We start from the raw sequence: 56,939 nt of genomic DNA on the forward strand, positions 1-56,939 counted from the left end.
CGAACAGGCCAATGGCCTTGTCGGTATGGCGCAACAGAAGCATGCCGGCGTCCGAGGTGATGGCACCGCCGTCGAAACCGGCGACAACTTTGTGGCCGTCGAAGCCTTCAAATTCGAGCTGTTCGCAGATACAGTCTGTTTGCATCGGCTCTGTTCCGTGAATCCGTTAAGCCTTTGTTGCAAAAGCAGTTTTACAGATTCGCAGAGCCGATGCAGCCCTTACTTTGAGATATTCAGGCTAACTGGTCAAAATCCGCTCAAATCCTTCGCTTATTGCTCGAACAGCTTTAAGGGGTGCCTTGCGCCTCGCATGCGAGACACAAGGGCTGGAGCCGGTATGCAATCCAGGGAAGTGCCTTATTTCAGCCAGTGGGAATCGCCCGGCATGACTTTGCCGCTCCTGGCGGAGGGACCATCGGCTCTGCATCGCGATCCGCTATGGCGCAACTCCGGCGCGGATACGGTCGAGGACTATGCGCGCTGGGCTGTCAATGTCTGCGGCATGGCCTGCCTGAAGATGATCCTTGCCGCGCGCGGTGAAATCCATGCCACGCTGGAACTTGCCCGCGCCTGCACGACCTATGGCGGCTATGTCGTCAATGACGGGGACGGCTCGATCGAAGGGCTGATCTACGCGCCCTTCGTCAGGTTCGTCCACGAACGGTTCGGCCTGCCCGCCCAGACAATGACCGACGTCGATATCGCCGTGGTGTCCGGACTGCTTTCGCGGTGGCGCTATTTCATCGCTTCGGTGCATCCCGGCATCCGCTGGCCCGAGCGCATACCGCCATCGAAGGGCGGGCATTTGGTGCTGGTGACGGCAGCTTCGCCGGAGACGATCCGCTTCCACAACCCGTCCGGCCATGACCGGCAAAGCCAAGCGGACGTCACGCTGCCGCTCGCCAGTTTCGACCGCTTTTTCGCCCGGCGCGGCATCGCCGTCGGTTTCCAGTCCTGACCATTCCGGAGATATCGATGGCCGAGAAAAGACTGTGTATCGGTGTGTTGTTTGGCGGGCGCTCCGCCGAGCATGAGGTCTCGTTGCTTTCGGCGACCAATGTCATGCGCGCGCTTGACCCCGCGAAATACGATGCCGTTCCGATCTTCGTCACCCGCCAGGGGCAATGGCTGCTGAGCAGCTTCCAGGACGGCGCGCTGGCGACACCTTCAAGCGGCGCCGAGATCTGTCTCGTACCGGGCGGGCATGGACGAATGCTCGCCGTCCCGGCCGATGGGCCGCCTCACGAACTCCCTGCAATCGACATCCTGTTTCCCGTCCTGCACGGCCTGCATGGCGAGGACGGCGCCGCGCAGGGACTGGCGGAAGTGGCACGTGTGCCGCTTGCCGGCTGCGGCATCCTGGGTTCGGCCACGGCCCTCGACAAGGACATCGCCAAGCGGCTGCTGAAAGCGGCCGGCCTGCCGGCTGCACGGTCCGTCACAATACTGCCGGAAGCCGCGCCCGCCTTTGCGGAGATCGAGCAGGCGCTCGGGCTTCCGGTCTTCCTCAAGCCGGCCCGCCAAGGCTCCTCCGTTGGCGTCAGCAAGGTTTCCGGCGAACAGGACTACCAGGCAGCACTCGCCGAAGGTTTCAAGCACGACGGCAAGCTCCTGGCGGAGGAGTTCATCCGCGGCCGCGAGATCGAATGCAGCGTTCTGGAGGACGTGGCAGGAGGCCTCTTCGTCTCCCGTCCCGGCGAGATCGTGCCGGCCGAAAGCCACGGCTTCTACAGCTACGACGCCAAATATGTCGACAAGGATGGAGCAGCACTGAAGGTGCCTGCCGAACTGCCTGAAAAGATCGAAGGCGATATCCGCGAGACGGCCGCGAAAGCGTTCCGGGCGCTGGGCTGCGATGCTATGGCCCGCGTCGACTTTTTCGTCAGGCCGGACATGACATTCCTGATCAACGAGCTCAACACCATTCCGGGCTTCACCGACATCAGCATGTACGCCAAGGCAATGGCGGCGAGCGGTATCAGCTATCCGGAGGTCATCGACCGGCTGGTGGCGCACGGGCTGGCGCGTGCCGCCCGATCGGTCTGAGGTAGGGGAAGAACAGGCCGAATAAGCAAAAAGAGCGGCCCGAGAGCCGCTCTTGTCTTTTGCAAGCACGCCCGAGCCTACTTGGCGTTCGGGTTCGGCATCCAGGCGGGCATGGCGACATCGGCGTGGGCGAACTGCGGCAGCTTGGCCGACAGGTCCTCCATGTTCTTGATGTCCTTGTCGATGAGCTCCTTCTGGGTGATCAGCGTCGGCGGCACGATGACGTTATGGCCGGGATCCTCGCCGGCGAGCAGTTGCGCCAGGGCGCGCACCGAGACCTGGCCGACGACGGCCGGGTTGGTGGCGGCGGTCGCGGCCCAGGCGCTGTCCGGCTCGCGCATTGCCGCGATATCCGAGGTAGAGATGTCGGCCGAGTAGATCTTGATGCCCTTGTTAAGCCCCGCCTCGTCGACGGCGATCTTCACGCCCTTGGCGAACTCGTCATAGGGCGCGAACATCACCTTGATGTCGGGATGCGCCTGCAGCACCGAGCGCGCCTGGTTGGCGACGGAATTGGCGATCGGGTTGTCGAGCGTGCCGAACATGGCCGCTTCGTTGATGCCCGAATATTTCTTCTTCACGTCGACCCAGGTCTCGTTGCGGCGGTCGAGCGGCGCGATGCCGGCGACATAGACATAGCCGGCCTTCCAGCTCTCGCCATTGTCCTTGACCGCCTGCTCGAGAGCGAGGCGGGCAAGATCGCGGTCGGACTGCTCGATCTGCGGGATCTTCGGGTTCTCGACATTGACGTCGAAGGCGACGACCTTGATGCCGGCATCGACCGCGCGCTGGGCTGCGTCCTTCATCGATTCGGTCAGGCCGTGCTGGATGATGATGCCCTGCACGCCGAGCGCGATGGCCTGGTCGACCATGTCGGCCTGGAGGGCCGCGTCCTGGCGGCTGTCCAGCACGCGCAGGTCGACGCCGAGCGCCTTGGCCTGTGCCTCGACGCCGGAAAGATAGGCCTGGAAGAAGTCACCCGTCGAAAGGTACCGCACCAGCGCGATCTTGACGCCAGGCTTGTCGAACGGCGCCGGGCGGTCGGCCGCAAGGGCCGTGCCCTGCATCAGCAGCGCCGCGCCTGCAAGGCCAAGTGCGGCCTTGCCCAAAAGTCTTCTTGTGATGCTCACGTCGTTTCCTCCACTTGTTGAAATCCAACCCGGTCGAAATCCTATGTCCTGCCCCTGCCGGAAAGGGCGAAGGTGAAGACAAGGGCAACGACGAGAACGGCGCCCTTGACGAAATCCTGCGTGTAGTAAGGGGCGTTCATCATCGTCAGGCCTTGCAGCAGGACGCCGACGAACACCGCGCCGACGGCCGTGCCGAAGGCGTTGGGCTTGGCGGCGCCGAGCACCGCGTAGCCGATGAGCGCCGCAGCCACTGCGTCGAGCAGCAGATTATTACCCGAGGCGATGTCGCCGCGTCCAAGCCGGGCAGCAAGCAAAATCCCGCCGATCGAGGCAAAAACACCAGAAATGACGTAGGCCCAGATTTTGTATGCCTTGACAGGCGCGCCGGCGAGCTCGGCGGCGCGTTCGTTGCTGCCGACGGCATACATCATGCGGCCGAAGCGGGTGTATTCGAGGAAGAACCAGATCAGCACGGCGAGCGCGATGAGCACCACCACCGACACCGGGATCAGGTTCGGGATGAAGAAGTCGATGCGGTGGCGGCCGAGCGCCAGGAACGCCTCGCTGAACCTGCCGTTGGCGACCGAGCCGTCGGGCATGGTCATGCCGGTGGCAATCGAGCGGCCCTCGGTCGGGATGCGCTGCAGGCCGAGCAGCAGGAACATCATGCCGAGCGTGGCGAGCAGATCGGGCACGCGCATATAGACGATCAGCCAGCCATTGATCAGGCCGACGACCACGCCGATCGCCAGGCAGGCGATGACGGCGACGATGGCGTTCTGCTCCAGCACCACCATGGCGTAGGAGGCCGCCATCATGGCGCTGGTGGCGACCGAGCCGATCGACAGGTCAAAGCCGCCGACGACCAGCGTCGCGGTGACGCCGAGCGCCAGCACGCCGGTGATCGCCACCGACTGGAAGATGAAGACGGCACTTTGCGGCGAGACGAAACCGTCGGCGGCGATCGCGAAATAGCCGATCAGCCCGAACAAAAGCACGATGAAGCCATAGCGGATGGCATGGTCACGCAATGTCATCGAACGCTCCCGCGCTGTCGCCCTCTCCGCCAAACTGGAACTCATGCCTTTACTCCAAGTCTCGTCATTTCGTGCGATCTCACGCCGCACTGTGCAGCGGCCCGCCGGCCACTTGCGCCAGCAGCCGGTCGAGATCGATATCGACGTTCCTGTGCTCGCCGACGATCGTGTGTTCCGACATCACCAAGATACGGTCGGCGGTCTCCAGCGCCTCGTCGAGCTCGGTGACGAAGAGAAGCGTGGCGCGGCCGTCGGCGCTTGCCCTGAGCTTCGCGGCGATGTCGCGCCTTGCCGAGATGTCGACGCCCTGGAACGGCTCGTCGAGGATGAACAGCCGCGAGGCCTGCGACATCCAACGCGCCACCATCACCTTCTGCTGGTTGCCGCCGGAGAGCGCCGAGAGCTCGTCCTTCTCGGAGCGGCAGACGATGCCGAGCTCGTCGATCTGGCGGCGCGCGGCAGCGCGTTCTGCGCGCTTCTTCATGACACTGAGGCCCGACATGCGCTTGAGGAACGGCAGGCTGATGTTGCGCTCGATGTTGAAGCCGCCGACGATGCCGCTCATCGCGCGGTCCTTGGCGACGAGGAAGACGCCAGCGGCGATCGCCTCACGCGCTGATCCGGGCGTATAGGGCTTGCCGTCCATATGCATGGTACCGGCGAGCGGCCTGCGCACGCCGAACAGGGTTTCGGCAAGCGCCGTCTTGCCGACGCCGACGAGGCCGGTGATCGCCACCACCTCGCCGGCGCCGAGCGTGATCGAGATCGGCCTCGCGCCCTGCGCCAGCTGCAGGCCGTCGGCGGTGAAGACCGCACGCGCCGAGTTTCTGGCGACGACCCGGTCGAGGTGGATCTTGCGGCCGAGCATGGCGTTGACCGCGCCCTCATAGTCGAGCGGATTCCGGTCGAAGGTGCCGGAGATGATGCCGTCGCGCATCGAGACGATGCGATCGGCGAGCCGTCTGATGTCCGACATGCGGTGCGAGATGTAGAGGATGGCGACGCCCTGCCCGCGCAGCCGGTCGATCAGCGCAAACAGCCGGTCGGCTTCGGCGCTCGACAGCGACGAGGTCGGCTCGTCGAGGATCAGCACTTTCGGCTGGTGCGCCATGGCCCGCGCGATCGCCACCATCTGCCGGTCGGCCAATGACAAGTCGCTGACGCGCGCCCTAAGATCGATGGCAAGCCCCATGCGATCGGCGACCGCCCTGGCCTCGGCGCGGATAGCGGCAGGCTTGAACAGCAACGATGCGCCCTTGCCGCTCAACCGGTCGAGGGTAAGGTTGGTGGCGACGTCGAGATCGGCGACCACGCCGTCATTGATGTTCTGATGCACTGTGACGACACCGGCGCGGATCGCCTCCGCCGGCGACTTGGGATCGAACGCCTGGCCGGCGAGCCGCATGGTGCCTGCGCCGCGCTCGTAGACGCCGCTGACGATCTTGACCAGGGTGGATTTGCCGGCGCCGTTGGCGCCCATCAGCACGGTGACCTCGCCGGCATGCAATTCCACCGAGATGCCGCCAAGCACCTCGTTCTGGCCGAAGGATTTCCTCAGGCCCTCCACACGGAACACGGCATCTGCGCCCATTCGTTCCTCCCTGATCGTGACGCTATGGGCTCGCTCGGCAATTGTCAACACGATTGACAATTGCCAGAGCGCTCCCTAGCTTGGCCCCGCCGCCGTGGCTCCGCTATCGTTGGAAACCGCGAGCAGGAGGGTGAGGATGACCGGGAACAAGCCATTCGAAGCATTGTCGGTGGAGACGCTGCCGAAGCGCCTTGGCGAGAACGAGGCGCTGACCGAGCGCATCGGCAAGGATATTAGCCGTTGGAAGGTACGCGAGGTCGGCGACGGCAATTTGAACCTCGTCTTCATCGTCGAGGGCGACAAGGGCGCGGCGGTGGTGAAACAGGCGCTGCCCTATGTGCGGCTGGTCGGCGACAGCTGGCCGCTGCCGCTCAAGCGCTCCTTCTTCGAATATCATGCGCTGACCAGGCAACAGGCGCGCGCGCCCGGCTCGGTGCCGGCGATCTACCATTTCGACGAGACCCAAGCGCTGATCGTGATGGAGTATCTGTCGCCGCCGTACATCATCCTGCGGCGGGCGCTGATCGACGGCCGCGAGCTGCCGAACCTCGCGCGCGACATCGGCCTGTTCATGGCGCGCACGCTGTTCCGAGGCTCGGACCTGTCGATGGTGGCGCGCGAGCGCAAGGCCGATCTGGCGCTGTTCGCCGATAATGTCGAGCTCTGCGACATCACCGAGAACCTGGTGTTCTCCGACCCCTATTTCGACGCCAGGATGAACCGGCACACCAGCCCGCAACTCGACGGCCTGGTGGCCGAGCTGCGCGCCGACCGCGACCTCAAGGTCGAGGCGCAGCGGCTGAAGCATCTTTTCGCCGCCAATGCCGAGACGCTGTTGCATGGCGACCTGCATTCGGGCTCCATCATGGTCACCGACACCGAGACCCGGATGATCGATCCGGAGTTCGCCTTCTACGGCCCGATCGCCTTCGATGTCGGCATGCTGCTTGCCAATTTCTGGATGGCCTTCTTCTCGCAGCGCGGCCATGAGGAGAACGGCAGCCGGGATTCAATGCGCGCCTATCTGCTCAAGGTCACCGCCGAGACCTGGGCCGTCTTCCGCGCCGAGTTCTCGCATCTGTGGCGGACCGAGCGCACCGGCATGCTCTATCAGCGGAGCCTGTTCGAGGATCAAGGTGACAGGCTGGGCGCCGAACAGGCGCTCGACCATATGCTCTCCGGCATCTGGACCGACCTGCTCGGCTTTGCCGGCATCGAGGTTCATCGGCGCATCCTCGGCCTCGCCCACAATGCCGATTTCGAGACCATTGCCGATCAGGACCTGCGCGCCAAATGTGAGACAAAGGCGCTGCGCTTCGGCCGCCACATCGCCGTCAACCGGCGCCAGATCCACAGCATCGATGAGGTCAACACCCTGGCCGCGCTGATCGAGCAGGAGAGCAGAATTTGAACGTCGGCGAGCGCCACTACCGCAGCATCTGGCCGAGCGACGACAAGCGTTCGATCGAGATCATCGACCAGCGTTGGCTGCCGCATGAATTCCGCATCGAAAAGGTCGGAACCGTCGCCGGCATCGCCACCGCGATCCGCGACATGTGGGTGCGCGGCGCGCCGCTGATCGGCGTCACCGCCGCCTATGGCGTCGCCATCCAGATGACAGACGATGCGTCGGACGAAGCGCTCGACGCGGTGTGGGAGACGCTGCACGGGACGCGGCCGACGGCAATCAACCTGCGCTGGGCGCTGGACGAGATGCGACGTTTTCTCAAGCCGCTCGCGCCGGAGCATCGCGCCGAGGCCGCCTACCGGCGCGCCGCCGAGATTGCCGACGAGGATGTCGGGCTGAACCGCGCCATCGGCGAGAACGGCCTTGCCATCATCAAGGAGATCGCGGCGCGCAAGAAGCCGGGCGAGAGCGTCAACATCCTCACCCACTGCAATGCCGGCTGGCTGGCGACGGTCGACTACGGCACGGCCACCGCGCCGATCTATCTGGCGACGGAGGCCGGCATCCCGGTGCATGTCTTTGTCGACGAGACCCGGCCGCGCAACCAGGGCGCCCAGCTGACGGCCTGGGAGATGGCCGGCCACGGCGTGCCGCACACGCTGATCGTCGACAATGCCGGCGGCCACCTGATGCAGCGTGGCGACATCGACATGGTGATCGTCGGCACCGACCGCACCACCGCCAATGGCGACGTCTGCAACAAGATCGGCACCTATCTCAAGGCGCTCGCCGCCGCCGACAACGACGTGCCCTTCTATGTTGCGCTCCCCTCACCCACCATCGACTGGACGGTCGCCGACGGGCTCGCCGAGATCCCGATCGAGGAGCGCGCGAGTGACGAGGTTTCCCTGGTCTGGGGCAAGACGGCCGACGGCAAGATCGCCCAGGTGCGCGTTTCACCCGACGCGACGCCGGCGGCGAACCCGGCCTTCGACGTGACGCCCGCGCGACTGGTAACGGGCCTGATCACCGAGCGCGGCGTGGCCAAGGCCTCGCGCGAGGGGTTGAAGGCGATGTTTCCGGAGCGGGGGTAATCTCCCCCTCGAGGGCGAGATGGCCCGAAGCGGTCAGAGGGGGTCGCCTCGCATAGATCGCCGACTTCGTCTGTCCGCCGCGAAGGACGTTGCGCTCCACGCGCAGCGCCCCCCTCTGTCGCCTGCGGCGACATCTCTCCCACTTGGGTCCCTCGTGGGGGATTACTCGCACCGGCAATTGACAGCGCCGCTCCGCCCTTCCATACAGGCCGCGTCAATGTTCTCAGGGCGGGGTGAAAGTCCCCACCGGCGGTAAGGGTCTAGGCCCAAGCCCGCGAGCGCTTCCTGGCAACAGGAGGGTCAGCAGATCCGGTGCGATTCCGGAGCCGACGGTCACAGTCCGGATGGAAGAGAACGTACGCAGGACGGTCCGCTCGCGCGGGCCGGTTTTTGCGTCGTGCGTCCTGATTCTGGTTCGAAACGGAAGGAAGGACCCATGAATCAGCATTTCCCCAAAGACCAACAGACCCGCCGCGTCGCCGTCATCCGGGCGCGCTGGCATGCCGACATCGTCGACCAGTGCGTCGCGGCCTTCGAGGCGGAGCTTGGCGCTGTCGGCGGCTTTGCCGTCGATATCTTCGACGTGCCCGGCGCCTACGAGATCCCGCTGCACGCCAAGACGCTCGCCCAGACCGGCCGCTACGCCGCGATCCTCGGCACCGCCTTTGTCGTCAATGGCGGCATCTACCGGCACGATTTCGTGGCCAGCGCAGTCATCGACGGAATGATGAATGCACAGCTTGCAACCGGCGTGCCGGTGCTCTCGACCGTGCTCACGCCGCACAATTACCATGAGAGCGCCGAGCACCACCGCTTCTTCCACGAGCATTTCAAGGCGAAGGGCAAGGAAGCCGCGAAGGCCTGTGTCGAGATCCTCGCTGCGCGCGAGCGGATCGCCGCCTGAAACAAGGGCGTTGCCGGCGCCACAACCGGCAACGCCCTCCTCGCCGGCATTGCGACCATGCCGTAACAAGATTTGCTTCGGCGACGGTTGCGGTTCGGCGGAATTCCGGCCAGAAGCATCGGGGCCGGCCGACAAGCGGGCGGCCTTAGCACGGCTCGAAACCAGATACGGGAGACTATTGGGTGGCTCGCATCACACTGAGACAATTGCTCGACCATGCCGCCGAACACGGCTATGGCGTGCCTGCCTTCAACATGAACAATATGGAACAGGGGCTCGCCATCATGGAGGCGGCCGAGGAGACCAGGTCGCCGGTCATCCTGCAGGCCAGCCGCGGCGCCCGCGCCTATGCCAATGACGTGGTGCTGGCCAAGCTGATCGACGCGCTGGTCGAGATCCACCCCGACATCCCGGTCTGCATGCATCTCGACCACGGCAACAACGAAGCGACCTGCGTCACCGCGATCCAGTACGGCTTCACCTCGGTGATGATGGACGGCTCGCTGAAGGAGGACGGCAAGTCGCCGGCCGATTATACCTACAATTCCGGCATCACCCGGCGCGTCGTCGACATGGCGCATTGGGGCGGCGTCTCGGTGGAAGGCGAGATCGGCGTGCTCGGCTCGCTGGAGAGCGGCGGCGGCGAGCAGGAAGACGGCCACGGCGTCGAAGGCGCGATCAGCCACGACCAGCTGCTCACCGATCCTGTCCAGGCCGAGCAGTTCGTGCGCGACACCCATGTCGATGCGCTGGCCGTTGCCATGGGCACCAGCCACGGCGCCTACAAATTCTCGCGCAAGCCGGACGGCGCGGTGCTGGCGATGAACGTGATCGAGGAGATCCACCGCCGCCTGCCCAACATGCATCTCGTCATGCACGGCTCGTCCTCGGTGCCGGAGGAGCTGCAGGAGATCATCAACAAATATGGCGGCCAGATGAAGCCGACCTGGGGCGTGCCGGTGGAGGAGATCCAGCGAGGCATCAAGCACGGCGTGCGCAAGATCAACATCGACACCGACAACCGCATGGCGCTGACCGGCGCGATCCGCAAGGTGCTGACCGAGAATCCGTCAGAGTTCGATCCGCGCAAATATCTGACGCCGGCCATGGCGGCGATGAAGAAGCTCTGCAAGGAGCGCTTCGAGCAGTTCGGCACCGCCGGCAACGCGCCGAAGATCAAGCCGATCCCCTTGTCGGACATGGCCAAGCGATACAAGTTGGGCAGCCTCGATCCGAAATTCGGCTGAAAAAGCCATCTCCCGCGGCCGACTGAAACCCGGCCGCGGGGAAGCCCGCCGCTTGCTTGCCGATCGCCCAAGCAGCTTCAATTCGGCGGAACTTCATTTCGGCAAATCGGTTCCTGCTCTGACACCTCTGATGCTCGCCCGCCGGGAAGGAGCAGACCATGAGCAAGGATCGCGACAGAGAAGGACCGGTCTTTTCCGGCCAGGACGCGCGACAGGGCGAAATCATCCTGCGCACGCGCACCCGGCGCATCATCTTCATCGCCGGGCTGGTCGGCATCGTCGTGCTGGCGCTGGTGCTGAGCTTCGCCATCCGGTGATGGAGGGGCGTGGCCACGGAACCATCCGCGGCCGAGCATAGTTGAACGTCCCAGACGCAACGGAGGGGCGGTCACGCTGCCCTGACGGACGATGTTCGAGCCGCTTTGCTGCGACATGCCGCTTCATCCGACCTGGCCGGACCTCCTGGCGCGACTCCTGGCAACACTTGTGGCGGGTTTCCTCATCGGCCTGAACAGGGAAGCGCGCGGCCACTCCGCCGGGCTGCGCACGACCATTCTGGTCGGGCTGGCGGCTTGCATAGCAATGGTCCAGGCCAACATGCTGCTCGACTTGACCGGCAAGGGGCCGGATTCCTTCGTGCGCATGGACGTGATGCGGTTCCCGCTCGGCGTGCTGACCGGCGTCGGCTTCATCGGCGGCGGCACCATACTGCGGCGCGGCGACCTCGTCACCGGGGTGACCACCGCCGCCACCATGTGGATCATGACCATGATCGGGCTGGCCTTCGGCGGCGGCCAGTTCAGTCTCGGCGCGATCGCGACGGTGCTGACCCTGGTGACGTTGCAGGCGCTGAAATGGGTCGATCTCAAGATCCGGCGCGACCACCACGCCATCATTTCGGTCTCATGGCCGAAAGCCTCTCCGCCCGATCTCCAGGAGATGGTGAGCCCGCTCGGCTACGATGCCCGCTTGATCGGCATGGAGCACGACATCGGCCGCGACCGCTTCGTGTTTTCCTTCAAGCTCGGATGGAGACAGCCCGAAGCTGTCGAGCCTTCCACGGACGTTCTGGCGCTGGTCGGCCGGCACTGCGAGGTCGAACGGCTGGAGATGATCGGCGAGAAGATGTCCTGAGCGTGCCGAATTTCGGTGCCGTGGCCGAGGCCCTGGCGGCACGCTTACACCCCGCGCAAGAACTCGATCACCATGGCCGCCGTCCAGGTGAAGCGGCCGCCGCCGAGCGGTTCACCGGTGAGGGGGTCGTAATATTCAGCGAAGCCGCTTTCGGTGATCAGGTCGAGGCTGGAATGAGTGATGCGCCGGGCGACCTCCGCATGGCCGGCGGCGAGAAGCCCGTCGGCGATCATATAGTTGACCACCAGCCAGACCGGGCCGCGCCAGTAGCGCTTGGCGTCGAAGCGAGGGTCGTCGGGATCGTGCGAGGGCACGATGTGGCGGGCCTTGCCGGCGAGGCGCTCGACGCTTGCGGCGATCGCGGCGGCGCGCGCCTCCGGGATGGCAGAGAAGACCGGCAGGATGCCGCCGACGGAAGCGCCGTCGACGAGCTTGCCGGTGATGCGGTCGAGGCAGAGATACTGGCCGTGCGCCTCGCTCCACAGCCGCTCCATCGCAGCCAGGCCTTTTTTGGCGCGGGCGCGGTTGGCGCGGGCGATTTCCGTTTCGCCCAGCTCTTCGGCCAGATCGGCAAGGTCGGCCGAAGCGCGGATCAGGATGGCATTGAAGCCGGGATCGACGACCTGGAAGGGCGAGGCGTCGTGCAGCCTGGCATTGTCCCAGCCGAGCCCACGGAAATGCTGCACCAGCCATAGGTAGCGGTCGTATTGCGCCTGCGTCGGACGATGCGCCGGATCGGCATGCAGGATGTCGCGGCGCGTATAAGGCTCGACACCTTCGGTCGGCACGCGCTCGAAGGCATCGTCCCAATCGATCGAATTGTCGCGGCCGGACTCCCAGGGATGGATGATAGCGACCAGCCCCTCGCCTCTCGGGTCGCGGTTCTCGTAGAACCAGCGGTGCCAGGCATCGATCTTCGGCAGCAGCGCGCGGGCACGTTCGGCTGCCAGAACCTTGTCCGTGGCGCGGTCGAACAGGCGGCGCACGGCAAAACCGGCGACCGCCGGCTGGGTGATGCCTGAAGTCGCTGTCGGTCGGCCGGTGCGCCAGACTTCGGGCCCGGGAAAATAGCCGTCGCTCCAAACGTGGAAGACGATGTGCGGCACCATGCCGTCGGGCCATTGATGCGCGAACAAGGTCTCGATCTCCGTCCAGGCGCGCGCCTCGTCGTAGTGGGCAAGGCCGAGCGCGGTCAGGCAGGAGTCCCAGTTCCATTGGAAGGGGTAGAGGCCTTTGGTCGGGATGGTGTAGGCGCCGTGGTCGTTCTCCTTCAGCACCTCGACGGCGCGGGCGACGATATCTTTGGCGGATGCGGTCATGGCGGCTTCAGATCTTTCAGATGGCATGCGTCGTTTCGGGATCGAACCAGCGGATGCGGTCGGGCTTGGGGGCGAGCCGCAAGCGGTCGCCCGCGGTAACGGCGACATTGGAGTCCAGCACGGCGCGGAACAGGCCGCCCTCGACATCGCAGGTGACCAGCGTGTGCGGCCCGAGCGGCTCGATGACGCGCACGGTGGCGGGTAAGCCGGCCTCGCCGGCTTCGACATCTTCGGGCCGGATGGCGAATTCGATCGCCTGCCTGTCCGACTTCGGTCCCGGCAGCGTCAACCCGGCGACGCTCCAGCTTCCGTTCGCGGCCTTCACCGCGGGCAGGAAATTCATCGGCGGGTTGCCGATGAAGGAGCCGACGAAGCGCGCGGCCGGATTGCGGTAGACCTCGACCGGCGAGGCCGCCTGGATGATGCGGCCCTGATGCATGACGGCGATGCGGTCGGCGAGGCTCATCGCCTCGACCTGGTCGTGCGTGACGTAGATTGTGGTGGTCTTCGAGGCTGCGAGCACGCCCTTGAGCTCGGCCCGCATCTCCAGCCGCAGCAAAGCGTCCAGGTTGGACAGCGGCTCGTCCATCAGGATGACGTCCGGCTCCATGGCAAGCGCGCGGGCAACCGCGACGCGCTGGCGTTGGCCACCGGACAACTGGCCGGAATAGCGCTTCAAAAGCTGCTCGATATGCATCAGCTCGGCAGTGCGGTTGACGCGGCGCTCGACGTCGACCTGCGGCAGCTTCTTCATGCGCAGGCCGAAGGCGATGTTCTCGAACACGGTCAGATGCGGAAAGACGGCATAGTTCTGGAACACCATAGCGATGCCGCGGTCGCGCGGCGGCAGATGGTCGACGCGGCGGCCGCCGATCCAGACCTCGCCCTGGCTCGGGCTCTCCAGCCCGGCGACGATCCTGAGCAGCGTGGTCTTGCCGCAGCCCGAGGCGCCGAGCAGCACCATGAATTCCTGGTCGGCGATGGTGAGGTCGACCTGATGCAGCGCGGTGAAGCCGCCGAAGCGCTTGGCCACTCCCTTGATGACGATTTCAGCCATGAGCGTTCTCCGTCTCGCGCGTCATCGGTTGGCGATCCCCCACATGGCGAACAGATATTTCCTGACGGCGAAGATGAAGATCAGCGCCGGCACGACCAGGGCCGCGCCGCCGGCGAATTTGAGATAGAGCGGCGACTCGCCAAGGCTCTGCAGCAGGAAGGCGGTCAGCGTGCGGTTCTCGATGGTGAGCACGGCGGCGGCGAACACCTCGTTCCAGGAGATGGTGAAGGCAAAGACGGCCGAGGCGGCAATGCCGGGCAGGGCCAGCGGCAGGATCACCTTGCGAAAGGCCTGCAGCCTGGTGCAGCCGAGCGTCCAGGCCGCTTCCTCGAGCTCGACCGGGATGCCGGAGAACAGCGAGAAGGTGATCAGCACCGCGAAGGGCAGCGCCAGCGTGGTGTGCACCAGCGCCAGGCCGAGCGCGGTGTCGTCGAGCCCGGTGCGGATGAACATCACCGCCAGCGGCAAAGCCAATAGCGGAAGCGGGAAGGCGCGGGTCATCAGCACCAGGAAGCGGAAGGTTTCCTTGCCCGGAAAGTCGAAGCGCGACAGCGCATAGCCGGCCGGCGCGCCGAAGCCGATGGAAAGGACCATCGTCAGCGTGGCGACGAGGACCGAGTTCCACAACGCCCTGGCGACGCCGGCGAAATTGATGAAGAAGGCGAGGCTGCCGACATCGAAGGACGGGAAGAAGCGCTTGGGAAAGGCGGTCACCTCTTGCGGTGACGACAGCGCGTTGACGATCAGGAGATAGATTGGCAGCAGCACCCAGATGCAAAGCAGGATAGCTGTGGCGACGAGCAGCCAGTCGCCGGCCTTGCGCGCATCGGCGGTCGCGGCGGCGACAGGCGCTTCGGCGACGGCGCTCATATGCGCGCCTCCCTGGGTACGCGCAGAACCCTGAGGAAGAACAGCGTGAAGCCGATCGAGATGGCGAGGATGAGCAGCGCCGAGGCGGCGGCGACATTGCGGTCCTGCAGGGTGAATTGCCAGTTGTAGGTCTCGCCCATCAGCACCGGCAGATTGGTGCCGCCAAGGGCGGCGACCACGGCAAAGACCTCGAAGGCGAGGATGACGCGCAGGATGATCGCCGTCTGCAGCGAGGGGCGAAGTAGCGGAAGCGTGATGCGGACGAAGCGCTTCCATGGGCTCGCGCCGAAGACCTCCGCCGCCTCGTGATACTCCCTGGGGATCAGCCCCATGCCGGCGACGAGGATGACCATCATGATTGCGGTGGCGCGCCAGATCTCGGCCAGCACCACGGCGATGAAGATGGTCAGCTTGCTCTGATAGCCGAGGAACATGATCGGCCGGTCGACGATGCCGAGGCCGGAAAGCAGCGTGTTGAGGAAGCCGGACTGGTCGAAGATCGCAAGCCAGATCAGGCCGGCGGCAAGATCGGAAATGCCGAGCGGAATGGCGAAGATGTAGAGCGCTGCACTGCGCCCGGTCTCCAGCCGCGACACGACGCTCGCCATCAGCAGCGCCATGGCGAGCTGGATCGGCACGACGATTGCCGCAAGCAGCAGCGTGTTGCGCACCGTGGCCGGGAACTTCCAGCTGCCCGCCATGGTGCGGAAATTGTCGAGCGTGAAGGCGCCGTCGCGCGTCACCGCTTCGAAAGCGACCAGCGCGAAGGGATAGAGGAAGAAGACGCACAGGAACAAGGTCGCCGGCATCAGCAGCAGATAGGGCAGAGCCTTGCCGTTCATGTGGTGTCCTTTGCGCGCTGCGGCTCGAGTGCCGCGGTCGAGTGTGCTGCGGTCTGGGCGCCCGGAGCGCAACAAGCTCCGGGCGCCCCCTCGGGAGGATCCTGATTGCGACCTATTCCACCGGGCAGGCGCCCTCGGACGGCTTGTCGGGCGCCCAGCACGGCGCCTTGGCCTGGTCGATGATCGCCTTGAGCGCAGCCGCCTGCTCTTCCAGCACGCCGTGCACGTCCTCGCCGCCGAGCACGATGCGCTCGAAGCTGTCGCTGTATATCTGGTTGAACTTGCCGCCGAGATCGCCGAGCCCCATCGGCAGCAGCGCCGGCAGCGCATCGGGTGCGCCCGTCATGGCGGCGATCGCCACGCTGAAGGCCTTGACCGAGGCCGGCATGTCGTCGGGCAGCTTGACGTCGATGACGGGGAAGAAATTGGTCGCCTTCAGCGTGGCGATCTGCGTTTCCGGCTTCAGCATATAGGCGACCAGCGCCTTGGCCTTGTCCACATCTGGCGACGTCATCGGGATGGCGACGCCGGCCACGACCGGCATGAAGCCCCGGCCCGCCGGGCCCGCCGGCGCGGGGAAGGCGACGAAGTCGTCGGGCTTCTGGTTGAAGGCATCGGCGAGCCGCGCGACATGGTCGAAGGCGATCCAGACCTCGCCGGTCAGGAGCGGCTCCTGCATGAAGGCGTAGTTGGTCGAGTTGGGGTTGGTGTACTGCCACAGCTCCTTGAACTTGTTCCAGGCCGTCTCGGCTTCGGGCGAGCGGAATTTCGTCACCATCGAACCGGTGTAGGACGGATAGAGGAAGCCCTCGAAGAAACGGTGCTTCAGCCCCTTGGGACCGGCCGGGAAGCCGAGCTTCGGCGAGCCGGTATTTTCGGCGATATTCTTCGCCCATTCGATCAGCTGGTCGTAGGTGATCTTATTGAGGTCGACGCCGGCGGGCAGATATTGCAGCGCCTGCTTGTTAGCCGCCATCAGGAAGGTGGCCTGCATCCAGGGCAGGTATTTCTGCTCACCGGTGCCGAGCATGCCGAGTTTCTTGTAGACCTCGTTGACCTTCGCCTGGCCGATATCGACAGCGGACAGGTCGACAAGGTTGGCGCCGACGGTGGAGAAGTCGCCATGCAGGCCGCCAAGCACGCCGATCGTGCCGGAGCCGGCCTGCAATTCGGCCTGCAGGCGGGTGAGCCAGGGACCGTCCTCGGCGACCTGGTAGTCGACCGGGCCGTCGAAGCCCTTCAGCACCTGGTCGCGCATCTTTTGCGTTTCCTCGACCGGGCGCGCCTGTGTCGACCAGAACAGCACCTGCTGGGCGTAGGCGCCTCCAGCGGCAAGCGACAGCGCCAGCGCGGCGCCGGCCAGTTTCTTCAACGCATTCGTCATGCTCTTCCTCCCTGGGTGGGCGCCGTCATCGCGGCGTCAGCTTGTTTTCCTTGGTGCGGGTCCATGGCTTGCCCGCGGCACCAGCATCGGCCGGATCAGCCGCGTCAGCGGCTCGGCGGGCTTGTCGGCGATGACGGTGAGCAGCATGTCGGCGATCTCGCGCGCGCACTGGCGGATCGAGGCGTCGAATGTGGTGAGGCCAGGCGGCGCATAGGCCGAGGCAACGATGTTGTCGAAGCCGATGACGGAGAGGTCGCGCGGGACGGTGAGCCCGGCGCGGGCTGCCTCTTCCATCACCGTCAGCGCCAGCTCGTCGAACAGAGCGACGATGGCCGTCGGCCGGTCCGGCCCCTGCAGCATCCGGTTGACGGCCTGGATGCGGGCGCCGCGGTCGAAACGCGGCGCGGTCGCCACATCGAGCCGCACAGACGGGTCGCCGCGGCGACTGATGGCAGCAGCAAGACCGTCTTGCCTGAGGTGTCTGAAGGTCATCGGCTCGGAAATCGTCACCAGGCCGAAATGGCGGTGGCCGAGATCGTAGAGCATGTCGAAGGCTTCGCCGAAGGCGTGCGCGCCGTCGGTGTCGAGCCAGTGGTAGGCAAAGTCGCTGTCGAGCAGCCGGCCATGGGCGACGAAGGGAAAGCCGCGCCGGCGCAGGTAGGCGAGGCGCTCGTCGACCTCGGCGATGCGGGTGACGACGACGCCGTCGGCACGCCCGGATTCGACGACATGGCGCAGCACGTCGAGCTCGGCTTGATCCTGCGCGGCGGTGGCGAGGATGAGATCGGCGCCATGCGACACCAGCCCCTCGCCGAGCCCGGTGACGAACTCGCCGAGGAAGGAATCGACAAGATTGGGGCCGCGGATCGGCAGCACCAGGCCGACGAAGCCGCTGCGCCCGGAAACCAGTGCGCGCGCCGCGGTGTTGGGAACATAGCCGGCCTGGCGCGCCGCCCGGGCGACACGCTCGCGCGTCTTCAGCGCGATCTGCTGATGGCCCGCAAGCGCCCGCGACACTGTCGTGATCGACAGGCCGAGGCTCGCGGCAAGCTCCTTCAGCGTGGTGACACGAGCCGGCAATCATTCCTCCCGAATGCAACGTTGAAACGTTTGTAATTGCCTTTTGCAAAATTGCAAACGTTTTAAATCTTTCTCGCCGCGGCTCACTGTCCCGATGACGGCGCTATCGCCGGTTAGTGACTTTTGGCGTTCTGGGATGATGCCTAGTTCGCCTCGGCAGGGACCTCCGTCCCGCCGAGATAGAGCCGGTGCAATTCGTCCGGCGACTGGCGAAGCTTCGCGCAGTCGCCGTCATAGACGACGCGACCGCGGCTCATGACATAGGCGCGATTGCCGATCGACAGCGCGAGCGCCGCGAACTGCTCGACCAGAAGCACCGCGAGACCGTCGTCGGCGAGCTTGCGAACCGCCGTCATCAGCCGCGTGACAATGACCGGAGCGAGGCCTGCCGACATCTCGTCGATCAAAAGCACTTTCGGCCGGGTGAGCAAGGCACGCGCGATGACCAGCATCTGCTGCTCGCCGCCGGAAAGCAGGCTCGCCTTCACCGCGCGGCGCTGCAGCAGCTCGGGAAACAGCGCATAGGCCTCCGCCATATCGGCGCCCGGATGCAGGCTGACGCGCAAATTCTCGTCCGTCGTCAGCTGGCGGAAGACGGTGCGGCCCTGCTCGACATGGGCGAGCCCTTCGCGCGAGCGCGTCCCCGGCCGCGCGTTCTGCAGCTCACGGCCGTCGATGGCGATGGTGCCGCCGGCGACCGGGATGATGCCGGACAGGCCTTCGAGCAGCGTGGTCTTGCCGGCGCCGTTGGCGCCGAGCACGACGCTGATCGCGCCGCTCTCGGCGATGAGATCGACCGAGGTGACGACGGGAAGCTCGGCCCGGTTGATCGACAGGTTGGAAACGACGAGCCTGCTCATGCCGCCACGCTTTCTTCCTCGATGCCGAGATAGGCTTTTTTCACCGCGCGCTCGCCCAGCACCTTGGCCGGCGGGCCGGATGCGATCACCTGGCCGAAATCGAGCACGGTGACCTCCGAGCAGACCGCCCGCACCAGGTCCATGTCGTGCTCGACCAGGAGCACTGCCGAGCCGAAGAGCGTCGGGATCTCGGCGATGCGCCGGCCGAGCCGCAGCGTTTCCTCATGCGACTGGCCGGCGGCGGGCTCGTCGAGCAGCACGACGGCCGGACGGGCGGCGACCACACCGGCGACATCGAGCAGCCGCCTGGTCCCGGCGTCGACGGAGGCCACCAGCGTGTCGGGATGCGGGCAGTCCAGCCAGTCGAGCATCGCCTTGGTCTCGCTTGCCGACAGGCCCTTGGCCGCGAGCGCCAGATAGCCGCCGACGGTGAGTTCCGGCGCGATGCGGTTGGTCTGCCAGGTGCGGCGCACGCCCGCGCGGGCCCGCAGATGCGCCGGCATGCCTTCGAGCGGCCTGCCATCCAGCCGGACGCTGCCCTGATAGGAGGTCAGGAAGCCGGCGACCGCATCGATGAAGGTCGATTTGCCGGCGCCGTTCGGGCCGATCAGCCCGGCCACGGTGCCGGCCGCAACCGTCAGGCTGACATTGTTCAGCGCGACCACGCTGCCATAGCGAACGGTGAGCCCGTCGATGGCGAGCGCCGGGCCGGCGGCGCGCTCGACTGGCGCCGGCAATGCCGACGCGGATGCGACGGCGGCCTTCGACGCGCGGCCAGGCAGCAGCTTGCGGAACTGGCGCCGAAACGTCTCGCTCATCGTCTCGCCGGTCGACAGCGCCTGGGTGGCGCCGACGGCAAAAAGCACATTGCCGATGTCCTGCGGCCAGTCCAGCCGGCGCAGGATTTCCGGGAACATGACGACCAGCAGGCCGCCGATGATCGCGCCCTCGGCGAAATGCGCGCCGGTCATCACCGACACCGCATAGAGCGACAGCGACTGCATCATGCTGAAGTTCTCGGAGACCAGCGTGCCGAGATAGCCGGCGAGCAAGCCCCCCGAAATGCCGGCGACGAAGGCGCTGATGGCAAAGGCCGAGAGCTTGGCGGTGGCGATGCTGACGCCGTGCGCGGCGGCTGCACGCTCGGAATGGCGCACCGCCAGCCAGGAGGCGCCGAGCCGCGAGCGGCCGACGAATTCGAGCGCAACCGCGATCGCCAGGTAGAACAGCAGGACGAAGACGAAATAGCCCTCGTCGCTGTCGAACAGCTCCGGCCGCGGCACCTGCAGGAAGTCGGTCTGACCGGGATAGGTCATGGTCGCCAGAATGGTGTCGAAAGCGGTGGCGAAGGAGAGCGTGACAATGGCGAGGTTGATGCCGCGCAGCCTCAGTGCCGGCAAGCCGATGGCGATGCCGAGCGGCACCGCCGCCAGGCCGCCGATCGGGATCCACACGGCCAGGCCGCCCGGCGCCTCGGCGAGGTTGAGATAGCCGACCGTCCAGGCGCCGACGCCGGCGAACGACATCTGGCAAAGCGCGATCATGCCTGTGCGGCCGGCGACGAGGCCGAGGCTCTGCAGCGCGACGCTGGTGATCAGCACCGAGGTGGCGAGGAAGACCCAGTAGGACGGCAGCAGGCCGGCATAGGCGACACCACCGGCCACCAGCGCCACGACGACGAGGCTCAACGAGGCTCGGAGACTAGCGCGCTTCATCCCAACGGGCCTCCCGCTGCGACCAGAGGAGAACGGAAAGCACCACGAGGAAGGGAATGGCGCTGCGGTACTGGCTGACGCTGTCTATGGAGCTTGCCAGCCCCTCGACGACGCCGAGCGCGATGCCGCCGGCAAGCGTCCACCAGAAGCTGCGGAAGACGCCGACGAGCGCGGCAGCGAGCGCCGGCACGACAAGCAGACTCAGCGTCATGAAATTCGGCGAGCGCTGCGGCGCGATGATCATCAGCGCGAAGGTGGTGAAGGCGCCGGTCATGCCCCACACCAGAAGCGACAGGAGCTGCACGCGCACGCCGAGCAGTTCGGCCGCCATCGGCCGGTCCGCCAGCGCGCGCAAATTGAGGCCGACCTTGGTCCGGTTGAGGAAGAGGTCGGAGAGGATGGTGAAGAGCACCGCCAGTCCAATGGTCAGCACCGAGGCGATGGTCACCTCGACGCCGGCGAGACGGAAGGCGGAGCCCGGGAACAGCTCCGGCATGTTGTGCGGATGCTGGCCGCCGGTGAGGCGCAGCCCGATGGCGATCAGGCCGACGAGCAGCGCGACCGTCACCGCCGCCTTGGTCGAGGCGCTCGCCTCGCCGAACGATCGCGTCATGATGTAGCCGACAGCGACGCCGGTCAGCGTGCCCGCCGCGATGCCCGCCAGCACCGAGGGCCAGATCGGGAAGCCGGCTTCATAGAGCGCGATGAGCACGAAGGTCCCGGCGGCACCGATCGCGGCTCCGGTGAAGTTCACCACCGCGACGAGCCTGTAGGTGAAGACGGCGCAGACGCCGAGCAAGGCATAGGTGCCCCCGGCCGTCAGTCCTGCCACGGCGGATGTGAGCAATGCGTTCATCTGATATCCCGATCCAAAGGACGGCACGGCAGCCGCCGCGCCGTCCGATTTAAGCGACCATCACTTGGCCTGCGGCAGCATCAGCCAGTCCGGCGTCTCGACCTTCCAGGCGCCGTTCTCGAGCTTCATCACCTTGGTGGCCTGCATCGGCGAATGCGTCTTGGCCTTACCGAAGACGTAAGCGCTGCCGGCGAGCGGGTTGGTGAGCGGCTGCATGTTGTGCAATGCCTTGGCGACGCTTTCGCGCGTCACCTCGCCATCGATCGAGGCGACGACCTTGAGGAACAGCTCGGCGGCAAGATAGCCGCCCTGCGAGAAGGCGGTGAGCGGCCGGTTTGCCTTCTGCATGTCGGCAATCCACTGCGCGTTGGCGGCCGAGTTCTTCTCGGTGTAAGGCTCCCACTCGGTGCCGACATAGATCGGCTGCTTGGTGTCGGCCAGCGCCTTGGCGACCTGCTCGGTGTAACCTGGCGCCAGAAACAGCCAGTTGATACCGGTGATCTTCTGCGCATCGACCGTCTTGATCAGCTGCACCACCTGCGGCTCGACCTGGTTGGTCAGCACCGCGTCGCAGCCGGCATCACGCGCCTTGATGGCGTAGGGTGTGAGATCGCCTTGGAAGGGCAGCGTCAGGTCGATCAGATGGATCTTCTGGCCGCTGATCTTCTCCCAGTTCTCGATCGCCTTCTTGTAGGCCTCCTGCGTGCCGCCGATGATGATGAAGAAGGCGCAGAGCTTTTTCGTCTTCAGCTCGTTGGCGGCGTAGTAGGCCATCGCGGTCGAGAGCGTGTAAGGCCCGACATTGACCGGCGCGACATTGGGCGAGGAGAAGCAGGCGGCGTCGACGCCGAGACCTTGTACCGAGAGGATCTTCTTGCGGCTGTAGGTGGTGGAATTGACGGCGCAGTCGAGCAGGCTCGCCGAGCCGACCAGCGCCACCGCCTCCTTGTTGTCGATCAGGTCGCGCGCGGCCTGCGCTGCCACCGCCGGATCGGCCTTGTCGTCGGCGATCGTGTAGTCGATCTTGCAGCCATTGATGCCGCCGGCGGCATTGACCGCATCGAAGGCGGCCTGCGTCGCCTTCGGCACTTCCGAGAAATCGGCCGGGCCGGTGACGGTCGATACGGCGCCGACCTTGATGGCGCCATCCTTGCAGGTCGGTCCGGCGGCCGATGCCGTGCCGGCCGTGGCAGAAAGGCCGATGCCGGCCAGTGCCGCCGCGAGCAGTCTCGATTTCCAATGCATGTTTTGCTCTCCCATTTTTGTCATGCGTTTCTCGGTTCAGGCGGCGGCGAGCACCGGCGATGCGATGCTGTCTGCGTCTATCGACGCGAATTTCACCAGCGTGCGCGCGATGGTCTCGCGCTCGATGTCGCGGACGATGAACACCAGCCGGGTGCGGCGGTCGGCGGACGGCCAGCGGTCGAGCCGCGCCGGCGGGTGGAAGACATGCTGCACGCCATGCAGGACGAGCGGCCGCTCCGGCTCGTCCGCGACATGCACGAGGCCCTTGAAGCGCAAAAGGTCCTCGCCCCTCAGCGCCGCGACATAGTCGAGCCAGCGCGCGAAGGCGTCCCATTCCACCGGCTTGTCGATGACGAAGCTGAAGGACTGGATGCCGTGATGCGCATCATGACGATGGTCGTGTTGGCAGTTCGGACCGCAATGATGGTCGTGATGCGCAACCGCTTCGAGCCGCGTGGCGATGCGCGTCACAGCCGCCGCGGCGTCGGCGGGCAGGCTTGCCAGCAGATCCAGCTCGATTTCACCGTTGCGTGCGACGGTCTGCTCGACCGTCGGCGCAAGATGATCGAGCCGGTGCAGCAGCGCGTTTAGAGCATCATCAGATACAAGATCGGTCTTGGTGACCAACAACCGATCGGCAACCGCTACCTGCTTGGTAGCTTCCACATGGCGTTCGAGCGTCGCCGCGCCGTTGACCGCATCGACCGTGGTGACGATGCCGCCGATGCGAAAACGAGCCATCAGCTCAGCTTCGGCCATCAGCGTGTGCAGGATCGGCGCCGGGTCGGCGAGCCCCGTGGTTTCGATGATCACACGATTAAGCGGCGGCGTTTCCCCAGCTTCGCTCCTGCGGTCGAGTTCCTTCAGCGTTGCGACCAGATCGCCGCGCACCGTGCAGCAGACGCAGCCATTGTCGAGCAGCGTGAACTGCTCCTCGCTGGCCTCGATCAGGAGGTGATCGAGACCGACGGCGCCGAACTCGTTGACGATGACCGCGGCTCCCGCCAGCGACGGCTTGCGCAGCAGGCGGTTGAGCACCGTGGTCTTGCCGCTGCCCAGGAAGCCGGTGAGGATCGTCACCGGGATCTTGGCGTCGTTTGAGGGTTCAGGCGCGCTCATAGACCACCCTCCCCTCGAAATATGTCGTCAGCACCTTGGTGTCGGCGAGGTCTTCGGCCGGCGTCTCCAGCACGTTGCGATCGAGCACGATGAGGTCGGCCGACTTGCCGATCTCGATCGAGCCGACCGTGTCGGCAAGGCCGATGGCGCGCGCCGAGTTGATGGTGAATATCTCGAGCGCGGTGGCGACATCGATCGCCTGCTCAGGCCAAAGCGACGCGCCCGGAAACGCGCCGCTCGGGTTGCGGCGCGTCACCAACCCCTCGATGCCGTCCCACGGATCGGGGTTGGGCATCACGGGCCAGTCGGAGCCGCCGGCAAGCAGCGCGCCGGCGGCAAGCAGGTCCCTGTTCGGCCAGAAGCGCAGCGCGCGCGCCTCGCCCATGGTCTGCTTGTGGCCTTCGAGGAAGCTCGTCGGATACCACAGGAAGGGCGAGAGATCGGCAACGACGCCAAGCTCGGCAAAGCGGGCAATGTCGGTCGGCGCGATGTAGCTCGCATGCGCGATGTGATGCTTGAGCTTCGTCGGCCCGTTGAAGGAGCGCACGACGTCGATGGCGTCCAGCGCCTGGCTGACGGCGGCGTCGCCGGCGCAGTGGATTTTCACGCCGAGGCCGAGCTTCTCGCATTTGCCGACCCAGCGGATCAGCTCCGGCACGGTGACGATGGTCGAGCCGTGGAAGCAGCAGCCGAGCACAGGATCCTTGGTGTAGGGCTCGTGGAAAGCGGCGGTGCGGGCGCCCGGCACGCCATCAAGGAAGATCTTCACGAAATCCGGCTTGGCATGGGCGCCGCGATACTGCTCGCGCAAGGCGATCAGTTCGTCGCCGGCGATGCCGAACATGAAGGAGGGCTCCACGGCAGGCATGGCCGACACCGACCAGGCGGTGAGCTCGCCGCGATCGTCGAGGCCCTTCAGCGCCGCAAGGATCGGCTGCATGGCGGCGGCGTCGAGGAAGGCTGTGACGCCGTAGGAATTGAGGGTCGCGATCGAGCGCGCCATCGCGGCGCGGTCCATCTCCTGCGTGTAATGGCCGGATTGCGCGATGGTGCGCTCGACGATGCCGGCGGCGGATTCGATCATCATGCCGGTCAGCGCGCCGGCGCCCGCATCGCGCCCGATCGAGCCCTTCTCCGGGTCCGGCGAGGAGGCGGAGAGGCCGGCCAGAGCAAGCGCCTGCGAATTGACCCAGCGGTTGTGATAGGTGTCGTCGCGCAGCATGACCGGCCGGCCTTGGCTGACCCGGTCGAGCGCCGCCAGCGCTTCCAGCCGGTTGAGCTTCGGCAGCAGGTCGCTGCCCCACTGGCCGCCGATGATCCATGATCCCTCGGGCGCCTTGACTGCCGCCTCGCCGACGTGCGCAATCAGCGTCTCGAAGCTCGCCGTCGGCGGGAAGCGCAGTTCGAACAATTCCGCCTGGCCGCCCATCATCAGATGCGCGTGCACATCGACGATGCCCGGCATCATCATCGCACCCTTGAGGTCGACGACGCGCGTGGAGGCGCCGGTCAACCCTGAAACATCCGCCGCCTCGCCGACCGCGACGATGCGCCCGCCCTTGACCGCAACGGCCGAGGCCCAGGGCCGCTTGCGGTCGAGCGTGTAGATGCGGCCATTGGTGAAAACCAGGTCGGCGCTTCTGTCCGGCATTTTTTTCCTCTCCTCTCCCTTCGACCGGCGCCCTCACGCCGGCCGAACGGACTAACTCCAGGTCACGTCACACCGCCCTGTTCTGCGTCGGCGCGCGACCGCCGCCATCCGCCACCAGCACCGCGCCGGTGACGAAGGACGCTTCGTCGGACGCCAAAAACAGGCAGCAGGAGGCGATCTCTTCGGGCTCGGCGACGCGGCGCAGCGCGATGCGGTTGGTCAACGCCGCGAACTCGTCTTCCGGTGTCGAGCCGTTGGCGGCTGCGGCCACTTTCATCTCGTAGACGCTCATCGGCGTGCGCACCCATCCGGGCGCCACCGCATTGGCGCGAATGCCGTCCGGGCCATGCGCGAAGGCGAGCGATCGCGTATAGGACACGAGTGCCGCCTTGCTTGCCGAATAGGAGGCATTCTGGCCGCTGGCGTTGAAGGCGCCGACCGAGGCGATGTTCACGATCGCGCCGCCGCGCTCCTTCAGCAGAGGCAACGCCGCGCGGCAGACCATCATCGAGCCGGTGACGTTGACGGCAAAACTCTTCGCCCAGGTCTCGTCGCTGAGCGTCTCCGGCTCGTCGAAGATCATTACGCCGGCGGCATTGACGACGATATCGAGGCGGCCGTCGCAGGCGTCGATGGCGCGGGCGATATCGGCGGCATCCGTGATGTCGCCGCGCACGGCGATGCCGCCGCTGGCCTTCGCCGCATCCTCCAGCACGTCCCCGCCATGGCCGAAGAGGACGATCCTGGCGCCGTGGCGGCCGAACAGCTCGGCGGTGGCGCGGCCCATGCCGGTGGCGGCACCGGTGACCATGGCCGTGCGGCCCTCGAGGCGGCGGCTCATGACAGCCCCCAATGCCGCTCGACGGCATAGCCGGTCTCCGGCAGGGTCGAGCCGCCGTCGACGACGATGGTCTGGCCGGTCAAGTATTTCGCCTGCTCGGAAGCGAGATAGAGCATGGCATAGGCGATGTCGTCGGCCTCGCCGAGCTGACCCATCGGAATGAATTGGCCGAGCCGGTCCGCTACGTCCGGCTTGCTCATGGTGCCGCGGCCGGGCTTGGCGATGAAGCCCGGCTCGACGCCGTTGACGGTGATGCCGTCGCGCGCGAATTCGAAGGCGGCGCCGCGGATGAAGGCGTTGACGCCAGCCTTGGCCGCCGAATAATGCGCGCCGCCTGCCATCGCCACACGCGCCGACACCGACGAGGTGACGAGGATGCGGCCGAAGCCGTTGGCGCGCATCACCGGCGCCGCCGCCTGCGCCAGCCAGAAGCAGGCCTTGAGGTTCACGGCCAGCGCCTCTTCGAGCTTGTCCTCGTCGAGTTCCTCGACCGAGGCCCAGGGACAGCCGCCGGCGTTTTGGACGACGATGTCGAGACGGCCGGCCTCGCGCGTGACGTCGCCGACGAGTGTGTGAATCGCGGCGCGGTCGAGCCCGGCAAGCGCAACAGCGCGAGCGGCAAAGCCGCGCGCCGAGAGATCGGCAGCAAGCGCCTGTGCGACATCGAGCGTGCGGTTGGCGATAACGACCGAGGCGCCGGCTTCGGCGAAGCGCGTGACGATTGCCGCACCTATGCCGCGCCCGCCGCCGGTCACCAGCGCCACCTTGCCCGTGAGGTCGAACGGGGCCGCCATCACTTCACACGACGCCCGCGCCGCGAACCAAGTCGACGAAGCGGGCGAAGACGTCCGTATGGCGATCGACATCGGCCGGTGCGGTCGCCGGGCACATCAGGAACATGGTGTGGAACGGCGTCACCAGTATGCCTTCGTTCATGTAGAAGGCGTGCAGCAGCGTCTCGAGGTCGCCGCGCCGGCCGGCAATGACGTCGGCGCCTTTGCGCGGCGGGTTCGGCATGAACATGATCTCGGTGCGGGCGCCGACCTGCGTCACATGCCAGGGCAATTTGTTGGTTCGGATGATGCCCCACGCGGCGTCGGCAAGCCGCGAGGCGTTGGCGATCATGAGCTCGAAGTTCGCCGGCGTCAGCACCTCTTCCAGCACCGCGCGCATGGTGGCGACGGTGAGCGCGTTGCCGGCAAGCGTGCCGCCTATGCCGAGATGCGCCGACTGGCGCACGCGCGGATTGACCATCGGCACGATTGTCCACAGCCGCTCGGCGATCTCCTGCGAGACGCCGAACACGCCGACCGGGATGCCGCCGGCGATCGCCTTGCCGGCGACCAGCATATCGGGCTCCAGCCCATGCAGCGCGGTGTAGCCGCCGGGGCCGCTGGAGATGGTGTGCGTCTCGTCGATGATCAGCACCGTGCCGGTGCGGCGCGTGATCTCGCGCAATGCTTGGTGAAAACCGTCGGCGACCGGGATCATGCCGAAATTGGTCATCAGCGGCTCGGTCAGCACGCAGGCGACGTCGCCATGCGACAGCGCTTCCTCGAGCGCCGCCACGTCGTTGAATTCGACTACCCGGGAGACGGCGGAATGGTCGACGCCGTTCGGATGGATCATGTTGCGCATGCCGACGCGGCCGTCGCGGATCTCGACATGCGCCTCCTCGACGCCGCCATGATAGCAGCCCGAGAAGACCAGCACCTTGTCGCGGCCGGTGATCATGCGCGCGATGCGGATGGCGCCGCGATTGGCGTCGGTGGCCGAGGTGGTCAGCGTCCAGTAAGGCAGGCAAAAGCGCCGCGTGAGTTCTTCACCGACCCAGAGGCTGTCCTCGGTGGGCAGCATCATTGTGGTGCCGTTCTGCAGTTGATGAAGCGCCGCGCGGGTTACCGCCTCCGGCGCGTGGCCGCACATGCCGCCGGTGTCGCCGAGCGCGAAGTCGACATAGTCGTGGCCGTCGATGTCGCGGATATGCGCGCCGCGCGCCGAAGCGGCATAGACCGGGAAGCCGCCGGCCCAGCGCCGCATCCAGTGCGACGGCCCGCCATAGAGGAAGTGCTTCTTGCCCTCTTCCCAGGCCGCCGCCGAGCGCGGATGCGTGTCGAGGAAGCGCGCCTGCTGGCGGTCGAGCAGGTGTTCAATCGTCGCGGGTTGCAAATCGTTTCTGCTGGCGGCCATCACGGCGCTGAACTCTCCCTGACGCGCAAAATTCCGGGGCGCTTAACCGTTCCCAGTCGGTTCATTATTTGAACCATTGTTTTGTATGTTATATGCACACTGCAAGCTGGATCGGCTTCTGTCAAGTTAATTCACATGCGAAGTATCTCGGAGAAGGCATCATGAGCACAGTGGGCAAGGCGGTGTCGCTGTTGGAGCTGTTCACGCTGCACGAGCCGGAGATCGGGCTATCCGATCTCGCCCGCCGGGCTGGGCTGGACAAGGCCACCGCCCGGCGCCTCTTGATGGCGCTCGCCGCCCACCGGCTGATCGAGCAGGAGCCGCGGAGCCGCCGCTACCGGCTGGGCGCCGGCCTGTCGCGGCTCGCACGCATTCGCGACGCGCATTTCCCCTTCGTGCGCCTCGCGGCGCCGGTGATCCGGGAACTCGCGCTCGAGACCGGCGAGACCGTGCATCTGTCGGAATTCAGCGCCGGCGCGCTGCTCACCGTGCATGTCGAACTGTCGGCCAAGGCCAACCGGGTCAATGTCGATGTCGGCCAGGTGCTGCCGCTGCACGGCACGGCATCGGGTATTGCCTTCCTCGCCGCCTCGCGGCTGGAAGTGGTCAGCGCCTATCTTGAGAAGCCTTTGCAGGCCTTCACCGCGCATACGATGACAGGGCCGGACACGCTGGCAAAAGCCATCGCGTTTGCAGCGGCAAGCGGCTATTCGCGCAGCTCGCAGGGTTATGAGGAAGGCGTGCACAGCATAGGTGCCGCGATCCTCGGCGCTGACGGCCAGCCGATCGGCACGTTGTCGATCGCCTCCCCCGTCTCACGCGTCGACGACAAGGTGGCGGCCGGCCAGGGCGAGGCGGCGGTCAGGGCGGCCAGGCTGATCACTGCACGGCTGACCGGCGAGGCATAACGTCATCTCTGCCGTTGCGGCAGAGATGGTTAGCGTGTTAACTTCCGAGCTGGACGCTTCGGGCATTGCCCTGGCGCCACAATCCCGCGACAAAGACGGGAAGTCTGGTTTGAGCATGATCTTTCCGAAAACCGGTTTCGACATTTCGGGATCATGCTCTGGAGGAGGAAACGATGCATGCTGCCGCCCACCATGTGAGCGTCGCCGACGGCGAGGCCTTCCTGTCCGCGTCGCGGATGCTGTTCGGTCCGATCACCCAGCGCTTTTCGCGCGGCGAAGCACCGTCGCTGCCGAAGCTGGTCTCGGTCAATCTGGGCTCCTGCCGCCTGTCCGAGATCAGGGCGAAATCGCATCTGGTCGTCAACGATCGCGCCTTCTGGCGCAGCTTCGACCCCGACGCGATCAAGATCCTGATGCAGCTCAAGGGCCGCAGCCGCTTCGAGCAGCAGCAGACGGCGATAGACCTCGGCCCGCGCGCTGCGATCATCTACGATCCGGTGCGCGCCTATTCGCTGCAGAACCTTTCCGATGTCGACCAGCTTATCCTGCAGGTGCCGCGCTCGACCTTCGGCGACGAGACGCTGGCGCGCCTTTCGGCGCCGGTGCCGCTGCCCGGCGAGGACGACAGCCTGACGCATATCGTGTCGGGCCTGATGCAGATGGCGATCGGCGAGGCGCACAAGCTGGACGAGGCCGGCTGCCGCCGCGTCGGCGAAAGCCTGATTCAGCTCGTCAACGGACTGATCCAGGCCAAGCCGATGGCGCCGGAATTCCGCCGCTCGCCGCTGGAAGCTCTTCGTGAAAGGATCGTCGCCTATATCGACGCCAATCTCGCCCGCAGCAGCCTGTCGGCGGAAGACATCGCCCGCCATATGGGCTGCTCCCGACGCTACCTGCACCGCGCCTTCGAAGGCGAAGGCGCCACACTGGAGCGCTTCGTCTGGGACAGGCGGCTGGAGCGCAGCAAGGAAGAGCTGCTCTCGCCCGCGCGCGCCTCAGCCTCGATCTCCGAAATCGCGTTTGCGTGCGGGTTTAATTCCAGCGCGCATTTTTCGCGGGCGTTCAAGAGCAAGTATGACGTGGCGCCACGGGAACTGAGGGAGCGGGTGCGGGCTGTGGTGCATTGAGGGCAGGAACGCATGACCTGTCGCATCGGCCGGCTCGATAGAAAGCAGCCGCTGGGGCGACTGCCAGACGAGCAGACAGCGCCACGAGCAGGCATCGAATGAAGCCTTCCTGCTTCCCACAAACAGGAAATGGCTACCTGACCTTGATAACGACCTTGCCCTTGGCACGTCCTGTTTCGACATAAGCCAGAGCCTTGTTGGTCGCTTCAAATGGAAAGACCCGATCCACGACCGGGCGGATTGCCCCGGACTCGACCAGGGAAGTGATTTTGCCCAGCTGATCGCCCTGCGCCCACATGAAGAGGAACGAATAGTTCACGCCACGGCGCTTGGCTTTGGTCCGAATAGCGCGGCTTAGAAGGCGCAGAACCATCCTAAGCATCACGTTCAGTCCCTTTTCCCTGGCAAATTCGGGATCCGGTGGACCGGAGATGGAAATGAGCTTCCCGCCTGGTTTCAGCACATTCAGGGATTTTTCAAGCGTTTTGGCGTCCTGACTGTTCAAGACGACGTCGTAGCCCGACAGAACTTTCTCGAAGTCGTCCTTCCTGTAGTCGACGACGGTGTCGGCGCCGAGACCTTTCACCAGATCGGCGCTCGCTGCGCTGGCCGTTGTCGCAACGGTCGCGCCGAGGTGCTTGGCCAACTGAATGGCGATTGATCCAACGCCGCCGGATCCGGCCTGGATAAAGACTTTCTGCCCTTTCCTCAGGCTTGCCCTTTCGACGAGCGTCTGCCAGGCGGTCAGACCGACCAGAGGGATCGAGGCTGCCTCTTCCATGCTTAAGTTTTTGGGCTTCAAGGCAACGTCGGCTTCATTGATGGCGATGGATTCGGCGAACGTCCCTATCCGTCCATCGCGCGGGCGTGCGTAGATTTCATCGCCGGGCTTGAACTTGCGAACTTTTGATCCGACCCGGACGACCCGCCCAGCCACGTCGTGGCCCAGGATGAACGGCCGGCGATACGGCAGGATGAGCTTGAATTCGCCGGTTCTGATCTTGGAATCCAGCAGATTCACCCCGGCAGCATGGACCTCGACCAAGACATCGTTGTCCTGAAGCTCCGGCTCCGGCATCTCGGCCAACCGCAGAATGCCCTTCTTATTATACTTATCGACAACGAATGCCTTCATGGCAGTTACTTTCTATGATTGTCTGTTGGGTGTTCCGGGACGGAACAAGCCCCAGCGTTTCGGCTGCAACGCCGCATGTGAGAAAGGCGTCAGGCCTCGAGGAAGGACACTGCTTTGGGGACGAAATCGGTGTAATTCTGAAAGACCCCGCCATGCCCGGCATCCGGGTAGATCACCAGATGCGCCCTCGGGATGCGCCGGGCGAGGTCATAGGTATTGCTGCTCGGCACCATCCTATCCTGATCCCCATTCGCAACCAGAGTGGGAATGCGGATGGCGCTCAGGTCTTGCGGCGCCTGCAGTCCATAGGCCTTGATCGCCTTGAATTGCGCGCTGAGCGCGCGCAGCGATATCGCCTTGTCCCGGTTGGTCCTGCGCTCCTTCAGCCGGTCCAGAAATGCGTTCGCGGCGCGGCGACCATTCGGCGTCCTTGTGAAGAAGAGATAGTATTTCGGGTCTCGAAAAGTCAGCCAGCCCTTGATCATGTCCACGATCGTCAGCGGCGTCACCTTGTCGATGCCTTCACCGCCTGCCGGCCCTGTGCCGGCCAGGATGAGTTTGCGCACAAGCCTAGGCTCAGTCAGAACGATATCCTGCGCCACGAAGCCGCCGAGTGAAAAGCCGAAGAGATCGACTTCTTCGATTCCCAAGGCCCGGATAAAGGCGACCGCGTCCCGCGCCATCTCGGGTATGGTGGACGGCGTTTTGCCACCCGAAGCACCGATGCCGCGATTGTCGACGGTGATCACCCAGCGTGTCGCGGCGAGGCCATCGACGATGCGTGGATCAAAGTTGTCCAGCTGAGCGCCGAGGTGGTTGAGCAGGATCACCGGCACGCCGGTCCTGGGCCCGAGTTCCCGGTAGACAAATGCCGTACCACCGACATCGACAGAGCGGGTCGGAGTGTCCCGGAACAATGCGCGGAAATGGGGGGCCTGATTGAATGTATGCGTCATGCTTGCCACTTCCGTCCTATGGCGCCTGACCAATTGTGTTGTGGTTGCCAGTCTCATGTGCGTGAAATCCTCTGCCTTGCTGTTGTTCAGACCGGCAAGCGGAACTGCTTGCGCAGGCTCTTGTCGAATATCCCTGCGGGGGCAAAACGGCGCAGCATGCTGACCTGCCGCGCCGCCTTGCCGGCGGTATAACGCCGCCGCGGACGGGCATCGGTCGCTGCCCTGACGACCACCTCCGCCACCACCTCCGGCCGGTCGGCTATCGGCATCACATCGCGAAGGAGCGCAGCGACCCCGGCCCGCGCATTATCGTATTCCTTCAACAGGGAATCCGGCTCGATTCCGTTCTGGTCGAAGACGGTACGCACGAATGCCGGCTCGATGACGGAGACGCGAATATTAAAGGCACGAACCTCGTGATCGAGCGATTCCGAATAGCCCTCAAGCGCGTGCTTGACCGCCGAGTAATGAGCTGAGTATGGCGCGGGTACCAATCCCAGAATCGAGCCGATATTGATGATGCGCCCTTGGCCGCGCCGCCGCATCGACGGCAATACCGCGTTGGTCATCCGCATGACGCCGAACAGATTGACGTCGAACAGGGCTTGAACTTGGGCGACCGAGGATTCCTCGGCACCCCCAAGCAGGCCGACGCCGGCGTTGTTGACCAACAGGTCGATCCTGCCGGTTCGCGATAGCACGGTCGAAACGAGCGTGTTGACGGCGACATCGTCAGTCACGTCGCAAGCCAGCATCGTCACCCCATCCGGGCCGTTGCCGGCCTCGCGGCGACTTGTTCCGAAGACAGTGAACCCCGCCCGCGCCAAGGCTTCGGCGCTGGCGCGGCCTATGCCCGAGGAGGCTCCGGTCACGATTGCGGTTTTTCCAGAATTCGCATTCATTTTGATGCTCCAAACTCAGGGGGCTAGCTTATTTTCATTGATTGAATTATGATTGTAATATCAGATTATGATCATAATGCAATAGCAAATCGGAAGTGAGAACATGCGCTACGAAAAAGGACGGAAGGACGCGTCACGCAGCCGGATCATGGAGGTCGCCGCCGAACGTTTTCGATGCGACGGCATCGCTGCGTCCGGGCTTGCAAGCATCATGAGCGACGCCGGGCTGACGAACGGGGCCTTCTATCCGCATTTTCAGTCCAAGGCGGAGCTTGTCCGGGAAAGCGTGGCGGAGGCCCTGGAGGCTCAGTCGCGTCAATTGCAGGAAGCGTTGGCCTCTGGCGGCCTGGATATGGCCATAGAGGCGTATCTGTCGGCCGAGCACCGGGACAGTCCGGGAAAGGGCTGCGCTTCAGCCGCGCTGTTGCCGGAAATTGCGCGTCAGCCGCCTGAAACGCGGAAACTCTATGCTGAGCGCTTACACACTTTGGTGCGCCAGATAGCTGAAGCTCTTCCGCAGACCAAAGACCCCGAGGGCGCTGCGTTGAGCATTTTTGCTGCGCTCATCGGCGCGCTGCAACTGGCGCGCGCCCTGGAAGGGACGGAATTGTCGGATCGCATTCTTGCGGCAGGGAAGGATGCGGCGCGGGTGCTGATCCAGCAGCGTTAGACGAGGGCGGCGCGCCGCCCATCATCCCTGGGCACGCAGAGTTCCTCAGGCGGGCCGCGCCGAGCGCGCCTTGTCACATGAGCGAGCGGATCGGTTAAGGCCGCGAAGGGCTCAAACCGTCACGACGATCTTGCCGAACTGCTCGCCCGATTCGAGGAAGCGGTGCGCCTCGACGATCCGCTCGAACGGAAAGGTCCTGGCAATCACGGGCTTCAGCGCGCCCGATGCGAGGCCGTCGAGAATGAAGCGCTTAGCTGCTTCCAGCCGCTCCGGATCACCGGTGATTTCGTGGACGAGGTAGCCGCGCAACGTCAGCGTCTTGGCCAGCACCTCGAGCAGCGGGAACGGCGTCGGCTCGGGGCTCAGGCCGCCATATTCGAGGAGGATGCCGCCGCGCGACATCGCGGCCGTCAGAGGCGTGAAGATCGGGCCGCCAACAGCGTCGAGCACGACGCGCACGCCCGCCGGCGCGATCTCCTTCAGCCCCGCTTCGAGGTCTTCTTCCTCGGAAGCCACGACATGGGAAGCGCCCGCAGCGAGCAGCGCCTCTTTCTTGGCGGACGTCCGCGTCACGGCTATCGGCACGGCGCCGACGCTGTTGGCGATCTGGATGGCTGCCAGCCCGACGCTGCTCGAAGCGGCGGTGATGACGACGGGCTCGCCGCGGCCGAGACGGGCGATATCGACCAGCGCGCCATAGGCGGTGAGATACTGCATCCATGTCGCGGCGGCCGCTTCAAAGCCGAGCGACGGCGGATGCTTGACGACGAGCTCGGCCGGAAAGGTGACGAGTTCACCATAGGCCGGCCAGCGCGGCATCGAGCGCGGCGGGATGATGCTGACCGCATCGCCCGGCGCGAAGCCGTCGACGCCGTCGCCGATCGCTTCGACTATCCCGGCCGCCTCAAGGCCGAGGCCCGAGGGCAGCGTGGGCGTCTCGATGTAGGTGCCCTTGCGCATCGAGGCCTCGGCGCGGTTCAGGCCGAGCGCCTTGACACGGATCCGCACGTCGCCCGGACCGGGCGGCGGAACCTCGACATCCTCGATGCGCAGAACCTCCGGACCGCCGTGCCGGTGAAAGCGAACTACCCGTGCCATCCGTTCAACTCCAAATCTAGGTGACGGAATGACTATGCAGACGCCTTTCTGCCCAATAAATCTGGCTTTAGGGAGAACAGTAGAAACCAACGGTTTGGAATATGGATCGCCTCGAAAGCATGGAAGTGTTCGTGAAGGCTGTCGATCTCGGCTCGTTCGCCGCCGCCGCGGCGGCGCTCGACCTGTCGGGTCCGATGGTCGGCAAGCATGTCCGCTTCCTAGAAGAGCGGCTCAGCGTGCGGCTGCTCAACCGCACGACGCGCCGGCAGAGCCTGACCGATTTCGGGCGTGCTTATTACGAGCGCTGCCGAATCGTGCTGGCGGAAGCAGAAGCCGCGGACGCGTTGGCGGCGGAGCAGTTGTCCGAGCCGCGCGGCAAGCTGCGGGTGACGATGCCGGCGCATTTCGGCAGACACTGCGTCACGCCGATCCTGCTCGAGCTTGCGCGCCGCTATCCGACGCTCGAGCTCGACCTGTCGCTCAGCGACCGTTTCGCCGATCTTGTCGAGGACGGCTTCGATCTGGCGATCCGCACCGGAACGCTCGACGACCGGGCCGGCATCATCGCGCGCCGCGTGGCGCGCCAGCGCATGATCGTCTGCGCTTCGCCGTCATACATCGCAAGATTCGGCCAGCCGGCCGGCCTGGAGGATATCGCCGGCCATCAGGCGGTGATCTACCGGCGGCTCGGCCATGTCCTCCAGCCCTGGCTGTTTCCGCGCGTCGACGGCGCTGTCGCGGAGATCGCCCCGGCCGGACGGCTGCGGCTCGACGACCTCGACGCCATCGCGGACGCCGCGACCGACGGCATGGGGCTCGCCTGGCTTCCCTTCTGGCTGGTCCGCTCGCGGATTGACGCCGGCAGGCTTGTCCGGCTGCTGCCGGACCGGGCGGATTATCTCTACGACTGCCACGCGCTCTGGCTGCAGACGCCGCATCTGCCGCTGAAGGTGCGGCTGGCCGTCGATGCGCTGGCGGCGGGGCTGCCGAGACTGATGAGCTAGGCGATCGTCAGGCCGACTTCAGGCGCCGCATCACACCCAGCCGCGTCAGCCCTTTCGGCAGGAACAGCATCGCCAGGATGATGGTCAGGCCGGAGATCACCGGGTGATAGTCGGGCACGACGATACGCGCCAGGTCGAACACCGCATACATCACCAGCGCGCCGAGGATCGGGCCGAGCAGCGTGCCGGTGCCGCCGACCACCGTCATCATCAGCGGCAACAGCATCCAGTCGAGGTGGAACACCGAGTCCGGCCCGACATGGAAGATGTAGTAGGTGTAGAGGCTGCCGGCGACGCCGGCGATGAAGGCGCTGCCGGCGAAGGCCGCGACCTTGACCTTGAGGATATCGATGCCGTTGGCGGAGGCCGCCATCTCGTCGTCGCGCACAGCGATCAGCGCCAGACCGTAGCGCGAGCGCATCAGCGCGCGGATGGCGAGCGCGGTCCCCACCATCAAGCCCAGCCCGACCCAATAATGGGGACGCAGCGTGTCGAAGCTGCTGGCGGGCGCGACGATGCCGAAGGCGCCGCCGGTAAAGTCGCCGCCATTGACGAAGAGCACCTTGACGATCTCGCCGAAGCCGAGCGTGCCCAGCGCGAAATAGTCGCCATGGAGCTTGGACAGAAGCGGCAATCCGATGAGCACCGCCGCGAGCGCCGCGACTAGGCCGCCGAGCAGCATCGTCACCGGATCGAAATAATAGATGCCGGGGTAGGCGTCGTAGAGCGAGCCCCAGAGATAGTTGCCGCTCCACAGGATCGCGGTGGTGTAGGCGCCGAGCCCGAAGAAGGCATGGCTGCCGAGGCTGATCTGGCCGCCGTAGCCGGCGACCAGGTTCCAGCTCTGCGCCATGACAGCGTAGAGGAAGACGAAGAACAGAAAGGAGAAATAGTAGGCGTCGACGGCGCCAGGCAGGAACGGCAGCAGCGCCAGCGCTGCGACGACGACGATTGCGATCCATTGCAGGGCTCGGCTCATCGTCTCAAGCCTTCTTGTAGGGCCGGCTGAATAGACCTTCCGGTTTGAACATCAGCACCAAAAGGAACACTCCGTAGGCGATCGCATTCGTCCAGCCGCCGCTGATGAAATACTGGACGTAGGCCTCGATCAGGCCGAGCAGGATGCCGCCGGCGAGCGCGCCGGTGACGTTGCCGATGCCGCCCAGCGCCAGTGCCACCAGCGCCTTCAGGCTGAAGATGAAGCCGGCGAAGGGGTTGAACGGAAAGGTGGTCGCCACCGCGACACCCGCCGCACCCGCCAGCGCAATGCCTATGGCGAAGGCAATGGCGTTGACGCGGTGCGGGCTGATGCCCATCAGCATTGCTGAGTCCATGTCCTCGGAGGCGGCGCGCACCGCCTTGCCGACAATCGTCTTGCGCAGGAAGAGCATCACCAGCCCGGTGCCGGCGAGCGCGATGAGGAAGCCCATCGAGCGGGTGAAGGAGGTGCGCACGCCGAAGAGCTCGATGCCGCTCGCCGTGTAGCTCGTCACCACCCCGGCAGTGTTGCCGCCCCACACGACGGTCATCAGGTTCTGGACCAAAAACATCAGGCCGACGGCGATCAGCAGCGAGACGTTGCGGTCCTCTTCTGCCGCCGCCTTGCGGAACAGGCCCTGATAGATCAGCCAGCCGACGCCGAGCCCGACCGGCACCACGATGAGGAGCGATAGGAACGGATCGATGCCGAGGCCGTAGAACAGCGCCCGCACGAAATAGGCGGCCAAAATGATCATCGCGCCCTGGGCGAGGAAGATCAGCCGCATGGTGCCGAAGATGAGGCTGAGGCCCACCGCGGCGACGCCATACATGGCGCCGCCGAGCGCGCCGTTGAGCGACAGCTGGAAGAGGATGTCGGGTGGCGGGAGATTGAACATTTTCTACTCCAACACGCCCATATAGGCCTTCTGGATTTCGGGATCGGCGAGAAGCTCGGCGCCGGTGCCATGCATGGCGAGCGAGCCCGTCTGCAGCACGAAGGCATAGCCGGCGACCTTCAGGGCCTGGTGGATGTTCTGCTCGACCAGCAGAATGGTGACGCCCTGGCGGTGCAAGGTCTGGATCAGCGCGAACATCTGCTGCACGACCAGCGGGCTGAGGCCCAGCGACGGCTCGTCGAGGATGAGCAGCGACGGCTCCGACATGGTGGCGCGCGCGATCGCCAGCATCTGCTGCTCGCCGCCGGAAAGCGAGCCAGCCTTCTGATGCGCGCGCTCCTTCAGCCGCGGAAACAGCGTGTAGGCCTTGTCGAGCAATTCCCTGGTGCGCGACCGCGCCTTGGGCTGGAAGGCGCCGAGCTCGAGGTTTTCCAGCACCGTCATCTGGCGGAACAAGCCGCGCCCTTCCGGCACATGGGCGATGCCCATGCGGGCGATCTCCTGCGGCGCCTTGCCGACCAGAGAGTCGCCGGCCAGGCGAATGTCACCGGCTTTCGGTTTTAGCAGGCCGGACACGGTCCTGAGCAGCGTCGTCTTGCCGGCGCCGTTGGCGCCGACGATGGCGACGATCGTGCCGGGATCGACATGGAGCGACACGCCCCACAGCGCGCCGACATCGCCATAGGCGACTTCAAGATCGCTCACTTCAAGCAGCCGGTTCGCCAAGATAAGCCTCGATGACTTTGCGGTTTTGTGCGACCTCGTGCGGCGTGCCGTCGGCGATCTTCTCGCCATGGTCGAGCACGATCACCCGGCTGCACACTTTCATGATGGCGTCGACCTTGTGCTCGACCCAAAGCATCGAGACGGCCTTCTCGCTACGAACACGGCGGATGACGTCCACCATGCGCTGGATCTCGGTCGGGTTGAGGCCGGCCATCGGCTCGTCGAGCAGAAGCAGCGCCGGCTCGGAGGCGATCGCCCTCGCGATCTCCAGCATGCGGCGATCGGAGAGGGTCATATGCGCGGTGCGCATGTCGCGCCTTGCCGTCAGGCCGACCAGCTCGAGCGCCGCATTGGCCGCCTCTGTCGCATGCTTCACGCGCCCCCCTGCCCCATAAACGGTGCCGACCATGACGTTCTCGAAGGCGGTCATGGTGAGGAAGGTGCGCACGAGCTGAAAGGTGCGCGCGACGCCCAAACGGCAGATGCGGTGCGGCGCCGTGCCTGTGATGTCCTGTCCACGAAACAGCACTCGCCCCTCGCTCGGCGCATAGATGGCGGTGATGACGTTGAAGAGCGTCGACTTGCCGGCGCCGTTGGGGCCGATCAGCCCGATCAGCTCGTTGCCGCCGACGGCAATGTCGATGTTGTTGAGGACGACAAGCCCGCCGAAGCGCTTCTTGACCGCCTCGAGGCGCAGCAAGGTGTCGTCCGCCTGCATCGTGCTTCTATCCCTCCCTGGTGACGATGTCGGGGCGGCCGCGCCATGGCGACCGCCTCGCCCGCCAGTTCTATTTCGTCAGCGCTTGTCCCAAGCCGGAGCCGGCTTGTAGGTCCAGTCGCCGTCAGGGTAGATGAGCTGGTGCTTGCCCTGCCACCATTGCGTGGCGACGCTCGGGATCAGCGCGAAGCCGGTGTCGTCGAACTTCAGGTCGCCGACCACAGTGTCCTTGAACTCCTGGCCGAAGATCGCGTCGTGGATCGCCACCGCATCGGTACTGCCGGCCTTCTCGATCGCCTGCGCCAGCACTTGCGCGTTGGCGTAGAAGGCGCCGACGGTGACGGAGTCCTTCTTGAACTCGGCCTCGTAGCGGTCGCCGAGCTCTTTGGCGCCCTTGTAAGGATAGCTCGCCGACCAGAAGCCGTCGGTCAGGATGTAGTCGGAGTCGGGTCCCAGCGCTTCGTGGAACTCGCCGGTCCAGGTGCCCTTCCAGCCATGCAGGTAAGGCACGGAGAAGCCGAGCTCCTTCATCTGGCGAAGCAGCGTGATGGTGTCGGCCGGCGAGCCGAAGACCAGCATGGCGTCGACATCGGAAGCCTTCAGCTTGGTGATCAGGGCCGAATAGTCGGTGGCGCCGATCGCCCAGGGATCGTCGACGGCGAAAGCGTAGCCGTATTTCTTCGCCGCCGCCTCGAAGGCGCCGCCAAAGCCCTTGCCGTCGGGCGAGTCTTCCGAGACCAGCGCCGGATGCTTCGGCTTTTCACTGGCCGGCAGCTTGCCCCAGATCTGGAACGGCACCTCGGCGCCGGGGCCCGGATGGAAGAAGAACAAGGCCGAGTATTTCAGCTTCAGCGGCTGCCATTCGAAGGGAAAGGCCGTCGTGATCATGTAGAACTTCTTGTATTTTTCCGCGACGATGGCGCCGGCGATGTTCATCGGTCCGGAATGGGTCGAAAGCAGCGCGTCCACCTTCTGCACCTTGATCAGGTTTTCCAACGCCGAAGCCACCTTGCCCTCGGAGCTTTCGTCGTCGGCGACAACCAGCCTCACCGGCAGCTTCTTGCCGGCTGACTTGACCATGATGCCGCCGGCCTTGTTGATGTCGGCGACCGCCTGCTCATAGGCCCATTTCTGCTCCTTGCCGTCGCCGGCGAGAGGCCCGGTCAGCGAGATCGGCGCGCCGATGACGATCTCGTCGCCGGCGGCATTGGCGACGACCGTGCCGCCAAGCCCAAGCGCGGTGGTCAGCAGCAAGCCGGCCAGCATTCCCTTCAGACTGATTTCCATTCCATCCTCCCAGGTTTTCATCGGGCCGCCTCCTCCGGGCGAGCCCGCATCCACTGCGCCGATGCCTCAGCTCATCGCGTCTGCGACCAGCTTGGTGTCGGTGAACTGCTCGAAGCTGACGGCCTTGCCGTCCTGCATCTCCCAGACATGGACGACGCGCGCCGTCATCTTCTTGCCTGTCTTTTTGTAGGTGCCCGAATAGGTGCCGATGCCGACGATCGTCGCGCCGCCATCGACCAGCTTTTCGAGCGCGAAAGTGTAGCCGTCCCAGTCCTCGCCGATGCGCTTGAAGACGCCGGCGATGACGGCATCGGGACCGACATAGGTTCCGGCATAAGGAAAGCCGGCCATCTCGGTCCAGGCGGTGCGCCCGGTGATCGGCGCCATCATCGCTGCAAGATCCTTGGCGTCGGAGCCGGCATAGTGGGCCTTGATGGCATCGTAGTTCTTGTTGCTCATCATCCTGCTCCGCGCGCTCAGACCGGCGCCCTGTCGGCGTCGTAGGCAGTTCTCGATTTCTTCTCGATGAAGGCGCCAGCCGGCTTGTTCTCGACCTTGCCGTGGCTGGTCACGCCGAGGAATTTTCCGGTCGAGCGCATCGTGTCCCAGTTGTAGAAGAACAGCGAGGCGACCGGGATGATGAACTCGCGGAAACCGAACAAATACTGGTTCTCGTCGAACTTCCAGGTGGTGGCGAGATCGACGTCGCCATGGCCGCGCTGCACCCCGACGAGGTTCTGCCAGGCATAGCGTTCTGAGCTCAGGTAAATGTGCTCATAGATGTGGTTGGGACTGTAGGTGTAGTGCGCGGTGAGCCCGATCAGGTCGCGCGTCGGCGCCGGCTCGCCGCCGCTCGGCGGAACCGCCAGATCGCCGAGCACGCCGGCCGCGTAGACTTGCGCGACGCGCGGCTCGCCCGGCGCTTCGCCGGGCTCGCGCACCCGCTCGCGCACCGAGAGCACGCGGCGCGTCTTGGTGTTGACGATGAAAGCCTCATCCTCTGTCGGCTTTGCGGCGAAGGTCATGTTGATGAAGAAGACCTGCGGCGCCACTTCCAGAGCCTCGTACCAGTCGGCGCCGGCCTCGCTGGCCTCGCTCCAGGCCACCGTATCGGCGGCGGTGAAGGCGAGATCGATGACGCGGCCGGTCTTCAGCGTGATCTTGAAGGTTTGGCCGCGCAGCGCATCGGTCGTCGGCAGCCGGTTGGTGGCGATGCCGGCGGCGAAGTCGTCGAAATGCTTCCAATCGGCGGGTCTGTTCTGGTCGTTCATCGCCATCTCCAAATCAATCGACAAAAGCGAGCGTCGGCAGATCGACGACAGTGGCGCCGCCGTCGACGGTCAGGATCGATCCGTTCATCATCGCCGCCTCGCTTGAGGCGACGAAGCAGATGACGTTGGATACCTCTTCGGGCGTCGCAGGGCGGCCGAGCGGCACGTCCTTGGTGACGAGGCGGTAGGCCTCATCGATCGAGCCCAGCCCGTGCTTCTCGACGATCACCTGCATCTGCTCGTCGGCCATGGCGGTCGCTACCCAGCCCGGGCAGATTATGTTGGTGCGCACGCCTTGGCGGCCATAATCGCGCGCCAGCGATTTGCCGAAGCCGACGCAGGCATGTTTCATGGTCACGTAGCCGGCCGCCGCAGGTCCGGCGAACAGGCCGGCGATCGAGGCAACGACGACGATATTGCCCTTTCGCGCGATCAGGTCGGGCAGGCATTCGCGGGCGCAGACGAAAGCGGTATCGAGATTGGTGCGCGTCGCCAGCGCCCAGGTCTCGTCGCTCATCGTCGCGGTCGGGCCGACGCCATGGCCGCCGGCATTGGCGACCAGAATGTCGACCGGGCCGACCTTCGCATGGACCTCGGCGAGGGCGGCGCGCACTGCTTTCGCGTCGGCGGCGTCGCCCTGCACCACCAGCCCACCTATGTCTCTGGTGACGGCTTCGAGCGGCTCGCGCCGCCGGCCCATCAGCACCACCTTGGCGCCCTCGCCGGCCATGCGGCGGGCGACCGCAGCACCAATGCCGGTGCCGCCGCCGGTGATGAATGCCGTCTTGCCGGAAAATCTCATTGCTGCCGTCCTAGCGGGGTTGCCGCCCTTGCAGGCGAGAGGCCCAATGTCGTCGATCGTCGATGCGGAGTGTGCGACGGCTAGGTTTTGCCGTCTTGTCCGAGCGGGAACTTTGTTTTGACTGAGCGCGCACTTCGCCGCCGGTCTTGCAAAGTGCCGCGCGACCTTCACGGGCCGCGCGGCGACCGCCCACCCTCGGGCGGCTATTTTTTGATCGCTTCGAGATCGATGACGATGTCGACGTCCGGGCCGAGGCCGAAGCCGTCTGCCGCCTTGGCCATCGGGAAGTCGGCGGTGCTGATCTTGCCGGTGGCGCTGAAAGCTGCCTTGGTCAGCGTCGCATCCCACGGCGCCGGCGCCTCGTTGAGCAGCTTGACGTCGAGGGTGACCTCCTTAGCAACGCCGCTGATGGTGAGATTGCCGGTGACCTTGCCGGTCTTGTCGTCGACCTTCTCGACCTTGGTGCTTTCGAAGCTGATGGTCGGGAACTCGGCCGCGTTGAAGAAGTCCGGCCCCTTCAGGTCGCTATCGCGCTGATCGAAGGCGGTGTGGACCGAGCCGACATCGAGCTCGGCCTTGACGCTGCTTTTCGAGACATCGGCCTTGTCCAGCGCGATCGTGCCCTTGACGGCGTCGAATTGGCCATGGGCGATGCCATAGATGCCGTGCTTGACGGTGAAGGTGACCCAGGCGTGCTGGCCGTCGATCTCGTAATTGTCCGCCCAGGCGGCCGATCCCAGCATGGAAGCGGCCGCGAAAGCGAGCGCGCCAATCAGTTTTTTCGTCGTCACATGTTTCTCCCTGTTGTTGGTTCTGTTTGTCGGACCCGGCTCATGAAAAGCCGAGGGCTGCCCCGTGCGGCGCCCAGACGATCGCCGCGAGCATGGCCAGCATCGCCGGGATGGCGATCAGGAGGCCGGCGATCGGCGGCCGCAAGGGCCGCATGCCGGGAAGCAGGCCTTGCAGCCGGCCGCGCATCAGCACGGCCACGGTCGGCGGCAAGGACGACAGGATGAGCGCCGCGGGATTGGCCTTGGGCGCCAGCAGCGCCACCTGGATCAGCACGGTGGCGGCAGCGTAGAGCAGCAGGAATTCGACGCCCTTGCTCCATCCACCGGCCGCTCTGCCGTGCAGTGTCGCGACATATTGCACAAGACACCAGCCGCCGGTCAGCGCGGCAAGCGAACCGAGCAATTGTCCGGTGACGATCGAGGCGCCGAGCACCGAGACGATGGCACCGGAAAGCGACAGGGCGAGCACGGCCGCGGGCGCCAGGAACGGCTCTTCGGCCGAGGGCGACGGAGCGGCTTGCGTGGAGATCAGCCTCGCGGCGCCGATGATCGTCAACAGGCCGACGACAACAGTGGCGATCATCGGCAGGTCGAGCGAGCCGGAGGCCATGCGCCGCCAGCCGAGCCACAGGAATGCCGCCACGAGAGTGGCAACGGCAAGAAGGTTGGACGTCCGAGAACCGAGCACGCGCGCGGGCAACAGACCGATGATGATGCCGGCAAAGGCGAGATAGATCAGCTTCTGGCTGGCGGCGACCGGCGGCACCACCGGCGGGCCAAGCGTGTCCCAGTAGAAGAACAGAAGCGGCGCCGCCCAAAGCAGCGTCAGCACCGGCGACGACGCCGGCACAACAAAACGCGAAAGCAGAGCAAGCGCGATGCCGAGCACAAGCGGCAGCGCGGCCGTGGTGACCATCGGATTGCCGAGAAACGCGCTCAATCGCAGCCACCTCCGTGACAATCTGCAGCCAGAACCGCGCGCGGTCTGCGCAATTCGATGAGAGTGTGATCTTGACCGGCAAGGCGGGGGCAGTCTTGTCCGAGCGGGAACTTTGTTTTGACTGAGCGCGCACTCGCGCATCCGGCGGCTTGAAGCGCGTCGGTGCGCTCCGTAACCGTCTCTAAAAATGTTCATCAGCTTCGAGGAGGATGGCGTGAACGAGAGAACCGTGCCACCGATCAGCGCCGCCGCCGCCGCATTCCTGTCGCGTCCGCACCGGCCGTTCATCAATGGGCGCTTCGTCGACGGTCTCGCCGGCGACGGGCTGGCGATCGACGATTCCGCTTCCGGAGAGATCGTCGCGCATGTGCCGGAGAGCGGCGCTGAGCTGGTCGACCAGGCGGTCAGCGCCGCGCGCGCCGCACTCGAAGGGCCATGGGCGTCGATGCGGCCGGTCGACCGCCAGAACCTGATGCTGAAGCTTGCCGACGCGATCGATGCCGATGCGGATCTGCTCGCCGAAATCGAGAGCATCGAGAACGGCAAGTCGCTTGGCGTCGCCCGCATGCTCAGCGCCGGCGGCACGGTCGACTGGCTGCGCTACTATGCGGGATGGGCAACCAAGATCGAAGGCTCGACCTTCCAGGTCTCCATTCCCGTGCCGCCCGGCGCCAAGCACCATGCGATGACGGTCATGGAGCCGGTCGGCGCGGTCGGCGCGATCGTGCCTTGGAACTTCCCGCTGCTGATCGGCATGTGGAAGATCGCGCCGGCGCTGGCCTGCGGCTGCACGATCGTATTGAAGCCGCCGCAGGAAACGCCGCTCGGCCTGCTGAGGCTCGCCGAGCTGATCGAGGCGGCGGGCTTCCCGCCCGGCGTCATCAACATCGTCACAGGCAGCGGCGCCGTTACCGGTGAGGCGCTGATCCGCCATCCCGGCATCGACAAGCTGACCTTCACCGGCTCGACGGAAGTGGGAAAGCGTGTCGGCCACGCCGCGGTGGATCGCGTCGCGCGCTTCACGCTGGAGCTCGGCTCCAAGTCGCCGATGATCCTGCTGGCCGACATGGAGGACGGCATCGAGCCGCTGCTTGCCGGGCTCGGAATGTTCTTCAACCAGGGGCAGGTCTGCACCTCGGCGGCGAGGCTGCTGATCGAGAAGTCGATCTATGACCGCACGCTGGCGCGTCTGGCCGAGATCGCCGACGGCATGACGATGGGCGCCGGCCGGGATGCCGAGGCGCAGATCAATCCGCTGGTCTCGGCCAAGCACCGGCAGAGTGTGCAGGGTTTTGTCGAGCGTAGCCTGGCGGCCGGCGCCGAACGGGTGAGCGGCGCGCGCCCGGTGCCGGCCAGGGGCCACTATGTGGCGCCGACCATCCTGCATCAGGTCAAGCCCGAGATGGAGATCGTGCGCGAGGAGGTGTTCGGCCCTGTCGTGGCGGCGATGCCCGTTGCCGACCTCGACGAGGCGATCCGCATCGCCAACGACACGCGCTACGGCTTGTCGGCCTCGATCTGGACCCGCGACATGGGCAAGGCGATGACGGCGATCCACGGCCTCAAGGCCGGCACGGTGTGGGTCAACTCGCACAACACGCTCGACCCGGCCGCACCCTTCGGCGGCTTCAAGCAGTCCGGCATCGGCCGCGAGCATGGCCGCGCGGCGATCGAGGGTTACCTCGAGACCAAGACCGCCATCATGCGCTACGCCTGACCGAAATGACCGAAGTTTACGATTACATCGTCGCCGGCGCGGGCTCGGCCGGCTGCACGCTGGCAAGCCGGCTGGTCGCCGCAGGCAAGCGCGTGCTGGTGGTCGAGGCCGGGCCGGCCGACAACACTAGGCTGATCGACATGCCCGCTACCTTCGCCAAGGTGATCGGCACAGCGCGCAGCTGGATCTATCAGTCGGAGCCGGAGCCCAGCGTCGGCGGCCGCTCGCTGCCAATCCCGCAAGGCCGCACGCTCGGCGGCGGCTCGTCGATCAACGCCATGCTCTACATCAGGGGCCAGCCGGAGGACTATGACGGCTGGCGCGACCTTGGCTGTCCGGGCTGGGGCTGGGACGACGTGCTGCCGGTCTACAGACGACTGGAACGCAACGAGCGCCTGGCCGGCGAAAGGCACGGCAATCAAGGCCCGCTGCCGGTCTCGGATCCGCGCTACCGGCATCCGCTGTCGCTCGCCTATGTGCGGGCCGCGCAGCAGGCGGGCTACCGCTACAATGACGACTTCAACGGCGAGCGGCAGGAAGGCGTCGGCTTCTACCAAACGACGACAGGAGACGGTGAGCGTCAGTCGGCGGCGAAGGTGTTTTTGCGCCCGCTCGCCGGCAAAGCCAACCTCAAGGTCGTCACCGACGCGCTGGTGACCGGGCTGACGCTGGAGAACGGCGCTGCGACGGGCCTATCCTACACGACGCCGGACGGGCAGAGCCATTCGGCCTCGGCGAAAGGGGAAGTCATCCTCACCGCCGGCGCGCTCGCCACGCCGAAGCTGATGATGCTTTCCGGCCTCGGCCCGGCCGCGCATCTCGCCGAGATGGGCATCCCCGTCATCCGCGACATGCCGGCGGTCGGCCAGGACCTGCAGGACCATGTCGCAGCACCCCTCTACGCATTGACGCGCAAGCCGGTCTCGCTGCTCGGCGAGGATCGCGGGCTGAAGGCGCTGCGGCACGGCATCGAATATCTGCTGTTCCGCCGCGGCCTGCTCACCTCGAACGTGGTCGAGAGCGGCGGCTTTTTCGACACCGACGGCGACGGCCGGCCCGACGTGCAGTTCCATGTGCTGCCGGTGATGATCGAAAGCGCCGAGCACGGCTCGATCGAACGCCACGGCATGGAGCTGAACCCATGCGTGCTGCGGCCGAAATCGCGCGGCTCGGTACGGCTGCGTTCGCGCGATGCGCGCGACCCGATCCGTTTCACCACCGGCTTCCTATCGCACCCGGACGACCTCGCCCTGCTGCTAGCCGGCATGAAAGTGGCGCGCGCCATCCTGCGCCAGCCGGCGCTGCGTGAGGTGGTCGCCGAGGAGATCGCGCCTGGCAACGCCGACGACCTCGGCGACGAGGCAATCGTCGACCACATCATCCGCCACGCCAAGACCGTCTACCATCCCTGCGGCACCTGCCAGATGGGAACGGACGACCGGGCGGTTGTCGACCCGCAGCTTCGCGTGCGCGGCGTGCCGCGCCTGCGCATCGCGGACGCCTCGATCATGCCGGGGCTGACCAGCGGCAACACCAACGCGCCGGCAATCATGATCGGCGACCGATGCGGCGATTTCATTCTTGGCAACCCTTGAAGGGTCAACCCAGCGCTATCCACGCCGTCTTCAGGTCGGTGTATTTCTCGATGGCGTGCAGGGACTTGTCGCGGCCGAAGCCGGACTGCTTGAAGCCGCCGAGCGGTACCGTGATGTCGGCGCCGCCATAGGTGTTGACGTGGACGACGCCAGCGTTGATGGCCCGCACCATGCGATGCGCCGTCGACAGGTTCGATGTCCATACGGCAGACGCAAGGCCATAGACGGTCGCATTGGCGAGGCGCACCGCCTCTTCCTCGGTCTCGAAGCGCAAGACGCCGAGCACCGGGCCGAACACCTCCTCGCGGGCGAGCTGCATCTCCTCGGTCACGTTGTCGAAGATCGTCGGCGCCATGTAGCTGCCACCGGTCTCGGTCAGGATACGTTCGCCGCCGGTGACGAGGCGGGCGCCCTCCTCTTCAGCTTTCGCAACGAAGCCGAGATTCTTGGTCAATTGCTCGGCGCTCGACACCGCGCCGATGTCGCTTGAGAGGTCGAGCGGGTCGCCAACCTTCAGCTTCGTGGTGGCCTTGAGAAGCTCATCCATGAAGCTGTCGTAAATCGAGGCCTGGACAAGCAGGCGCGAGCCGGCGACGCAGACCTGTCCTGAATTGCGGAAGATGCCGTTGGCCGAGACGACCGCCGCCTGCTTCAGGTCCGGCGCATTGGCGAAGACGATGTTGGGCGACTTGCCGCCAAGCTCGAGGAAGACGCGCTTCAAATTGGAGCGGGCGGAATATTCCAGCAGTCGGCGGCCGACCGGTCCCGAGCCGGTGAAGGCGATGGCGTCGACATCCATATGCAGGCCGAGCGCCTCGCCGGCGACCGAGCCGCTGCCGGTGACGACGTTGAAGACGCCTTCCGGCAGTCCGGCCTCGGCGGCGAGTTCCGCAAGACGCAGAAGGGTGAGCGAGGCTATTTCCGGCGGCTTGACGACGATCGCATTGCCGGCGGCTAAAGCCGGCGCGATCTTCCAGGCGCCGATCATCAGCGGGAAGTTCCACGGCACGATGACGCCGACGACGCCGAGCGGCTCCTTGTGGATCAGGCCGAGCACGTTGTCGGCCGTCGGCGCGATCTCGCCATAGACCTTGTCGATCGCCTCGGCATAGTAGCGGATGGTGCCGGCGGCCGAGAGCGGTTCAGCCTTGTAGGCCATGTTGATCTCGGTGCCGTTGTCGCGCACACCGAGCACCGCCAGCTCCGGCGCGTGCTTCTCGACCAGCTCGGCGAATTTCGTCAGCACCTTCTTGCGGAAGGCTGGCGTCGCGCGCGACCAGGAGCCTTTCTCGAAGGCCTTGCGCGCCGAGACCACCGCGCGGTCGATATCGGCGGCGCCGCCGTCGGCGATGCTGGCGAAGGAGCGGCCGTCGATCGGCGAGATCACCGGCAGGCTGGCGCCGCCCTGCGCGTCCATCTGGGTGCCATCGATGAACAGTTGCCGCGCACCGACCTCCGCCTTGCTCAGCGTGTCGATGGTATCCTGGCTGATCATCGTCGATTGGCTCCAAAGGCTACATGAAGTATCGCCGGCGCGCGGAACTCCCAGCCGCGGAAGACCGGCTCCTTGCCCGGAACCAGCCGCAGATCGGGAAAGCGCTCCAGCAGCAAGCGTACCGCAAGGCACATCTGCTCGCGCGCGAAGAAACGGCCCGAGCAGAAATGATGGCCGAAGCCGAAGGGCGGCGTGATTGCCCTCGTCTCTGGCGATATCGAACCGGTCGGGATCGCTGAAGCGGCTCTCGTCACGGCTGGCCGAGGAAACCAGCGCCGCGACCGGCGCGCCGGCGGGAATGATGGCGCCGCCGAGCTCGACGTCTCGTGTCGTCTGGCGCGTCTGGGTGCCGATCGGCGCCACCCAGCGCAGGCCTTCGTCGACGGCCTTCGGCACGAAGGCCTCCAGATCGCCGCGCACCTGCCGCAGCTGCTCGGGATGGGTAAGAAGGCCGACAAGAATGGAGCCGGCGCCATGGCCCGGCTCCTGCATGCCGCCGAGCAGGATGACCTTGATGGTCGGCATCAGGAAATCGATCGAACGGGCCGAGCCCTCCGGTATGCCGTCATGCAGCATGTGCGACAAGGCCGAGTCGTCGGGTTCGCGGGTGAGCCTCTCCAGCGTCGGCTGGACGGCGGCGCCGACTTCGGCGCTGATCGCGTCTGCGATCTCCTGACGCTTGGGATCGTTCTCGAAATTGATGACGCCCTGAGCGAGGCCGTAGAACCAGCGCCGCAGGGTCGGCATGTCGACATCGGCAAGGCCGAGCGAGCGCGCCAGGCTCAGCGTCGACACCGGCTCGAAATAGTCGGCCATCAGCTCGGCCGAGCCCTGCGCGGCGATCTTGTCAAGATAGGGCTCGGCGATCGAGCGCACGAGCTCGCCGGCATAGGAAGCGACGGTGCGCGGCCGGTATTTCGGGTCGACGCCCTGCCGCAGTTGCTTGTGGACCTCGCCGTCGGTGGTCAGGATGGTCGGCCTGCCGAAGGAGCGTTCGACCGGTGAGGTGCCGACAACCGCCGAGAATATCTCGGGTGATTTCGCGACGCTCTCGACGTCCTTCCAGCGGGTGACGAACCACAGGTTGACCGCCGGCACGAAAGCAACAGGGGCGCTGCGACGCAATTGCGCATAGATCGGATAAGGATCGGCCTCCAGCGCCTCGACAGTGATGCTCTCGGCAAAGCTCATGCCGCTGCTCCCGTTTGGTGGGAAGGGGCGGCGTCGCCGCCGCCCCGTCTGTCCATCAATCCTTCAGCGGCAGACCGAGATTTTCGAAGGCGACCGGATCCCGGCTCTTCAACCCGCTCGCCAGCAGCAGTCCGACCACGGCCGCGATCAGCACCAGCGCCGGCAGGAACACGCCGAGGAAGCCGCCCGCGCCCGACAGGCTGCCGAAATTGATGACGATCAGGTAGATGATGATGACGAAGGCGATGAAGGTCAGCCCCGGCAGGATCGTGGTCTTCAACTCATTCTCATGGGCGGACGGATTGGCGCGGAAATACATCACGACGGCGAGCGAAGCCACCGCCATCATCACGATGACGCCGAGCGTGGCGACGTTGGTGAGCCATGAGAACAGCGCCAGAACCGGATCGAGGCCGAGCACGGCGAAGAGCCCGACGACGATGACGGCGAGCACGGTCTGGATGACCGATGCGACATGCGGGCTCTGATGCGCCGAATGCGTCACGCCGATGGTCTGCGGCAGGAGTTTTTCCCGGCCGGCGACGTAGATGTAGCGCGCGACCGCGTTGTGGAACGCCAGCACGCCGGCGAACAGGCTCGATACGAAAAGGATGCTCATGGCGTGGGTGAGCAGCGTTCCAGCATAGCGGTCCGACAGGCCGAACAGGAAGGTTGTCGGATCCTGCAGCGCCTGCAGCGACGGCAAGAGCTTATCGATGCCGGTACCCACTGCCATCAGCCAGGCGGTGATCATGTAGAAGAGGCCGATCAGGACGACGGAGAAATAGGTGGCGCGCGGTATGGTAACCTTGGGGTCGCGCGCCTCCTCGGCATAGATCGTCGTCGCCTCGAAGCCGATGAAGGCGGCAAAGCAGAACAGGATGGCGATCGCCGGCGCGCCGCTGGTTATCTGGCTCCAGCTGAACGGTGCCGCCGACAAGCCGCTGTCGCCACCGGTCTTGAGGACGGCCAGGTCGAGGATCAGCACCACGACATATTCGGCCAGCACCAGCACCGTCAGGATCTTGGCCGACAGGTCGACCTGGCGGTAGCCGAGCACGGCGACGATGGCGATGGCGATGAAGCTCCACACCCACCAGGGCAGATTGATGCCCCAGCCGGCGAACAGGCCGGCGGTGGCAGCACCCAGAAGGCCCATGACGCCGATCTGCATGGCGTTGTAGGACAGGATCGCGATCAGCGCGGTGGCGCCGCCGGCGAGGCCGCCGAGGCCGCGCGCGGCGTAGGCGTAGAACGCGCCGGCATTGCCGACATGACGCGACATGGCGACATAGCCGACCGCGAAAAGCAGCAGAAGAAGCGTCACGATGAGATAGGTGCCGGCAAAGCCGGCGCCGTTGCCCATGAGCATGCCGAGCGGCGTGCCGCCGGCGACAGCGGTGAGCGGCGCGGCGGCCGAGATCACCATGAAAGTGATGGCGCCGACGCCGAGGCTGTTCTTCCTCAGCCGGTTCACCTCGGCGGCTTCAATAGTCGTCATTTTTCCCTCCATTCCGCGCTGCGGAAGCCAAGTGTCCCTGAGATGCCGATGGCCTTCTGGCGGGCCTGATGATCATTTCATTATTTGTAACGGCATTTCGATATTAGACTTGCAAAGGAATCGACTTGCTGTCAAGTTAATTCGCACGTTAAGTATCTGATGGAGGATCGGAGACACGATGAGCACGGTGGCCAAAGCCGTTTCGCTGCTGGAAATGCTGGGCAGCGGCGCGCCCGAGACGACGCTTGCCGATCTCGCCAGGCGCGCCGGTTTCGACAAGGCGACGACCCGCCGGCTGCTGGTGTCCCTGATTGCGCATGGGCTGGTGGAGCAGGACGAAACCACGCGGCTCTACCGGCTGGGCGCCGGCATCGCGCGGCTGGCGCTGATGCGCGAAGGGCAGTTTCCGTTCCTGCGTATCGCGGCGCCGGTGGTCGAGGCGCTGGCGGCGGAGACCGGCGAGACCGTGCATCTCTCGGAATATTCAAAGCGCGGCCTGATCACCGTCCACGTCGTCGAATCGGCCAAGGCCAACCGTGTCAGCGTGCAGCTCGGCGACGTGCTGCCGATGCATGCGACGGCCTCGGGTATCGCCTTCCTGGCGTTCAGCGAAGAGCGCATCCGCGAAGCGGTCCTGGCCGGGCCGCTGCCGGCGTTCACGCCCCACACCATCGGTGATGCGGGAACGCTCGCCGAGCATATCGCCGCCGCCCGCGCGCGCGGCCATTCGACCGGCTCGCAAGGTTATGAGGAAGGGGTGCTCAGCGTCGCCGCGCCCATCCTCGGCGCTGACGGCTTCGCCATCGGCACCATCGCGGTCGCCGCGCCCAGGGCGCGCGTCCACGCGGGCGACATCGAGCGCCACGGCGCTGGCGTCGCGGTGGCGGCGCGTGACATCAGCGAGCGGCTTTTCGGGCGACACGGCCTGCCGGGCCGAAAGCGCGCATAGCAACAACATCACTGTAGGGAGACTGACTGTGGAGGAGACGCGCCGTATCCTGGTTATCGGCACCGGCGACACCAAGGCCGACGAGCTTCTGTTCATGCGCGAGCGCATCGAGGCGGTCGGCGGCATCGCGGTTATGATGGACGTCAGCGTGCTTGGCGACCCGCCCTACCGGCCGGAACACGACCGGCATGCGGTGGCGCACGCCGCCGACACGACGATCAAGGCGATCATCGCCAGCGGCGACGAGAATACGGCGATGACGCTGATGGCTCTGGGTGCGGCGCGGCTTGCCCGCTCGCTGCATGACAGAGGCGAGATCGACGGCGTCATCGCGCTTGGCGGCTCGATGGGCACCGACCTTGCGCTCGATGTGGCGCTTGCGCTGCCGCTCGGCGTGCCGAAATTCGTCGTCTCGACGATTGCCTATTCGCATCTCTTGCCGCCGGAGCGCATTGCCACCGACCTGATGATGATCCTGTGGGCGGGCGGCCTCTATGGCCTGAACAGCGCCTGCGAGGCGGTGCTGTCGCAGGCCTGCGGCGCGGTGGTGGGGGCGGCGCGCGCCGTCGTCAAGCCGGACGAGGCAAGACCTCGGATCGGCATGAGCTCGCTCGGCAAAAGCTGCCTGCAATATATGGTGACGCTGAAGCCGGAATTGGAAAAGCGCGGCTATGAGGTGATCGTCTTCCACACCACCGGCATGGGTGGACGGGCGCTTGAGGCGATCGCGGCGCAGAAGGGTTTCGTCGCGGTGCTGGATTTCAGCCTGCAGGAACTCGCCAATCAGTTGACCGGCTCGGTGGTGAATTCGGGCACCGACCGGCTGGAGAATGCCGGACGCCAGGGCATCCCGCAGATCGTCGCGCCCGGCGCCATCGACATGGTGGATTTCCCGACATGGCAGGCCGTGCCTGCCCGCTTCACCGAGCGGCCCTACCATGCGCATAACCGGCTGCTCGCCTCGGTGACCTCGGACGGCGCGACGCGCAAGGAGATCGCGCGCGCCATCGGCGACAAGCTTGCCGCGGCGACGGGACCGACCGCCTTCATCCTGCCCGCCGGCGGCATCCAGCAATGGGACCAGGAGGGCGAGCCGCTTTACGAGCCGGAGGCGCTGTCCGCCTTTGTCGAGGAGATGCGGGCAAGCGTGCCTGAAAACGCGGAGCTGCACGAGATCGCCGGCCACATCAACGATGCCGCCTTCTGCGACAAGGCGCTGGAGATCTTCGATCGCTGGGTGGCTGAAGGCATCGTTCCGCCGGGCCGCAGGCAGGCCGCATGATGAGCGGCCCATCGCCAAACGCGCTGGTGCTCGATTTCGGCGGCGTCGTCACGCGAACGCTGTTCGAAACGCATCCGCTCACCGAGCATGCGCTCGGCCTCAAGCCCGGCACGCTCAACTGGCGCGGGCCGTTCGACCCGGCCTCGGATGCGCTGTGGCGCTCGATGCAGGCCGACGAGATCAGCGAGCGCGACTACTGGAAGACGCGCACGCGCGAGGTCGGCCGGCTGGTCGGCGAGGACTGGCGGGACATGTCGACCTTGGTGCAGCGGGCGCGCGGCGCCGAACCGCAGGCCGTGATCCGGCCCGAGGCCGAGCAGGCGATCCGCACCGCGCATGAAGCCGGCGTGCGGCTCGCCATCCTCTCCAACGAGCTCGACCTGTTCTACGGCAAGTCCTTTCGCGAGCGGCTGCCGCTGCTTGCGCTGTTCGATGCGATCGTCGACGCAACCTATACCAAGGTCCTCAAGCCCGACCGCCAAGCCTATGCGATGGTCGGGGAGGCGCTGAAGCTGCCACTCCCGGCCTGCGTCTTCGTCGACGACCAGAAGCGCAATGTCGACGGCGCGATTGCCGCCGGCATGCTTGCCGTGCATTTCGACGTCGCCCAGCCGGCGCGAAGCTATGCCGAGGCGCTCGGTTCTTTCGGCCTGACGCTCTCCTAATCGGAAAAACCCGGAGTCCTCCCGATGCGTGACATAAACTTCCTCACCGAGAACAACGCCAAGCCGATCTGGCATCCGATGGCGCACCCGGCCGAAATGCGGGCCACGCCGCCGAAGATCATCATGAAGGGCGAAGGCGTCTCGGTCACCGACGTCGACGGCCGCACGGTGCTCGACGCCGTCGGCGGATTGTGGAACGTCAACCTCGGCTACAGCTGCGATCCTATCAAGAAGGCGATTGCTTCGCAGCTCGACGCCCTGCCCTATTATTCCGGCTTTCGCGGCACCTCGACCGGACCGTCGATCGAACTCGCCTACGAGCTCGCCGAATGGTTCGCGCCGGAAGGCATGGTGCGCGCCTTCTTCACCTCAGGCGGCTCGGACTCGGTCGAGACGGCGCTGCGGCTCGCCCGGCAATTCTGGAAGATCCGCGGCCAGGGCGACCGCACGAAATTCCTGGCGCTGAAGAAGGGCTATCACGGCACCCATTTCGGTGGCGCCTCGGTCAACGGCAACGCCAATTTCCGTCGCAACTACGAGCCGCTTCTGCCCGGCGTCTTCCACGCACCCGCGCCGTGGACCTATCGCAACCCGTTCGACGAGACCGACCCGGCGAGGCTGGCAAAACTCTGCGCCCGGGCAATCGAGGACGAAATCGCCTTCCAGGGCGCCGACACGATCGCTGCCTTCATCATGGAGCCGGTGCTTGGCGCCGGCGGCGTCATCGTTCCGCATGAGAGCTTCATGCCGATGGTGCGCGCGATCTGCGATCGCCACGACATCCTTTTGATCGCCGACGAGGTGGTGACCGGCTTCGGCCGTACCGGCGCCTGGGCGGGCTCCCGGCTCTCCGGCGTGAAGCCCGATTTCATGACCATCGCCAAGGCGATCACCTCGGGCTATTTCCCGCTCGGCGCGACATTGATCGGCGCCAAAGTCGCCGATGTCTTCGAGGCCGACAAGACGAGCTTCGGCGCGATCGGCCATGGCTACACCTATTCGGGGCATCCGGTCGGCTGCGCGGCCGGTCTGGCGGCGCTCGCCGAAACCAGGCGGCTGGCCGTCAACGAGAACGCCGCCGCGCGCGGTATCGAGCTCGGCAGGGCGCTGGAAGCGCTGAAGGCCAAGCATCAGCTTATCGGCGACGTCCGCTACCAGGGCCTGATGGCCGCGCTCGAGCTGGTCTCTGACCGCACCGCCAAGAAGCCGGCAGACAAGAAGACGATGGCGGCGATCGCGGACGCCGCCTACGGCGCCGGCGTGATGCTGCGCGTCTCCGGCAACACCATCATCCTGTCGCCGCCGCTGGTGATCTCTTCCGCCGATGTGGCGAAGATCGGCGAGGCGCTGGATGCTGGCCTGACGGCCGCTGCCGCTTAGCGAATAGGGAATAGCGAGTAGCGAGTAGGGGCCGAACTTTCCCCTACTCGCTACTGGCTATTCGCCACTCACTACTCGCTCTTCCCAGCCGCTCCCTCCGCCACATCGCCGGTGCCATGCCAACGGCCTGGCGGAAAAAGCGCGAGAAATAGGCGGGGTCGTTGAAGCCGGTTTCGTAAGCGATATCCTCGACCGTGCGTATGGTGAAGAGGAGCAGGCGCTTGGCTTCGACCAGACGTCTTTCGCCGATCGCCTGCCGCACGCCCGATCCCAGCACCTGGTGCGCCGCCTTGTCGAGCAGATGCCTGGTGGTGCCGAGCTCCTCGACATAA

General features: G+C 65.6%; 53 protein-coding genes, 2 pseudogenes and 1 riboswitch (1 of these 56 running past the window's edge). Of the genes and pseudogenes, 18 read left to right on the forward strand and 37 right to left on the reverse strand.

The features are described 5' to 3' along the window. Positions 1-145, reverse strand: a pseudogene (locus EH240_RS19230) (IS1380 family transposase); the annotation flags it as partial. Positions 146-337: 192 nt separating this feature from the next. Between EH240_RS19230 and EH240_RS19235 the strand changes: the two are divergent. Further along, positions 338-958: a C39 family peptidase gene (locus EH240_RS19235; RefSeq protein WP_125001326.1), complete on the forward strand. Its 621-nt coding sequence runs from the start codon at positions 338-340 to the stop codon at positions 956-958. A gap of 17 nt (positions 959-975) precedes the next feature. Then, entirely contained in the window at positions 976-2,046 is a 1,071-nt protein-coding gene (locus tag EH240_RS19240; RefSeq protein WP_425374812.1) for a D-alanine--D-alanine ligase family protein, read from the forward strand. 77 nt (positions 2,047-2,123) lie between these two features. Here EH240_RS19240 and EH240_RS19245 read toward each other — a convergent pair whose 3' ends face one another. The 3 genes from EH240_RS19245 to EH240_RS19255 all read right to left on the reverse strand — a co-directional run bounded on the left by EH240_RS19245 (position 2,124) and on the right by EH240_RS19255 (position 5,804). After that, positions 2,124-3,176 carry a substrate-binding domain-containing protein gene (locus EH240_RS19245; RefSeq protein WP_125001332.1) on the reverse strand — a complete coding sequence of 351 codons (1,053 nt, stop codon included), beginning with the start codon at positions 3,174-3,176 and terminating at the stop codon, positions 2,124-2,126. A gap of 41 nt (positions 3,177-3,217) precedes the next feature. Further along, a complete protein-coding gene (locus tag EH240_RS19250) occupies positions 3,218-4,213 on the reverse strand; it encodes an ABC transporter permease (RefSeq protein ID WP_125001334.1) in 996 nt (331 codons plus the stop codon). A 79-nt stretch (positions 4,214-4,292) separates the two neighbouring features. After that, on the reverse strand, positions 4,293-5,804 hold the full coding sequence (locus EH240_RS19255) for a sugar ABC transporter ATP-binding protein (protein ID WP_125001337.1): 1,512 nt from the start codon (positions 5,802-5,804) through the stop codon (positions 4,293-4,295). A 136-nt stretch (positions 5,805-5,940) separates the two neighbouring features. On the opposite strand from EH240_RS19255, the gene mtnK reads away from it, so the two are divergent. From mtnK to EH240_RS19285, 6 genes are all read left to right on the forward strand, one after another. Further along, on the forward strand, positions 5,941-7,215 hold the full coding sequence (mtnK, locus tag EH240_RS19260) for an S-methyl-5-thioribose kinase (protein WP_125001340.1): 1,275 nt from the start codon (positions 5,941-5,943) through the stop codon (positions 7,213-7,215). After that, positions 7,212-8,306, forward strand: coding sequence for an S-methyl-5-thioribose-1-phosphate isomerase (gene mtnA, locus EH240_RS19265; RefSeq protein ID WP_125001343.1), 1,095 nt, complete (start codon positions 7,212-7,214; stop codon positions 8,304-8,306). Before mtnK ends, mtnA begins: the two co-directional genes overlap by 4 nt. 215 nt (positions 8,307-8,521) lie before the next feature. After that, positions 8,522-8,666: riboswitch (FMN riboswitch) on the forward strand. A 76-nt stretch (positions 8,667-8,742) separates the two neighbouring features. Next, positions 8,743-9,210 (forward strand): 6,7-dimethyl-8-ribityllumazine synthase, encoded by a 468-nt coding sequence (locus EH240_RS19270; RefSeq protein WP_125001346.1) that lies wholly within the window; start codon positions 8,743-8,745, stop codon positions 9,208-9,210. 182 nt (positions 9,211-9,392) lie between these two features. Then, complete coding sequence (gene fba / locus EH240_RS19275) at positions 9,393-10,457, forward strand: class II fructose-bisphosphate aldolase (RefSeq protein WP_125001349.1); 1,065 nt, start codon at positions 9,393-9,395, stop codon at positions 10,455-10,457. A 158-nt stretch (positions 10,458-10,615) separates the two neighbouring features. Next, complete coding sequence (locus EH240_RS19280; RefSeq protein WP_125001353.1) at positions 10,616-10,774, forward strand: peptide ABC transporter permease; 159 nt, start codon at positions 10,616-10,618, stop codon at positions 10,772-10,774. A gap of 91 nt (positions 10,775-10,865) precedes the next feature. Beyond that, positions 10,866-11,591 carry an MgtC/SapB family protein gene (locus tag EH240_RS19285; RefSeq protein ID WP_125001356.1) on the forward strand — a complete coding sequence of 242 codons (726 nt, stop codon included), beginning with the start codon at positions 10,866-10,868 and terminating at the stop codon, positions 11,589-11,591. A gap of 44 nt (positions 11,592-11,635) precedes the next feature. On the opposite strand, the gene EH240_RS19290 is transcribed toward EH240_RS19285, so the two are convergent. From EH240_RS19290 to EH240_RS19360, 15 genes are all read right to left on the reverse strand, one after another. Further along, positions 11,636-12,910 carry an amylo-alpha-1,6-glucosidase gene (locus EH240_RS19290; protein WP_125001359.1) on the reverse strand — a complete coding sequence of 425 codons (1,275 nt, stop codon included), beginning with the start codon at positions 12,908-12,910 and terminating at the stop codon, positions 11,636-11,638. Positions 12,911-12,926: 16 nt separating this feature from the next. Then, a complete protein-coding gene (locus tag EH240_RS19295; protein WP_125001362.1) occupies positions 12,927-13,967 on the reverse strand; it encodes an ABC transporter ATP-binding protein in 1,041 nt (346 codons plus the stop codon). A gap of 21 nt (positions 13,968-13,988) precedes the next feature. Next, positions 13,989-14,837: a carbohydrate ABC transporter permease gene (locus EH240_RS19300; protein WP_125001364.1), complete on the reverse strand. Its 849-nt coding sequence runs from the start codon at positions 14,835-14,837 to the stop codon at positions 13,989-13,991. After that, the gene (locus EH240_RS19305; protein ID WP_125001367.1) at positions 14,834-15,679 is read right to left on the reverse strand and encodes a carbohydrate ABC transporter permease; all 846 of its coding nucleotides are present in this window, start codon (positions 15,677-15,679) and stop codon (positions 14,834-14,836) included. The genes EH240_RS19300 and EH240_RS19305 overlap by 4 nt, the downstream gene beginning before the upstream one ends. A 112-nt stretch (positions 15,680-15,791) precedes the next feature. Next, positions 15,792-17,063 carry an ABC transporter substrate-binding protein gene (locus EH240_RS19310; RefSeq protein ID WP_125001370.1) on the reverse strand — a complete coding sequence of 424 codons (1,272 nt, stop codon included), beginning with the start codon at positions 17,061-17,063 and terminating at the stop codon, positions 15,792-15,794. A 36-nt stretch (positions 17,064-17,099) separates the two neighbouring features. Next, positions 17,100-18,143 carry a LacI family DNA-binding transcriptional regulator gene (locus EH240_RS19315; protein WP_125001373.1) on the reverse strand — a complete coding sequence of 348 codons (1,044 nt, stop codon included), beginning with the start codon at positions 18,141-18,143 and terminating at the stop codon, positions 17,100-17,102. Between the two features lie 143 nt (positions 18,144-18,286). Beyond that, entirely contained in the window at positions 18,287-19,003 is a 717-nt protein-coding gene (locus EH240_RS19320) for an ABC transporter ATP-binding protein (RefSeq protein WP_125001376.1), read from the reverse strand. Continuing rightward, positions 19,000-20,718 carry a branched-chain amino acid ABC transporter ATP-binding protein/permease gene (locus EH240_RS19325; RefSeq protein WP_125001379.1) on the reverse strand — a complete coding sequence of 573 codons (1,719 nt, stop codon included), beginning with the start codon at positions 20,716-20,718 and terminating at the stop codon, positions 19,000-19,002. The genes EH240_RS19320 and EH240_RS19325 overlap by 4 nt, the downstream gene beginning before the upstream one ends. After that, on the reverse strand, positions 20,705-21,574 hold the full coding sequence (locus tag EH240_RS19330) for a branched-chain amino acid ABC transporter permease (protein WP_125001382.1): 870 nt from the start codon (positions 21,572-21,574) through the stop codon (positions 20,705-20,707). The genes EH240_RS19325 and EH240_RS19330 overlap by 14 nt, the downstream gene beginning before the upstream one ends. A gap of 60 nt (positions 21,575-21,634) precedes the next feature. Then, positions 21,635-22,819, reverse strand: coding sequence for an ABC transporter substrate-binding protein (locus EH240_RS19335; RefSeq protein WP_125001385.1), 1,185 nt, complete (start codon positions 22,817-22,819; stop codon positions 21,635-21,637). 36 nt (positions 22,820-22,855) lie between these two features. After that, complete coding sequence (locus tag EH240_RS19340) at positions 22,856-23,938, reverse strand: CobW family GTP-binding protein (RefSeq protein ID WP_125001388.1); 1,083 nt, start codon at positions 23,936-23,938, stop codon at positions 22,856-22,858. Next, positions 23,925-25,589 (reverse strand): amidohydrolase, encoded by a 1,665-nt coding sequence (locus EH240_RS19345; protein ID WP_125001390.1) that lies wholly within the window; start codon positions 25,587-25,589, stop codon positions 23,925-23,927. The genes EH240_RS19340 and EH240_RS19345 overlap by 14 nt, the downstream gene beginning before the upstream one ends. A gap of 67 nt (positions 25,590-25,656) precedes the next feature. After that, positions 25,657-26,430: an SDR family NAD(P)-dependent oxidoreductase gene (locus EH240_RS19350; protein ID WP_125001395.1), complete on the reverse strand. Its 774-nt coding sequence runs from the start codon at positions 26,428-26,430 to the stop codon at positions 25,657-25,659. Further along, positions 26,427-27,224 (reverse strand): SDR family oxidoreductase, encoded by a 798-nt coding sequence (locus EH240_RS19355; RefSeq protein ID WP_125001398.1) that lies wholly within the window; start codon positions 27,222-27,224, stop codon positions 26,427-26,429. Before EH240_RS19355 ends, EH240_RS19350 begins: the two co-directional genes overlap by 4 nt. 4 nt (positions 27,225-27,228) lie before the next feature. After that, a complete protein-coding gene (locus EH240_RS19360; protein WP_125001401.1) occupies positions 27,229-28,620 on the reverse strand; it encodes a transaminase in 1,392 nt (463 codons plus the stop codon). Between the two features lie 161 nt (positions 28,621-28,781). Between EH240_RS19360 and EH240_RS19365 the strand changes: the two genes are divergently transcribed. Further along, complete coding sequence (locus EH240_RS19365; RefSeq protein WP_125001404.1) at positions 28,782-29,528, forward strand: IclR family transcriptional regulator; 747 nt, start codon at positions 28,782-28,784, stop codon at positions 29,526-29,528. A gap of 173 nt (positions 29,529-29,701) precedes the next feature. Next, complete coding sequence (locus EH240_RS19370; RefSeq protein WP_125001407.1) at positions 29,702-30,655, forward strand: helix-turn-helix domain-containing protein; 954 nt, start codon at positions 29,702-29,704, stop codon at positions 30,653-30,655. Positions 30,656-30,788: 133 nt separating this feature from the next. Here the strand turns inward: EH240_RS19370 and EH240_RS19375 are convergent, their stop codons facing one another. The 3 genes from EH240_RS19375 to EH240_RS19385 all read right to left on the reverse strand — a co-directional run bounded on the left by EH240_RS19375 (position 30,789) and on the right by EH240_RS19385 (position 33,648). Further along, on the reverse strand, positions 30,789-31,790 hold the full coding sequence (locus EH240_RS19375) for an NADP-dependent oxidoreductase (RefSeq protein WP_125001409.1): 1,002 nt from the start codon (positions 31,788-31,790) through the stop codon (positions 30,789-30,791). An 89-nt stretch (positions 31,791-31,879) separates the two neighbouring features. Beyond that, complete coding sequence (locus EH240_RS19380) at positions 31,880-32,746, reverse strand: alpha/beta fold hydrolase (protein WP_125001412.1); 867 nt, start codon at positions 32,744-32,746, stop codon at positions 31,880-31,882. Between the two features lie 86 nt (positions 32,747-32,832). Further along, positions 32,833-33,648, reverse strand: coding sequence for an oxidoreductase (locus EH240_RS19385; protein WP_125001415.1), 816 nt, complete (start codon positions 33,646-33,648; stop codon positions 32,833-32,835). A 103-nt stretch (positions 33,649-33,751) separates the two neighbouring features. On the opposite strand from EH240_RS19385, the gene EH240_RS19390 reads away from it, so the two are divergent. Then, positions 33,752-34,318, forward strand: a complete 567-nt coding sequence (locus EH240_RS19390) for a TetR/AcrR family transcriptional regulator (RefSeq protein WP_125001418.1) — start codon at positions 33,752-33,754, stop codon at positions 34,316-34,318. A 111-nt stretch (positions 34,319-34,429) separates the two neighbouring features. On the opposite strand, the gene EH240_RS19395 is transcribed toward EH240_RS19390, so the two are convergent. Then, entirely contained in the window at positions 34,430-35,416 is a 987-nt protein-coding gene (locus EH240_RS19395; protein WP_125001421.1) for a zinc-dependent alcohol dehydrogenase family protein, read from the reverse strand. A 101-nt stretch (positions 35,417-35,517) separates the two neighbouring features. Between EH240_RS19395 and EH240_RS19400 the strand changes: the two genes are divergently transcribed. Further along, positions 35,518-36,420, forward strand: coding sequence for a LysR family transcriptional regulator (locus EH240_RS19400; protein ID WP_125001424.1), 903 nt, complete (start codon positions 35,518-35,520; stop codon positions 36,418-36,420). Between the two features lie 7 nt (positions 36,421-36,427). Here EH240_RS19400 and EH240_RS19405 read toward each other — a convergent pair whose 3' ends face one another. The 10 genes from EH240_RS19405 to EH240_RS19450 all read right to left on the reverse strand — a co-directional run bounded on the left by EH240_RS19405 (position 36,428) and on the right by EH240_RS19450 (position 44,832). Next, on the reverse strand, positions 36,428-37,399 hold the full coding sequence (locus tag EH240_RS19405; protein WP_125001427.1) for a branched-chain amino acid ABC transporter permease: 972 nt from the start codon (positions 37,397-37,399) through the stop codon (positions 36,428-36,430). A 4-nt stretch (positions 37,400-37,403) separates the two neighbouring features. Further along, complete coding sequence (locus EH240_RS19410; RefSeq protein ID WP_125001430.1) at positions 37,404-38,297, reverse strand: branched-chain amino acid ABC transporter permease; 894 nt, start codon at positions 38,295-38,297, stop codon at positions 37,404-37,406. A gap of 3 nt (positions 38,298-38,300) precedes the next feature. Then, on the reverse strand, positions 38,301-39,011 hold the full coding sequence (locus tag EH240_RS19415) for an ABC transporter ATP-binding protein (protein ID WP_125001565.1): 711 nt from the start codon (positions 39,009-39,011) through the stop codon (positions 38,301-38,303). Next, the gene (locus EH240_RS19420) at positions 39,004-39,741 is read right to left on the reverse strand and encodes an ABC transporter ATP-binding protein (RefSeq protein WP_125001433.1); all 738 of its coding nucleotides are present in this window, start codon (positions 39,739-39,741) and stop codon (positions 39,004-39,006) included. Before EH240_RS19420 ends, EH240_RS19415 begins: the two co-directional genes overlap by 8 nt. A gap of 78 nt (positions 39,742-39,819) precedes the next feature. Then, on the reverse strand, positions 39,820-41,028 hold the full coding sequence (locus EH240_RS19425; protein ID WP_167484075.1) for an amino acid ABC transporter substrate-binding protein: 1,209 nt from the start codon (positions 41,026-41,028) through the stop codon (positions 39,820-39,822). A gap of 66 nt (positions 41,029-41,094) precedes the next feature. Beyond that, positions 41,095-41,487 carry a nuclear transport factor 2 family protein gene (locus tag EH240_RS19430; protein WP_125001438.1) on the reverse strand — a complete coding sequence of 131 codons (393 nt, stop codon included), beginning with the start codon at positions 41,485-41,487 and terminating at the stop codon, positions 41,095-41,097. Positions 41,488-41,504: 17 nt separating this feature from the next. Then, a complete protein-coding gene (locus tag EH240_RS19435) occupies positions 41,505-42,299 on the reverse strand; it encodes a MoaF C-terminal domain-containing protein (RefSeq protein WP_125001441.1) in 795 nt (264 codons plus the stop codon). 13 nt (positions 42,300-42,312) lie between these two features. Further along, positions 42,313-43,101, reverse strand: coding sequence for an SDR family NAD(P)-dependent oxidoreductase (locus EH240_RS19440; protein ID WP_125001444.1), 789 nt, complete (start codon positions 43,099-43,101; stop codon positions 42,313-42,315). Positions 43,102-43,304: 203 nt separating this feature from the next. After that, the gene (locus EH240_RS19445) at positions 43,305-43,892 is read right to left on the reverse strand and encodes a YceI family protein (RefSeq protein WP_125001447.1); all 588 of its coding nucleotides are present in this window, start codon (positions 43,890-43,892) and stop codon (positions 43,305-43,307) included. A 40-nt stretch (positions 43,893-43,932) separates the two neighbouring features. Further along, complete coding sequence (locus EH240_RS19450; RefSeq protein ID WP_125001450.1) at positions 43,933-44,832, reverse strand: hypothetical protein; 900 nt, start codon at positions 44,830-44,832, stop codon at positions 43,933-43,935. Between the two features lie 214 nt (positions 44,833-45,046). On the opposite strand from EH240_RS19450, the gene EH240_RS19455 reads away from it, so the two are divergent. Together EH240_RS19455 and EH240_RS19460 are read left to right on the forward strand one after the other, a co-directional pair. Next, positions 45,047-46,549, forward strand: a complete 1,503-nt coding sequence (locus tag EH240_RS19455; RefSeq protein ID WP_125001453.1) for an aldehyde dehydrogenase family protein — start codon at positions 45,047-45,049, stop codon at positions 46,547-46,549. A 5-nt stretch (positions 46,550-46,554) separates the two neighbouring features. Then, positions 46,555-48,144, forward strand: a complete 1,590-nt coding sequence (locus tag EH240_RS19460; protein WP_125001456.1) for a GMC family oxidoreductase — start codon at positions 46,555-46,557, stop codon at positions 48,142-48,144. A 4-nt stretch (positions 48,145-48,148) separates the two neighbouring features. On the opposite strand, the gene EH240_RS19465 is transcribed toward EH240_RS19460, so the two are convergent. The 3 genes and pseudogenes from EH240_RS19465 to EH240_RS19475 form a co-directional block, all read right to left on the reverse strand. Next, positions 48,149-49,639 carry an aldehyde dehydrogenase gene (locus EH240_RS19465; RefSeq protein ID WP_125001459.1) on the reverse strand — a complete coding sequence of 497 codons (1,491 nt, stop codon included), beginning with the start codon at positions 49,637-49,639 and terminating at the stop codon, positions 48,149-48,151. A gap of 267 nt (positions 49,640-49,906) precedes the next feature. After that, positions 49,907-50,830: pseudogene (locus tag EH240_RS39900) on the reverse strand (cytochrome P450 family protein); the annotation flags it as partial. Between the two features lie 55 nt (positions 50,831-50,885). Next, entirely contained in the window at positions 50,886-52,331 is a 1,446-nt protein-coding gene (locus EH240_RS19475; protein ID WP_125001461.1) for an APC family permease, read from the reverse strand. 178 nt (positions 52,332-52,509) lie between these two features. Between EH240_RS19475 and EH240_RS19480 the strand changes: the two genes are divergently transcribed. Genes EH240_RS19480 through EH240_RS19495 form a run of 4 tightly spaced genes read left to right on the forward strand, consistent with a single transcriptional unit; the run spans position 52,510 to position 56,607 of the window. Continuing rightward, positions 52,510-53,280 (forward strand): IclR family transcriptional regulator, encoded by a 771-nt coding sequence (locus EH240_RS19480; protein ID WP_125001464.1) that lies wholly within the window; start codon positions 52,510-52,512, stop codon positions 53,278-53,280. Between the two features lie 28 nt (positions 53,281-53,308). Continuing rightward, complete coding sequence (locus tag EH240_RS19485; protein ID WP_125001568.1) at positions 53,309-54,562, forward strand: Tm-1-like ATP-binding domain-containing protein; 1,254 nt, start codon at positions 53,309-53,311, stop codon at positions 54,560-54,562. Continuing rightward, positions 54,562-55,227, forward strand: a complete 666-nt coding sequence (locus tag EH240_RS19490; RefSeq protein ID WP_125001571.1) for an HAD-IA family hydrolase — start codon at positions 54,562-54,564, stop codon at positions 55,225-55,227. The genes EH240_RS19485 and EH240_RS19490 overlap by 1 nt, the downstream gene beginning before the upstream one ends. A 24-nt stretch (positions 55,228-55,251) precedes the next feature. Further along, a complete protein-coding gene (locus tag EH240_RS19495; RefSeq protein WP_125001467.1) occupies positions 55,252-56,607 on the forward strand; it encodes an aminotransferase class III-fold pyridoxal phosphate-dependent enzyme in 1,356 nt (451 codons plus the stop codon). A gap of 43 nt (positions 56,608-56,650) precedes the next feature. On the opposite strand, the gene EH240_RS19500 is transcribed toward EH240_RS19495, so the two are convergent. Continuing rightward, a protein-coding gene (locus EH240_RS19500; protein ID WP_125001470.1) for a helix-turn-helix domain-containing protein crosses the window boundary here: on the reverse strand, positions 56,651-56,939 show its final stretch. 611 nt of this gene lie beyond the right edge of the window; the window shows 289 of its 900 coding nt (coding positions 612-900); the start codon falls outside the window, past its right edge; it ends in the stop codon at positions 56,651-56,653.

This window comes from Mesorhizobium tamadayense (assembly GCF_003863365.1).
GTDB classification, from domain to species: domain Bacteria; phylum Pseudomonadota; class Alphaproteobacteria; order Rhizobiales; family Rhizobiaceae; genus Mesorhizobium; species Mesorhizobium tamadayense.

Coding starts and splice junctions, on each gene's coding strand:
- EH240_RS19235 (WP_125001326.1), top strand. CDS start 338: ATGCAATCCAGGGAAGTGCCTTATTTCAGCCAGTGGGAATCGCCCGGC.
- EH240_RS19240 (WP_425374812.1), top strand. CDS start 976: ATGGCCGAGAAAAGACTGTGTATCGGTGTGTTGTTTGGCGGGCGCTCC.
- EH240_RS19250 (WP_125001334.1), bottom strand. CDS start 4,213: ATGACATTGCGTGACCATGCCATCCGCTATGGCTTCATCGTGCTTTTG.
- EH240_RS19255 (WP_125001337.1), bottom strand. CDS start 5,804: ATGGGCGCAGATGCCGTGTTCCGTGTGGAGGGCCTGAGGAAATCCTTC.
- mtnK (WP_125001340.1), top strand. CDS start 5,941: ATGACCGGGAACAAGCCATTCGAAGCATTGTCGGTGGAGACGCTGCCG.
- EH240_RS19270 (WP_125001346.1), top strand. CDS start 8,743: ATGAATCAGCATTTCCCCAAAGACCAACAGACCCGCCGCGTCGCCGTC.
- EH240_RS19280 (WP_125001353.1), top strand. CDS start 10,616: ATGAGCAAGGATCGCGACAGAGAAGGACCGGTCTTTTCCGGCCAGGAC.
- EH240_RS19285 (WP_125001356.1), top strand. CDS start 10,866: ATGTTCGAGCCGCTTTGCTGCGACATGCCGCTTCATCCGACCTGGCCG.
- EH240_RS19290 (WP_125001359.1), bottom strand. CDS start 12,910: ATGACCGCATCCGCCAAAGATATCGTCGCCCGCGCCGTCGAGGTGCTG.
- EH240_RS19295 (WP_125001362.1), bottom strand. CDS start 13,967: ATGGCTGAAATCGTCATCAAGGGAGTGGCCAAGCGCTTCGGCGGCTTC.
- EH240_RS19300 (WP_125001364.1), bottom strand. CDS start 14,837: ATGAGCGCCGTCGCCGAAGCGCCTGTCGCCGCCGCGACCGCCGATGCG.
- EH240_RS19305 (WP_125001367.1), bottom strand. CDS start 15,679: ATGAACGGCAAGGCTCTGCCCTATCTGCTGCTGATGCCGGCGACCTTG.
- EH240_RS19310 (WP_125001370.1), bottom strand. CDS start 17,063: ATGACGAATGCGTTGAAGAAACTGGCCGGCGCCGCGCTGGCGCTGTCG.
- EH240_RS19320 (WP_125001376.1), bottom strand. CDS start 19,003: ATGAGCAGGCTCGTCGTTTCCAACCTGTCGATCAACCGGGCCGAGCTT.
- EH240_RS19325 (WP_125001379.1), bottom strand. CDS start 20,718: ATGAAGCGCGCTAGTCTCCGAGCCTCGTTGAGCCTCGTCGTCGTGGCG.
- EH240_RS19330 (WP_125001382.1), bottom strand. CDS start 21,574: ATGAACGCATTGCTCACATCCGCCGTGGCAGGACTGACGGCCGGGGGC.
- EH240_RS19335 (WP_125001385.1), bottom strand. CDS start 22,819: ATGCATTGGAAATCGAGACTGCTCGCGGCGGCACTGGCCGGCATCGGC.
- EH240_RS19340 (WP_125001388.1), bottom strand. CDS start 23,938: ATGAGCGCGCCTGAACCCTCAAACGACGCCAAGATCCCGGTGACGATC.
- EH240_RS19345 (WP_125001390.1), bottom strand. CDS start 25,589: ATGCCGGACAGAAGCGCCGACCTGGTTTTCACCAATGGCCGCATCTAC.
- EH240_RS19350 (WP_125001395.1), bottom strand. CDS start 26,430: ATGAGCCGCCGCCTCGAGGGCCGCACGGCCATGGTCACCGGTGCCGCC.
- EH240_RS19355 (WP_125001398.1), bottom strand. CDS start 27,224: ATGGCGGCCCCGTTCGACCTCACGGGCAAGGTGGCGCTGGTGACCGGC.
- EH240_RS19360 (WP_125001401.1), bottom strand. CDS start 28,620: ATGGCCGCCAGCAGAAACGATTTGCAACCCGCGACGATTGAACACCTG.
- EH240_RS19365 (WP_125001404.1), top strand. CDS start 28,782: ATGAGCACAGTGGGCAAGGCGGTGTCGCTGTTGGAGCTGTTCACGCTG.
- EH240_RS19370 (WP_125001407.1), top strand. CDS start 29,702: ATGCATGCTGCCGCCCACCATGTGAGCGTCGCCGACGGCGAGGCCTTC.
- EH240_RS19375 (WP_125001409.1), bottom strand. CDS start 31,790: ATGAAGGCATTCGTTGTCGATAAGTATAATAAGAAGGGCATTCTGCGG.
- EH240_RS19380 (WP_125001412.1), bottom strand. CDS start 32,746: ATGACGCATACATTCAATCAGGCCCCCCATTTCCGCGCATTGTTCCGG.
- EH240_RS19385 (WP_125001415.1), bottom strand. CDS start 33,648: ATGAATGCGAATTCTGGAAAAACCGCAATCGTGACCGGAGCCTCCTCG.
- EH240_RS19390 (WP_125001418.1), top strand. CDS start 33,752: ATGCGCTACGAAAAAGGACGGAAGGACGCGTCACGCAGCCGGATCATG.
- EH240_RS19395 (WP_125001421.1), bottom strand. CDS start 35,416: ATGGCACGGGTAGTTCGCTTTCACCGGCACGGCGGTCCGGAGGTTCTG.
- EH240_RS19400 (WP_125001424.1), top strand. CDS start 35,518: ATGGATCGCCTCGAAAGCATGGAAGTGTTCGTGAAGGCTGTCGATCTC.
- EH240_RS19405 (WP_125001427.1), bottom strand. CDS start 37,399: ATGAGCCGAGCCCTGCAATGGATCGCAATCGTCGTCGTCGCAGCGCTG.
- EH240_RS19410 (WP_125001430.1), bottom strand. CDS start 38,297: ATGTTCAATCTCCCGCCACCCGACATCCTCTTCCAGCTGTCGCTCAAC.
- EH240_RS19420 (WP_125001433.1), bottom strand. CDS start 39,741: ATGCAGGCGGACGACACCTTGCTGCGCCTCGAGGCGGTCAAGAAGCGC.
- EH240_RS19425 (WP_167484075.1), bottom strand. CDS start 41,028: ATGGAAATCAGTCTGAAGGGAATGCTGGCCGGCTTGCTGCTGACCACC.
- EH240_RS19430 (WP_125001438.1), bottom strand. CDS start 41,487: ATGAGCAACAAGAACTACGATGCCATCAAGGCCCACTATGCCGGCTCC.
- EH240_RS19435 (WP_125001441.1), bottom strand. CDS start 42,299: ATGAACGACCAGAACAGACCCGCCGATTGGAAGCATTTCGACGACTTC.
- EH240_RS19440 (WP_125001444.1), bottom strand. CDS start 43,101: ATGAGATTTTCCGGCAAGACGGCATTCATCACCGGCGGCGGCACCGGC.
- EH240_RS19460 (WP_125001456.1), top strand. CDS start 46,555: ATGACCGAAGTTTACGATTACATCGTCGCCGGCGCGGGCTCGGCCGGC.
- EH240_RS19465 (WP_125001459.1), bottom strand. CDS start 49,639: ATGATCAGCCAGGATACCATCGACACGCTGAGCAAGGCGGAGGTCGGT.
- EH240_RS19475 (WP_125001461.1), bottom strand. CDS start 52,331: ATGACGACTATTGAAGCCGCCGAGGTGAACCGGCTGAGGAAGAACAGC.
- EH240_RS19480 (WP_125001464.1), top strand. CDS start 52,510: ATGAGCACGGTGGCCAAAGCCGTTTCGCTGCTGGAAATGCTGGGCAGC.
- EH240_RS19490 (WP_125001571.1), top strand. CDS start 54,562: ATGAGCGGCCCATCGCCAAACGCGCTGGTGCTCGATTTCGGCGGCGTC.
- EH240_RS19495 (WP_125001467.1), top strand. CDS start 55,252: ATGCGTGACATAAACTTCCTCACCGAGAACAACGCCAAGCCGATCTGG.